Annotated in this window: 40 protein-coding genes (1 of these 40 cut by a window edge); 17 read left to right on the top strand and 23 right to left on the bottom strand. The window is 61.9% G+C overall.

What is annotated here, in order from left to right; translation table 11 throughout:
• Nucleotides 1-217 (top strand): hypothetical protein (locus EYW45_RS24415; RefSeq protein WP_235938777.1); only part of this gene is annotated, 217 nt, incomplete at its 5' end.
• A gap of 432 nt (nucleotides 218-649) precedes the next feature.
• On the opposite strand, the gene EYW45_RS03090 is transcribed toward EYW45_RS24415, so the two are convergent.
• The 3 genes from EYW45_RS03090 to EYW45_RS03080 form a co-directional block, all read right to left on the bottom strand.
• Nucleotides 650-2,158, bottom strand: a complete 1,509-nt coding sequence (locus EYW45_RS03090) for an argininosuccinate lyase (RefSeq protein ID WP_161133904.1) — start codon at nucleotides 2,156-2,158, stop codon at nucleotides 650-652.
• A gap of 238 nt (nucleotides 2,159-2,396) precedes the next feature.
• Nucleotides 2,397-3,806, bottom strand: a complete 1,410-nt coding sequence (locus EYW45_RS03085; RefSeq protein ID WP_161133903.1) for a sigma-54-dependent transcriptional regulator — start codon at nucleotides 3,804-3,806, stop codon at nucleotides 2,397-2,399.
• A gap of 260 nt (nucleotides 3,807-4,066) precedes the next feature.
• Nucleotides 4,067-5,992 (bottom strand): sensor histidine kinase, encoded by a 1,926-nt coding sequence (locus EYW45_RS03080; RefSeq protein ID WP_161133902.1) that lies wholly within the window; start codon nucleotides 5,990-5,992, stop codon nucleotides 4,067-4,069.
• Nucleotides 5,993-6,291: 299 nt separating this feature from the next.
• Between EYW45_RS03080 and EYW45_RS03075 the strand changes: the two genes are divergently transcribed.
• Nucleotides 6,292-7,623 (top strand): dicarboxylate/amino acid:cation symporter, encoded by a 1,332-nt coding sequence (locus EYW45_RS03075; protein WP_202444573.1) that lies wholly within the window; start codon nucleotides 6,292-6,294, stop codon nucleotides 7,621-7,623.
• 78 nt (nucleotides 7,624-7,701) lie between these two features.
• On the opposite strand, the gene EYW45_RS03070 is transcribed toward EYW45_RS03075, so the two are convergent.
• The 7 genes from EYW45_RS03070 to EYW45_RS03040 form a co-directional block, all read right to left on the bottom strand.
• Nucleotides 7,702-8,319, bottom strand: a complete 618-nt coding sequence (locus EYW45_RS03070) for a Maf family protein (protein WP_161133900.1) — start codon at nucleotides 8,317-8,319, stop codon at nucleotides 7,702-7,704.
• 105 nt (nucleotides 8,320-8,424) lie between these two features.
• Entirely contained in the window at nucleotides 8,425-8,895 is a 471-nt protein-coding gene (rlmH, locus tag EYW45_RS03065) for a 23S rRNA (pseudouridine(1915)-N(3))-methyltransferase RlmH (RefSeq protein ID WP_161133899.1), read from the bottom strand.
• Between the two features lie 22 nt (nucleotides 8,896-8,917).
• Entirely contained in the window at nucleotides 8,918-9,322 is a 405-nt protein-coding gene (gene rsfS / locus EYW45_RS03060) for a ribosome silencing factor (protein ID WP_161133898.1), read from the bottom strand.
• A 39-nt stretch (nucleotides 9,323-9,361) separates the two neighbouring features.
• Complete coding sequence (gene nadD, locus EYW45_RS03055) at nucleotides 9,362-9,970, bottom strand: nicotinate (nicotinamide) nucleotide adenylyltransferase (protein WP_202444558.1); 609 nt, start codon at nucleotides 9,968-9,970, stop codon at nucleotides 9,362-9,364.
• Nucleotides 9,961-10,872 (bottom strand): oxygen-dependent coproporphyrinogen oxidase, encoded by a 912-nt coding sequence (hemF, locus tag EYW45_RS03050; protein ID WP_161133896.1) that lies wholly within the window; start codon nucleotides 10,870-10,872, stop codon nucleotides 9,961-9,963. Before hemF ends, nadD begins: the two co-directional genes overlap by 10 nt.
• A gap of 57 nt (nucleotides 10,873-10,929) precedes the next feature.
• Entirely contained in the window at nucleotides 10,930-12,225 is a 1,296-nt protein-coding gene (gene purD, locus EYW45_RS03045) for a phosphoribosylamine--glycine ligase (protein WP_161133895.1), read from the bottom strand.
• A gap of 24 nt (nucleotides 12,226-12,249) precedes the next feature.
• Nucleotides 12,250-12,978, bottom strand: coding sequence for a YebC/PmpR family DNA-binding transcriptional regulator (locus EYW45_RS03040; RefSeq protein ID WP_161133894.1), 729 nt, complete (start codon nucleotides 12,976-12,978; stop codon nucleotides 12,250-12,252).
• Nucleotides 12,979-13,073: 95 nt separating this feature from the next.
• Here EYW45_RS03040 and EYW45_RS03035 point away from each other — a divergent pair, with 95 nt between their 5' ends.
• Nucleotides 13,074-14,603 (top strand): helicase HerA-like C-terminal domain-containing protein, encoded by a 1,530-nt coding sequence (locus EYW45_RS03035; protein ID WP_161133893.1) that lies wholly within the window; start codon nucleotides 13,074-13,076, stop codon nucleotides 14,601-14,603.
• A gap of 117 nt (nucleotides 14,604-14,720) precedes the next feature.
• On the opposite strand, the gene EYW45_RS03030 is transcribed toward EYW45_RS03035, so the two are convergent.
• From EYW45_RS03030 to EYW45_RS03010, 5 genes are all read right to left on the bottom strand, one after another.
• Nucleotides 14,721-16,328: a DHA2 family efflux MFS transporter permease subunit gene (locus EYW45_RS03030; RefSeq protein WP_161133892.1), complete on the bottom strand. Its 1,608-nt coding sequence runs from the start codon at nucleotides 16,326-16,328 to the stop codon at nucleotides 14,721-14,723.
• Nucleotides 16,325-17,512, bottom strand: a complete 1,188-nt coding sequence (locus EYW45_RS03025; protein WP_161133891.1) for an HlyD family secretion protein — start codon at nucleotides 17,510-17,512, stop codon at nucleotides 16,325-16,327. Before EYW45_RS03025 ends, EYW45_RS03030 begins: the two co-directional genes overlap by 4 nt.
• Nucleotides 17,513-17,531: 19 nt before the next feature.
• Nucleotides 17,532-18,986 (bottom strand): efflux transporter outer membrane subunit, encoded by a 1,455-nt coding sequence (locus tag EYW45_RS03020; protein WP_161133890.1) that lies wholly within the window; start codon nucleotides 18,984-18,986, stop codon nucleotides 17,532-17,534.
• A gap of 99 nt (nucleotides 18,987-19,085) precedes the next feature.
• Nucleotides 19,086-19,634, bottom strand: coding sequence for a MarR family winged helix-turn-helix transcriptional regulator (locus EYW45_RS03015; protein WP_161133889.1), 549 nt, complete (start codon nucleotides 19,632-19,634; stop codon nucleotides 19,086-19,088).
• Nucleotides 19,635-19,678: 44 nt separating this feature from the next.
• Nucleotides 19,679-20,560: a DMT family transporter gene (locus EYW45_RS03010; protein ID WP_161133888.1), complete on the bottom strand. Its 882-nt coding sequence runs from the start codon at nucleotides 20,558-20,560 to the stop codon at nucleotides 19,679-19,681.
• 95 nt (nucleotides 20,561-20,655) lie between these two features.
• On the opposite strand from EYW45_RS03010, the gene EYW45_RS03005 reads away from it, so the two are divergent.
• Together EYW45_RS03005 and EYW45_RS03000 are read left to right on the top strand one after the other, a co-directional pair.
• Complete coding sequence (locus tag EYW45_RS03005; protein ID WP_161133887.1) at nucleotides 20,656-21,591, top strand: DMT family transporter; 936 nt, start codon at nucleotides 20,656-20,658, stop codon at nucleotides 21,589-21,591.
• 25 nt (nucleotides 21,592-21,616) lie between these two features.
• Complete coding sequence (locus EYW45_RS03000; protein ID WP_161133886.1) at nucleotides 21,617-22,606, top strand: quinone oxidoreductase family protein; 990 nt, start codon at nucleotides 21,617-21,619, stop codon at nucleotides 22,604-22,606.
• 199 nt (nucleotides 22,607-22,805) lie between these two features.
• On the opposite strand, the gene EYW45_RS02995 is transcribed toward EYW45_RS03000, so the two are convergent.
• Both EYW45_RS02995 and pepN read right to left on the bottom strand, forming a co-directional pair.
• The gene (locus tag EYW45_RS02995) at nucleotides 22,806-23,816 is read right to left on the bottom strand and encodes a class 1 fructose-bisphosphatase (RefSeq protein ID WP_161133885.1); all 1,011 of its coding nucleotides are present in this window, start codon (nucleotides 23,814-23,816) and stop codon (nucleotides 22,806-22,808) included.
• A gap of 26 nt (nucleotides 23,817-23,842) precedes the next feature.
• Nucleotides 23,843-26,551 (bottom strand): aminopeptidase N, encoded by a 2,709-nt coding sequence (pepN, locus tag EYW45_RS02990; protein ID WP_161133884.1) that lies wholly within the window; start codon nucleotides 26,549-26,551, stop codon nucleotides 23,843-23,845.
• 164 nt (nucleotides 26,552-26,715) lie between these two features.
• On the opposite strand from pepN, the gene EYW45_RS02985 reads away from it, so the two are divergent.
• Nucleotides 26,716-27,363 carry a DUF4136 domain-containing protein gene (locus EYW45_RS02985; protein ID WP_161133883.1) on the top strand — a complete coding sequence of 216 codons (648 nt, stop codon included), beginning with the start codon at nucleotides 26,716-26,718 and terminating at the stop codon, nucleotides 27,361-27,363.
• A gap of 290 nt (nucleotides 27,364-27,653) precedes the next feature.
• On the opposite strand, the gene EYW45_RS02980 is transcribed toward EYW45_RS02985, so the two are convergent.
• Nucleotides 27,654-28,010 carry an H-NS histone family protein gene (locus EYW45_RS02980; protein ID WP_161133882.1) on the bottom strand — a complete coding sequence of 119 codons (357 nt, stop codon included), beginning with the start codon at nucleotides 28,008-28,010 and terminating at the stop codon, nucleotides 27,654-27,656.
• A 948-nt stretch (nucleotides 28,011-28,958) separates the two neighbouring features.
• On the opposite strand from EYW45_RS02980, the gene tldD reads away from it, so the two are divergent.
• The 6 genes from tldD to glcF all read left to right on the top strand — a co-directional run bounded on the left by tldD (nucleotide 28,959) and on the right by glcF (nucleotide 37,351).
• On the top strand, nucleotides 28,959-30,419 hold the full coding sequence (gene tldD, locus EYW45_RS02975) for a metalloprotease TldD (protein ID WP_161133881.1): 1,461 nt from the start codon (nucleotides 28,959-28,961) through the stop codon (nucleotides 30,417-30,419).
• Between the two features lie 275 nt (nucleotides 30,420-30,694).
• A complete protein-coding gene (aroG, locus tag EYW45_RS02970; protein WP_161133880.1) occupies nucleotides 30,695-31,765 on the top strand; it encodes a 3-deoxy-7-phosphoheptulonate synthase AroG in 1,071 nt (356 codons plus the stop codon).
• A 109-nt stretch (nucleotides 31,766-31,874) separates the two neighbouring features.
• Nucleotides 31,875-33,284: an FAD-binding oxidoreductase gene (locus EYW45_RS02965; RefSeq protein ID WP_161133879.1), complete on the top strand. Its 1,410-nt coding sequence runs from the start codon at nucleotides 31,875-31,877 to the stop codon at nucleotides 33,282-33,284.
• A gap of 102 nt (nucleotides 33,285-33,386) precedes the next feature.
• A complete protein-coding gene (locus EYW45_RS02960) occupies nucleotides 33,387-34,889 on the top strand; it encodes an FAD-linked oxidase C-terminal domain-containing protein (protein ID WP_161133878.1) in 1,503 nt (500 codons plus the stop codon).
• An 8-nt stretch (nucleotides 34,890-34,897) separates the two neighbouring features.
• Nucleotides 34,898-36,115, top strand: coding sequence for a glycolate oxidase subunit GlcE (glcE, locus tag EYW45_RS02955; protein WP_161133877.1), 1,218 nt, complete (start codon nucleotides 34,898-34,900; stop codon nucleotides 36,113-36,115).
• A 6-nt stretch (nucleotides 36,116-36,121) separates the two neighbouring features.
• Nucleotides 36,122-37,351 (top strand): glycolate oxidase subunit GlcF, encoded by a 1,230-nt coding sequence (gene glcF / locus EYW45_RS02950; RefSeq protein WP_161133876.1) that lies wholly within the window; start codon nucleotides 36,122-36,124, stop codon nucleotides 37,349-37,351.
• 83 nt (nucleotides 37,352-37,434) lie between these two features.
• Here glcF and EYW45_RS02945 read toward each other — a convergent pair whose 3' ends face one another.
• Nucleotides 37,435-38,313, bottom strand: a complete 879-nt coding sequence (locus EYW45_RS02945; protein WP_161133875.1) for an N-formylglutamate amidohydrolase — start codon at nucleotides 38,311-38,313, stop codon at nucleotides 37,435-37,437.
• 64 nt (nucleotides 38,314-38,377) lie between these two features.
• Complete coding sequence (locus EYW45_RS02940; RefSeq protein WP_161133874.1) at nucleotides 38,378-39,361, bottom strand: Bug family tripartite tricarboxylate transporter substrate binding protein; 984 nt, start codon at nucleotides 39,359-39,361, stop codon at nucleotides 38,378-38,380.
• A gap of 169 nt (nucleotides 39,362-39,530) precedes the next feature.
• Between EYW45_RS02940 and EYW45_RS02935 the strand changes: the two genes are divergently transcribed.
• Entirely contained in the window at nucleotides 39,531-40,517 is a 987-nt protein-coding gene (locus tag EYW45_RS02935) for a LysR substrate-binding domain-containing protein (RefSeq protein ID WP_161133873.1), read from the top strand.
• Between the two features lie 12 nt (nucleotides 40,518-40,529).
• Nucleotides 40,530-41,645 (top strand): tRNA 2-thiouridine(34) synthase MnmA, encoded by a 1,116-nt coding sequence (gene mnmA / locus EYW45_RS02930; RefSeq protein WP_161133872.1) that lies wholly within the window; start codon nucleotides 40,530-40,532, stop codon nucleotides 41,643-41,645.
• A gap of 84 nt (nucleotides 41,646-41,729) precedes the next feature.
• Here mnmA and EYW45_RS02925 read toward each other — a convergent pair whose 3' ends face one another.
• Nucleotides 41,730-42,344, bottom strand: a complete 615-nt coding sequence (locus EYW45_RS02925; RefSeq protein ID WP_161133871.1) for a glutathione S-transferase N-terminal domain-containing protein — start codon at nucleotides 42,342-42,344, stop codon at nucleotides 41,730-41,732.
• A gap of 168 nt (nucleotides 42,345-42,512) precedes the next feature.
• On the opposite strand from EYW45_RS02925, the gene purB reads away from it, so the two are divergent.
• On the top strand, nucleotides 42,513-43,889 hold the full coding sequence (gene purB, locus EYW45_RS02920; protein ID WP_161133870.1) for an adenylosuccinate lyase: 1,377 nt from the start codon (nucleotides 42,513-42,515) through the stop codon (nucleotides 43,887-43,889).
• A 303-nt stretch (nucleotides 43,890-44,192) separates the two neighbouring features.
• Nucleotides 44,193-44,396 carry a cold-shock protein gene (locus tag EYW45_RS02915; protein WP_161133869.1) on the top strand — a complete coding sequence of 68 codons (204 nt, stop codon included), beginning with the start codon at nucleotides 44,193-44,195 and terminating at the stop codon, nucleotides 44,394-44,396.
• Nucleotides 44,397-44,466: 70 nt separating this feature from the next.
• Here the strand turns inward: EYW45_RS02915 and EYW45_RS02910 are convergent, their stop codons facing one another.
• Nucleotides 44,467-44,832, bottom strand: coding sequence for a hypothetical protein (locus tag EYW45_RS02910; protein WP_161133868.1), 366 nt, complete (start codon nucleotides 44,830-44,832; stop codon nucleotides 44,467-44,469).
• A gap of 66 nt (nucleotides 44,833-44,898) precedes the next feature.
• Here EYW45_RS02910 and EYW45_RS02905 point away from each other — a divergent pair, with 66 nt between their 5' ends.
• Nucleotides 44,899-45,075, top strand: a complete 177-nt coding sequence (locus tag EYW45_RS02905) for a hypothetical protein (protein WP_161133867.1) — start codon at nucleotides 44,899-44,901, stop codon at nucleotides 45,073-45,075.
• Between the two features lie 154 nt (nucleotides 45,076-45,229).
• Here EYW45_RS02905 and EYW45_RS02900 read toward each other — a convergent pair whose 3' ends face one another.
• Nucleotides 45,230-46,287 carry the 3' end of a sensor domain-containing phosphodiesterase gene (locus EYW45_RS02900; protein WP_161133866.1) on the bottom strand. 1,144 nt of this gene lie beyond the right edge of the window, so only the last 1,058 of its 2,202 coding nucleotides appear in the window; its start codon lies off the right edge, out of view — the gene reads right to left on this strand; it ends in the stop codon at nucleotides 45,230-45,232.

Genomic DNA, 46,287 nt, shown 5'->3' with positions numbered 1-46,287 from the left:
CCTTTGCGCCGATGATAGTGGACGGACGTCTGTGAAAGTAGGTCATCGTCAGGCTTTTATTCCCAAAACCCCGCTGGAGCAATCCAGCGGGGTTTTGCCATTGCGCGACGTAAATGCAGCAGTAACCGGCAGCCCGGCCGAGGTGCAGCGGCAGCTTGCAGCGCGATCAATACGCAGCCGCAGCTTGCGGCCCATTCACGACGCAACGGCAATCTGAAGCGCAGCGGCAACCGACAGCCCGGCCGAATGCATCGACCACCGACAGCAGCCGAAACGCATCGCTAGCCGGCTCCGTGAACCGCGTTAGCCCGTTGTCACCCGTGTTATTAACGGGCACGGCGCTAAAGAGCTGCTCGCTAAATTAACGAGCTGACCTGATCTGACCTGGCCAGGCCAGGCCTAGCCTAGCCCGAGTTAGAAGGTAGCGTTGCAGCGACTTGCGTACGTCGAGCCCTTCTCTGACGCGCTGTCGAACACGCCCGTGAATCAAAAAGGCCATCCTTGAAAGGATGGCCTGTTTGCTATCAAGAGCACCGCGAGCGCCGTCTTCAAATCATGCTGTCAGCGCGCATCGTGATTGATTTTCGTCGCACACATACACCAGCCGCACCTCAGCTGAGGGGCACTGACTTGAAAGCGCCCGCAGGTTTTATTTAGCGGTCGACACAAGCTTTTCAAAATCGCTATCGAGCTGCTTGAGCGAGTCGTTGATCTTTGCGCGCTTCGTCTTGATCCAGGCGTCTTGATCGGCAATATTTTGCTTGGCAATCTTCAGCATGCGATCCATTTCGGCGGGTTGCGGGCCACCGACGGATGCGCGGTTCTTGATGATGGCGATCGGATCGAGCGTGGCGCGAAACTCTTGTTCGCTCATGGGCAAGTCGCCGGTGTAGGGCGAGTCCTTGACCGTCTCTGCGTAGATGCGTTTAGCCTCGGCGTAGGGGAAGTCCAACGGCTTGATGTCGTTTTGCTTGGCGTAGTCGACAACCTTGGACGCGAAGTGATGACCGACTCGGAAGGGCAGTTTGTACTTGCGCATCAGGACGTCGGCAAGTTCCTGCGATGCTGTCCAGTCGTTGTTCAGCTCCTCGAGAGCGCGATCCGGACTGATCACCATCTGCGTCAATACGGTGTTCCAGCCTTTAAGCGCCTTGATGCCGCTCTTCACCATGGCAGTGTTGTCTTTCACTTCTTTCGGATCGCTCATCCCCGGCGTGATGTTATGCGCTTGAAAGACGACGCCTTGCGCCAGCGAGATCGCGGTCGATGCGTCGCTACGCGTGCGATTGAGCAAGCCGGGATTGCGCTTTTGCGGCATTGCGCTCGACACGTACGTATTGCTGCCGCCTTCCTGCAGCAGGATCCAGGGACGTGACTGTGCATATTGCGTCATCACGTCTTGAACGAAGCTGCCGGTATGCAAGGCCACGCTGGTGACGATGGCGCTGGCTTCAACGGGCTCGTCCACCGACGAGATCTGCGATGCGTCGTAGGCATTGTCCACAATGGCGGCGAAGCCGAGGTAGTTGGCCATACGCGTGCGGTTGAGGGGCCAACTGGTCCCGTTGAGCACGGTGGTTCCCATCGAGGAACGGTCGACGCGTACGTAGGCTTCGCGAATGCGCTGTGCATCGCGATCGAGTGCGGCAGCGAAGCCGAGGAGGTAGTGACCGTAGCTATTGGGTTGCGCGGCCACGCCATTCGTGTAATTGGGAACGATGGTGCCCGCATGCTTGTCGGCCAGATTCACGAGCGTCGTGGACGTGGCGTTGAGTTGCTCGGCCAAGCTCAACAAGTCATCGCGCAAAATTGCCGACCGATAGGTGGCGTGCATGTCCTGACTGGAGCGGCCCGCATGCAGGAGGGTGACGTCTTCACCGGCGGCGTCGATCATCAGCGGTTCGAACGTAATAACCGTAGAGGGGCGTTTGCCGCCGGCTTGATTACCGTCCTTGATGACTTTAGCCACCCCGGCGGCCACACGAAGGGCCATCGATTTGTCGAGCAAGCCTTCATCGGTATTGATGACCGCGGTGGCTTTGTTGATTTCGCCAAGCCAGAAGAATTCGTCGCGAACCGGTGCTTGTTGTGCGGCAACGGCGCCGGCGCCGAGGGACAGTGACAGGGCGATTGAGAGTGCGCAGCGTGGAAATTTCATGGTTTTGGGATTGTTGTCTCGTCGATTATTAGGTTTTTACAGGGCTGTCTTAACCGGAAAGCCCCCCATCATCAAGCTGGCTTCAGAAAGCCACCCCATGATCTTAGGCCAATCGCCTAACCCAATCCACCCATCCTGATTACCGCATAAGCGCTACACGGCGCTTGAAGTGCACCGATGCGCACCTCTCCCTCAGCGTGCAGCATGCGCTGAAGGACCGAAGGGCGATCCCCGTGCGCTACGCCTCAGGAACAAAATCGGCGCGATCGATGTTGTGACGTTGCAGTTTGTCGTAGAAGGTTTTGCGGGGAATACCGAGTCGATCGATGGTGGTGCGCACATCGCCTTGACTGATTCGCAAGGCTTCCCGAATGACGTCGGCTTCGTAGTTTTCGACGCGCTGCGGGAGCGGCAGCAGATCGCCGTTGGCACCGGAGTCTGCCTCGGCATGTTCTTCCCAATCGATCACGTCCAGCACGAAGCGTTCGGCGAAGTGATTGAGTTCGCGGACGTTACCGGGCCAGGGATGCTGTGCCAGATGTTGCTGAATGCTTGCGTTCAGCGTCGGCACCGGGCGGTTGAACCGTCGCGACGCCACGCCTACGTAATGTGCGAAGAGCAAGGGGATGTCGCCGCGACGTTCGCGCAGCGGTGGCAAGCGCAGCGTGACGACGTTCAGGCGATGGTAGAGATCTTCGCGAAAGCGCGTGCGCATCGCCGGCGCCGCGAGGTTTTCCTTTGTTGCGGCGACCACGCGTAGATCCAGATCGCGCACGTCGTTGCTCCCCAGCGGACTGATCTGGCGCGTCTCGAGCACGCGCAGGAGTTTCACCTGAAGCGCGAGTGGCATGCTTTCGATTTCATCGAGGAAGAGCGTGCCGCCGCTGGCATATTCGATACGGCCCACGCGGCGTTTGTTGGCACCGGTGAATGCGCCGGGTTCGTGGCCGAAGAGCTCGCTCTCGATCACCGTTTCTGGCAGGGCGCCGCAATTGATGGCCACGAAGGGCCGATCGCGCCGTTGACTCAGGCGATGCAGCGCATTGGCGACGACCTCTTTGCCACTGCCGGTTTCGCCCTCGATCAGCACGTCGACGTCGGCATCTGCAATATGCCGCAAGGTGCGCTTGATGCGTTGCATGGCGGGGGTGTCGCCAATCAGCGGCATGTCGTGCGAACCCGATGGCAGCGCCTCGGATGCGCGTCTCAGTTCGCGATTCTCAAGCACCAATCGGCGTTTTTCAGCGGCGCGGCGTACGGCCTCCAGTAATCGATCCGCACCGAACGGTTTAGCGATGAAGTCGTACGCGCCGGCGCGCAGGGCGCCCACAGCCATGTCGATATCGCCGTGGCCAGTGATCAGGATCACCGGGATGTCCGCATCGATCGCGCGCAGCGCATGAAAGAACTGCACCCCGTCCATGCCGGGCATGCGCAGGTCAGTGACGATGACGCCGCCGAAGTCGCTATCGATCGCCGCCAGCGCTTCGCGTGCGTCGCCGTAGGCGTCGACGATATGGCCGGCAAGCGTGAGCGACTGACGGTTGGCCGCGCGCAGGAGGGCGTCATCGTCGACGAAGATGACGCGGGTGGGCGGTGTGGGTGCGTTCCGACTATCGGTGGGGTCGGCAAAAGCGGGGAAGGTCATGATTCACCAAAGCACCAGAAGAGAAGTGCAGAGAAGTGCGATATTCAATGCAGGACGGGTCGATATTTTTCGTAGGGTAGTGCGGTGACGGTACCGCAATCGATCGCGTCGACCGGAATGCCATGGGCACCCCGACGCATTATTTGTTTGAGGAGCGGCAGCGCCCAAACTTGGCACTATTTGAGCGACGTCACCCCCACAATGAGGCGTACTCGCCATCAGCGACTCGGTCATGGGAGAGGCGGTAGAACAGTGCAAGGTCATGTTTCACTCGCCGGCATGCGTCGCAACGTCAATGTAAAGACGGCACCTGTGGCATCTCGAGGTACCAGCGGTATGCTCGACTGACCCTCATCGGGAGCCGCATTGCCTCCCACCAGATCGCCGCCGAACTCGCGTGCGAGATCGCGCGAGATCACCAAGCCCAAGCCGAGCCCTTGCGGTTTGCTCGTGGTGAAGGGCGTGAACAGGAGATCGACGACATCGGGATGTAAACCCGGGCCGTTATCGCTGACCGTCACCACCACCTGCCGGTCGTCGTAGGCGATCCGCAACCAGATATGCGGATCGACGCGGTCAACGAGCGCTTCGACGGCATTTTGCAGCAGGTTGATGAGAATCTGCTCGAGCCGGATGCGCTCGGCGTATACCTGCATGGACGGAACAATATCCTGCACGTCGATGCTGATGGCATGTCGTTGGCGGTGAGTATTGACCAACAGCATCGCGCCGTCGACCGCGTCTCTCAGCGGCATCATCGTGAGCGGGCGACCGACCGATTGCTTACGCGAGAAGTCCCGAAGTTCACCGGTGATGGCCCCCACACGATCGGTGAGGCTGGCGATCGTGGCGAGATTCTCTCGAGCAATGTCGGGTTGGCCGCGCGTCAGCAGTACGGCGGCATTGTCGGCAAACGTGCGGATGGCTGCGATCGGCTGATTGATTTCGTGTGCCACCCCCGCGGTCACTTGCCCCAGCAGGGCCAGGCGGCTGGCCTGCACCAGTTCTTCCTGTGTCCGATGCAACCGCTCTTCGGCGCGGCGGCGTTCGTCCACTTCGGCGGTGAGGCGTTCATTGGCGAGGCTCAGGTCCCGGGTGCGTGCGGCCACCTGTGCGGCCAACGATTCGCGAATCGCTGCTTGTTCACGCGACCGCTGCCGGCCTTGCCACATGCGCCAGGCGATCAGGCCGCTCACCGTCAACAGCAACACCATGACGGCCGTGGCCACAAGCTCGGCGCCGTTGCTTGCCCGGTTCATGACGTCGCGTGCGGGCGACAGCAGGTGTAGCGACCAACCGGGCTGGCTGTCGATGGCTTGGGTCGCCAGCACGTAGTCAGCGTTTTGCTTGCGCTCCGGCAATGTGACGTTCACCACGCTGAGGGATTCGGTGCTGAGTTCGCGCGAAGGGCGCAGCGGAAGCGGGTTGAACGCCGCATTGCCGAATTGCAAGCTCTCGCGCAGGGCGGTGGCCACGTCGGCGGGCAAGGGCCGCAAGACATCGAAACGCCATTCGCGTTCGCTTGTGATCAACACGATACCGCGCTCATCGGTGACGAACACGGGCACGCCGGCGCGCCGCCAATCGTCTTCCAAACTGGAAAAATCGACTTTGACCACCACGACGCCGATTGCCTCGCCGGTGACTTCGTCGTGAACCCGCCGGGAAAGATAGAGGCCCGCGCGATGGCTGCGAGTGCCGAGGGCGAAATGCTCCGCCGTGCCCAGATCAAAGGCCTGCCGGAAGTAGGGACGAAAGCGGTAATCGATGCCGACGAAGGTGGCGGGTTCGCGCCAGTTGCTCGCGGCGATCGCGCGGCCCTCGCGGTCGAGCAGATACACGGCCGACGCTTCGATGGCGGTCGCGAGCGATTCAAGTTTTTCGTCGAGCCGGATGATGCGTATCGGATCTTCGTTCTTGAGCACGGCGGTCAGGTCGTCGTCCTGTGCCAGGACGAGCGGCAAGCTGCGGTATTTTTCCAGGCTGTTACGCACCAAAGCGACGTTCAATCCCGCTGCGGCGGTGGCGCGATCGCCGAGTTCGTTCAAGCTCTCACGTTCCGCCCAGCGGCCACTGGCCGTGGCGACCGCCCATGTGATCACCACACAGATCACAAGCGCCAACGCCAGCAGGCCACGCTGGCGATGCGTCATGGCGAGGGGCAGGGCTCTGAATTGGTGCGGCACGCGCGATCTCTTTTGTGCGGAATATCGCACATGATACGCCCGCGTGTGCGGCATTGCGCCCAGGCCGGCCCGAGCGAGCCTCGAGCGGCGCGCACAAGCGCGATATAAATCAATGGCTTAGGCTGAAAATAACATTTAAATGAATTTGGCATGCGTATTGCTTTTGTAGCCGCATACCGCCGGCTCGCCTGAGCAGGCACATTCATTTCATAACAGCGTTGCAGCGTTGCCAGTCGCTAACTGGCAACGCCGGACGTAAAACCCGGTAGGGGACATCAGTGATCGAAGTCGATAAAGACATGGCTGCGCCCGCGCGCCCGCAAAAGTGGTACAAAATTTTGTACGTACAGGTGATCTTCGCGATCATCATCGGCATCCTGTTAGGCCATTTCAAGCCGGAAATCGGCGAGGCCATGAAGCCGTTGGGCGATGGCTTCATCAAGCTGGTCAAGATGATCATCGCACCGGTTATCTTCCTCACGGTGACCTCGGGTATCGCCGCGATGAGCGACCTGAAGAAGGTCGGTCGCGTGACCGGCAAGGCCATGATCTACTTTCTGACGTTTTCGACGTTGGCATTGATCATCGGCATGATCGTCTCGCACATCGTGCAGCCGGGCGCCGGCATGAACATCGATCCGAAGTCGCTGGATGGCGGCGCCGTGGCGCAGTACGTGACCAAGGCGCACGATTCCACCGTGACCGGGTTCCTGATGAACATCATCCCGACCACGCTCGTCAGCCCGTTCGTGACCGGTGACATCCTGCAGGTGTTGTTTGTGGCGGTGCTCTTCGGTATTGCGCTGGCGATGGTGGGCCCGAAGGCCAAGCCGGTGCTCGATCTGATCAACGCGGTGACCACGCCGGTGTTCCGACTGGTCGCGATGCTGATGAAATTTGCACCGATCGGCGCATTCGGCGCAATGGCTTTCACGATCGGCAAATATGGGATCGAGTCGGTCGTCAATCTGGCGATGCTGGTGGGCACGTTCTACGCCACGTCGATCCTGTTTGTGTTGGTCGTGCTGGGTGGTGTGGCGCGCTACAACGGTTTTTCGATTATCCGTCTGGTGCGCTACATCCGCGAAGAATTGCTGCTCGTGCTGGGCACCAGTTCGTCCGAGGCGGCATTGCCGACCTTGATGCAAAAGATGGAGCGCGCCGGCTGCTCGAAGTCCGTCGTGGGCCTGGTGGTCCCGACCGGTTATTCGTTCAACCTGGACGGCACCAACATCTACATGACGATGGCTGCCCTGTTCATCGCCCAGGCGTGCAACATCCCCTTGTCGCTCGGCGATCAAATCCTGCTGTTGCTGGTCGCCATGTTGAGTTCGAAGGGCGCCGCAGGCGTAACGGGCGCAGGGTTCATCACTTTGGCGGCAACGCTGTCGGTGGTGCCGACGGTGCCCGTGGCCGGCATGGCGCTGATCCTGGGTGTGGACCGATTCATGTCAGAGTGCCGCGCGTTGACCAATCTGGTCGGCAACGCTACGGCATCGATCGTGGTGGCGCGTTGGGAAGGTGAGTTGGACAAAGAACAACTCGATCGCGCGATGGCTGGCGAAGTGATGACCGATCCGGTCGCAACGCCGCCTGCGTCGCTGACCCCCGCTTCGGGTAGCGCGCACTGAATGTAGGGATGTTCAGCGTGTGACGGCCCAAAAAGGAAGGGTCGCCCCAGTGCAGGCTGGGGCGACCTTTTTTTGCGTTCAAGCCCGGATGTCGGCCCGTGCGAGCAATTGCGCCGTTTCGAATACCGGCAATCCCATCACGCCGGTGAATGTGCCCGAGAGATGCGAGACGAATGCACCGGCTAGGCCCTGGATGCCGTACGCGCCGGCCTTGCCGAAAGGCTCGCCGCTGGCGCAATAGCGTGCGATGTCATCCGCACTGAGGTCGCGAAACGTTACGGCAGTGGTCGCCACCACCTCCCACACCGCATCGCGATGCGGCACCCATATTGCCACAGCGGTTTTGACCTCATGGGTGCGACCCGACAGGCGGCCAAGCATGTGCCGCGCGTCGGCATCGTCGGCCGGTTTGCCGAGCACATCGCCATCGAGGATGACCGTGGTGTCCGATCCCAGCACGGGCAACCGCGGCAGCGCCTGGGCGATGACCCAGTCGCGGCCACGCTCGGCTTTCTCGCGTGCGGTGCGGCACACATAGTCATGTGCCGATTCGCCCGCATGCTGGGGCTCGTCCTCGCCCGGCGGTGCAGGCACATCCAGCACGGAAAATGCAATCTGCATGGTCTGCAGCAACTCGCGCCGGCGCGGGCTGGTCGAGGCGAGATAGAGCTTGGGCGAGGGCATGTCAGCAGGCATGATGAGGGGGCCGTGCAAAGGAAAGAGAAGGAAGCCGTGCAGAGCCGAGGGGAAGGCGTCGTGCCGTGCAAGATTCGCGCAGAGGCGCCGCAACCGCTCGGGCGGTCAGGCGCGGTGATACGGATGGTTGACCAGGATGGCCCACGCCCGGTAAAGCTGTTCGGCCAGCACCACCCGCACCATGGGGTGGGGCAGGGTCAGTGAGGAGAGCCGGATGCTGCCCGCGCAGCTTTGTTTGAGCGCGCTGTCCAGGCCGTCGGGGCCGCCCACCAGAAAGGCCACGTCGGCGCCGCCGGCGCGCCATTGCGCCAGACGTTCGGAAAGCCCCATCGTCGTGAGGTCCTTGCCGTGTTCGTCCAGCGCGATACGCACGACGTTGCCGGGCAACGCCGCGTCGATGCGTTTGGCCTCTGCAGCCATCATCTGGGCCGGTGTTTTACCGCTGGTGCGGGGTTCGGGCTTGATTTCGCGCAATTCGATCGCGCAATCGGGGGGCATGCGCTTGGCATAGTCATCCCAGGCGCGGGTGACCCAATCCGGCATCTTGTTGCCGACCGCGATAACGATGAGTTTCACTGCGCGAACGAGCCTTGCGCGTTTACTGCGCTTCGTCGTCGTGCGAGAACGACGGTGCGGTGGCGGCCACCCGGGTCGATTCGGGCAACAGCTTCAGACGTACCGGCTTGCCGCCCCAGACCTCTTCGAGGTTGTAGTACGAGCGAATGACCGGTTGCATCAGGTGGACGACGACGTCGCCCAGATCGACGAGAACCCATTCGCCGGTATCTTCGCCTTCGGTGGCGATGACCCGTACGCCGAGGCTTCGGGCGCGATCGGCCACGCTGGAGGCCAGCGCGCGGGTATGCCGGTTCGAGGTGGCGCTGGCAATGACGACGCGATCGAAGAGACTCGTCAGATGCGTCGTGTTGAAGACCTTGATGTCTTGAGCCTTGACGTCTTCGAGAGCGTCAACAATAGCGCGTTGCAGTTTCGTAATATCCATGGGACGTAATATAACGCCGCAAGCAGTGCGGCGTGGGGTTTAGACGGGCGCGGATGCGCCGTAAAGGCCATGTTGGCGTATATAGGCCACGACTTTGGGGTCGAGCCAGTCGTCAACGGGGTCACCCGCTGCCAGACGGGCCCGTATTTCGGTGCCCGATACCGGTGTGGGTGTAAACGGCACCTGGGTAAGCGTGCGGCCAAGTGTGACCATCAGGTCCGAGAGCGGCTGGGGTGCGTTCAGCGGCGTGCCCGGGCGAGCGGCGACCGCGAGATCGACGCGGTCGACAATCGTTTCCCAGGCACGCCAGGAGCAAAAATTGGCCAATTGGTCGGCGCCCATGATCCAGACGTACGCTTGTGCGCGCGGCAGGGCCAGGATGGTATCCACCGTATAAGTGGGGCCGCGGCGGTTCACTTCAATGGCATTGACGCTCAACCCGGGGTGATCCTGGGTGGCGAGCTCGGCCATGGCGAGCCGGTGTGCGGGGGAAGCATGCAACGGCGCGCGTTGCCAGGGTTCGCCCGCAGGCAACAATTGCACTTCTGCCAAGGCCAGGGCTTCGTGCGCGGCATGTGCCAGTGCGATGTGGGCGGAATGGATGGGGTCGAAGCTTCCGCCCAATAGTCCGATACGGCTCACACCCATTCGCGCGGCGTCAGGTAAGCGTTGAGTTCGGCCTCGGGCGTGCCGGCTTCGGCGTGCCAATCGTAGCGCCAGCGCGCCACTGGCGGCATCGACAGCAAAATCGATTCGGTGCGGCCGCCCGATTGCAGGCCGAACAACGTGCCTCGGTCGTAGACCAGATTGAACTCGACGTAACGGCCGCGGCGATAGGCCTGGAAGTCGCGTTCGCGTTCGCCGTAGGGCAGGCTGCGGCGGCGCTCGACGATCGGCATGTAGGCGGACAGAAATGCGTCGCCGACGTCGCGCACCATGGCGAACGACGCATCGAACCCGCGTTCGCTCACATCGTCGAAAAAAACGCCGCCGATGCCACGCGTTTCCTTGCGATGTTTGAGATAGAAGTACTCGTCGCACCACTTTTTGTAGCGCGGGTAGCAGTCTTCGCCATGCGGCGCGAGCGCGTCGCGGCAGACGCGATGGAAATGCGCGGCGTCTTCTGCGTGAGGATAGTAGGGCGTGAGATCCATGCCGCCGCCAAACCAGAACACGTCCTGCTCACCGCTGCCCTCGGGGGCGGCAGCCACGAACATGCGCACGTTGGCGTGCGTGGTGGGCACATGCGGGTTATGCGGATGCAGCACCAACGAAACGCCCATGGCTTCCCAGCCACGGCCGGCAAGTTCCGGACGGTGCGCTGAGGCCGACGGCGGCAATTTGGTGCCGGTGACATGGCTGAACAGCACGCCGGCACGTTCGAACAGCTTGCCGCCTTCGATCAACCGCGAGATGCCGCCACCGCCCTCGGGGCGTTCCCAGGTATCCGTGCGGAACGTGCCGCCATCGGCGCGCTCCAGCGCCTCGACGATACGAGCTTGCAAGCCGGTGAAATAGGCGTGGGCGGTGTCGATAGGCAATGCGGTCATGCGGGGCGGGTCTCCACGCGCAGCCCCGGGGCTGCGCGCTTGGGCGTTGAAAAAAGCTTACTTCTTGGCGGGTGGGCGCTTCAAGGCGCGCCAGCCGATATCGCTGCGGTACTGGCGGCCGTCGTAGCGCACCTGTTCGACCGTGTCGTACGCGCGTTCGCGCGCCATGCGCACCGAGTCGCCCAGCGCCGTGACGCACAGCACCCGGCCGCCCGAAGTATTGATGGCGCCGTCGGTCATGGTGGTCCCTGCATGGAAAACCATGCAGTCATCGGCATCGGCCGGCAGGCCTTCGATCAGGTCGCCGGTGCGCGGCGTATTGGGGTAGTTGTGCGACGCGAGCACCACACCCAGCGCGGTGCGGCGATCCCACACAATGTCGGCGCGGTCCAGCGTGCCGTCGATGGCGTGTTCGAGCACATCCACCAGGTCGCTTTTGACGCGCATCATGATGGGCTGCGTTTCGGGGTCGCCCATGCGGCAGTTGAATTCGAGCACCTTGATGGCGCGGTCGGGGTCGTCGCCCGGCGCAATCATGACGCCGGCATAAAGGAAGCCGGTGTAGGGTACGCCGTCGCGCGACATGCCTTGCATCGTGGGCAGGATCACTTCGCGCATGATGCGATGGTGAATTTCTGGCGTGACCACGGGTGCGGGCGAATAGGCACCCATGCCGCCGGTGTTGGGCCCCAGATCGCCATCCTGCAGACGCTTGTGATCCTGGCTGGTCGCGAGCGCCAGCACATGGCGACCGTCGCACATGACGATGAAGCTGGCTTCTTCGCCCACCAGGCATTCTTCGATGACGACGCGTGCGCCGGCTTCGCCCAGCGAACCGTCGCCCAGCATGGCGTCGACCGCCGCGTGGGCTTCTTCGAGCGACGTGGCGACGACCACGCCCTTGCCGGCGGCCAGGCCGTCGGCCTTGACGACGATCGGGGCGCCTTGCTCATCGATATAGGCGTGAGCGGCTTGCGGATCCGTGAACGTACCGTAGGCGGCCGTGGGAATGTGGTGCCGCACCATGAAGGCCTTGGCGTAGTCTTTCGAACTTTCGAGCTGCGCGGCGGCCTTGGTGGGGCCGAAGATCTTCAGCCCGCGGCTACGGAAATGATCCACCACGCCGGCGGCCAGCGGCGCCTCGGGGCCGACCACCGTGAGTGCCACGCCTTCGCGTACGGCGAAATCGGCGAGTTCCTGGGGCGAAGAGAGCGCGACGTTTTCGAGATTGGCGGCGCGCTGCGTGCCCCCGTTGCCCGGCGCCACGAACACTTTATGAACGCGAGGCGACTTCGCGATGCGCCAGGCGAGGGCATGTTCGCGGCCGCCCGAACCGATGACCAGAATTTTCATTTTCGACAATGTGAGGGTTCAGAATCAGGCGACGTCGATCACGGCCGTGGTGTACACCTCGGACACGTCATCCAGGGCATCGAGTGCATCCAGCAGCTTTTGCATGCGGATCGCGTCGTCGCCTTCGAGGTCGGTTTCGTTCAGGGGCTTCATGGTGATGCCCTCGATTTCGGGCTTGAGCTTGGCGGCTTCGAACGCGTCGCGCACCGCCGCGTAATCAGGCACCGCGCACGTGACCTCGATCACCCCTTCGTCATCGGTGATGACATCGTCGGCGCCGGCGTCGAGCGCGGCTTCCATCACCGCGTCTTCCGCTGTGCCGGGCGCGAAAATGAATTGGCCGCAATGCTTGAACATGAAGGCCACCGAGCCTTCCTGGCCGAGGTTGCCGCCGTTCTTGGCGAAGGCGTGCCGCACGTCGGCCACCGTACGGGTACGGTTGTCGGTCATGCAATCGACCACGACAGCTGCGCCGCCGATGCCGTAGCCCTCGTAGCGCACTTCCTCATAGTCGGCGCCGTCGGCGCCGCCTGCGCCGCGCGTGATGGCGCGCTGGACGTTGTCCTTGGGCATATTGGCCGCCATGGCTTTGTCCCACGCCAGACGCAACGCAGGGTTGCTGTCGGGATCGGGACCGCCGGCGCGCGCCGCTACGGTGACTTCACGAATGATCTTGGTCCACAGCTTGCCGCGCTTGGCGTCTTGACGCCCTTTGCGGTGCTGAATATTGGCCCATTTACTGTGTCCGGCCATGGCTTCTCGAGTTCTGGATAAGCAAAGAACGCTATTTTAACGCGGAGCAAGGCTCTACACTTTGATCTTCCGCTACTTTGTCTGGGAGAGTGCCCATGTCCGAGCCGATCGCGATCGCCATCCACGAGGGAAACCCTTGCCTGCTGCTGCCGCAGATGGCCAATCGCCATGGGTGCATCACGGGTGCCACGGGCACGGGCAAAACGGTCACGCTGCAGGTGCTGGCCGAGTCGTTTTCGCGTTTGGGTACGCCGGTTTTCATGGCGGACGTCAAAGGCGATCTCACCGGGGTGTCGCAGGCCGGCGTGCCCAGCGACAAGATGACGGCACGACTCGCAAGCCTCGGCTTGCCCACGCCAGCCTGGGGCGCGAGTCCGGTCACGCTATGGGACGTGTTTGGCGAACAAGGCCATCCGGTGCGGGCAACCGTGTCCGACATGGGGCCGCTCTTGCTGGCGCGCGTGCTGGAGCTCAACCCCACCCAGGAAGGCGTGCTGGCGCTGGTCTTCAAGGTCGCCGACGACGAAGGCCAGCTACTGCTCGACATGAAGGATTTGCGCGCGATGCTGGCCGATGTGGCCGATCGTGCCGCCAGCCTCAAAACCCGCTACGGCAATGTGTCGTCGGCGTCCATCGGTGCGATTCAGCGCAATCTGCTGGCGCTGGAGTCCCAGGGCGCCGAGCGATTCTTCGGTGAGCCGATGCTGGATGTGTCCGACCTGATGCGCACCGATGCGCAGGGCCGCGGCATGATCAATATCCTCGCGGCCGACAAGCTGATGCAGGCACCGCGCCTGTACGCGGTGTTTCTGCTGTGGATGTTGTCCGAGCTCTATGAGCGCCTGCCGGAGGCGGGCGATCTGGACAAGCCCAAGTTGGTGTTCTTCTTCGACGAAGCGCATTTACTGTTCAACGACGCGCCACAAGCGTTGCTCACCAAGATCGAGCAGGTGGTGCGGCTGATCCGCTCGAAGGCGGTCGGCGTGTATTTCGTCACCCAGAACCCGCTGGATATCCCCGACGCCGTGCTCGGCCAGTTGGGCAATCGAGTGCAGCATGCGCTGCGTGCGTTCACGCCACGCGATCAGAAGGCGGTGAAGACGGCGGCCGAAACCATGCGGCCCAATCCGGATCTGGACATCGTGGCGGCCATCATGGAGCTTGGCGTGGGCGAGGCGCTCGTGTCGTTGCTGGATGAGAAGGGCCGGCCTGGCATGACGCAGCGCGCCTGGATCATGCCGCCCGCCAGCCGCATCGGCCCGGCCACGGCACCTGAGCGTGAGGCGTTGCGTCAGGCCTCAGGGTTGGGCGGCCGTTACGACAAGCCGATCGACCGCGAGTCGGCTTACGAAAAGTTGGCGGTGCGGGCCGTGGAGGCGCCGGCCGCCGCGGGGGCTCAGGAGAAAGGCGCCGGGCCCGGCAAAACCGCACCGGCAACCAAGCCGGCGGCCGAAGAGGGTGGATTGATGGCGTCGGTAAACGATGTGCTGTTTGGCTCGACCGGCCCGCGTGGCGGGCGTCGCGACGGCCTGGTGCAGTCGGTGGCCAAGAGCTCGGTGCGCTCGATTGCACGGGAGCTCACGCGCGGGATTTTGGGCTCGCTGATGGGCAGTCGCCGAAAATAGCGCGACCGGCGCAACGTCCAGACCGTCAGGCAATCAAACGGCGGTGGCATCGAACCACCGCCGTCTTTCAACGTGTCCGGGCCATTAACGTGCCGCAGTTATGAGTGCGCCCCAGCATTAGTGCGCTCCAGCCGCCGCTTCGGCCGCGCCTTCGCCTTTGGCCTTCACCGGTCGTGCCACCCACACCAGACCGGTAAGCAACAGGAAAATCCCTGCCGAGGCCCAGAAAATATCGATCGCTGAAATCGTGAACGCCTGCGTATCGATCAGCCGATCGATCGACGCCAGCGCCTGATCCTGCGACATGCCCGCCGCTTGCAGCACGCTCATCGTGTGGTCGAAGGCGGCCGCGCCGGGATGCGCGATCTCCGTCAACTGCGCATGATGCATCGTGGCGCGGTTTTCCCACATCGTGGTGGCGATCGAGGTGCCGAAGGCGCCTGCGGTCAGGCGAAGGAAGTTCGATAACCCAGACGCCGCCGGAATCACGTTCGGTGCCAGGCCCGACAACGTGATCGAGGTGAGCGGCACGAAAAACGCCGCCATGGCCGCGCCTTGGATGATCGTAGGAATCATCAACGTACGCATGTCCACATCCGTGCTGAAGCCGGAACGCATGTAGCAGACCAGCGCAAAGATCAGGAATGCGCCCGTCACGAAAATGCGTGGATCGTGCTTGGACAGCAATTTGCCGACGATCGGCGTGAGCACGATCGCCAGCAGTCCGATCGGCGCGGTGACCAGGCCGGCATCCGTGGCGGTATAGCCCATCGTGCTTTGCAGCCACAACGGCAGCAACACGACCGTGCCGAAGAAAACGCCATACGCCACGGCCAGGGTGACGGCGCCGATCGTGAAGTTGCGACCGGCGAAGAGCCGCAGATCGACCACCGGATGCGCGTCGGTCAGCTCCCAGATAATGAAGAACACGAACGTGACAAACGCGATCGCGGCCAGGGCAACGATGGTGGGGCTGGCAAACCAGTCGAGCTCCTTGCCCTTGTCGAGCATGATCTGCAGCGCACCCACCCACACCACGAGCATCACCAGGCCGAGCTTATCGATGGGCAGATTACGCGTGACCGACTCGCGATCCCGGTAGATGCGCCAGCTCACATAGGCGGCGAGCATGCCGACCGGGATGTTGATATAGAAGATCCACGGCCAACTGTAGTTATCCGAGATGTAGCCGCCCAACAAAGGGCCGGCGACCGGCGCCACCAGGGTCGTCATCGCCCAGATGGCCAAGGCCATGCCGGCCTTCTCCTTCGGAAAGCTCGCAAGCATCAGCGTTTGCGATAGCGGAATCATCGGGCCTGCCACGGCGCCCTGCAGCACGCGAAAGCCGATGAGCATTTCGAGCGTGGGGGCGAAACCGCACAACCATGAGGCCAGCACGAACAGCAGCGTAGACGTGAGAAACAGCCGGACCTGGCCGAAGCGCTGCGTCAGCCAGCCTGTGAGCGGCACGGTGATGGCATTGGCCACCGCAAACGAGGTGATGACCCAGGTGCCCTGGCTCGTGCTCACGCCGAGATCGCCGGAGATGGTCGGGATGGACACGTTCGCAATGGAGGTGTCCAGCACGTTCATGAACACCGCGCACGACAAGGCAATCGAGCCGAGCACGCGCACGGCGCCTTCGAGCGGCGGATAGGCTTTCGGCGCGGCCGGAGAAGGGGCTGCCGGAGAGGGGGCGGCCGTGTCGGCGGGGGCGGTGCTCATGACGCCAGGTTTTCTCGAACGATACGTTGGATGAGGGCATCGGCTTCGCCGTGGGCCGGGTCGAAGGCGCTTGTGGACATACCGGTTTGTGCATGCGTGGTGGTGACCGGTTCACCTTGCGGGGTGCCCAGATCGACTTCAACGCTCATCGACAGCCCCACCCGCAACGGGCGCTTGGCCAGCTCTTGCGGATCGAGTGCGATGCGTACCGGCACACGTTGCACGACCTTGATCCAGTTGCCCGTGGCGTTTTGAGCGGGCAACAAGGCGAACGCGCTGCCGGTGCCGGCATCCAGCCCGGCGACCTTGCCGTGATACACCACATCGCCGCCGTACAGATCGGCATGAAGGATGACGGGTTGACCGACGCGCATGTCGCGCAACTGGCCTTCCTTGAAGTTTGCTTCCACCCACACTTGATCCAGCGGCACCACGGTCATCAGGGGCGTGCCCGGGGCGATGCGCTGGCCGACCTGCGCGCTGCGGCGTGCGACCATGCCGTCCACGGGGGCGGGCAAGGTATTGCGCGAGCCGGCCAACCATACCGATCGCAGATTGGCGGCGGCGCGCAGCACATCGGGGTGGTTTTCCACCGTGGTGCCTTCCGTCAGTGCACGATTGGTCTGCGCCTTGGCGCGCGAGCCGGCCAGGGCCGCACGAGCCTGCGCGAGATTCGATTGCGCCGTCTTGTAGGCCGTTTGCGCGTGCAGCAGTTCTTCGCCGCTTACGCCGCCGGACTTGGCCAGCGCTTGCCGGCGTTGCAGGTCGCTCTGCGTCCGGGCGACGTCTGCTTCCGCGCGCACGATTTCGGCCGACCGCACATTGGTGTCGGCCGTAAGCGAATCGTTCTGCACATACAGGGTGCGGGTCTGGCGCACCGTCTGGGCCAATTGCGCCTCGGCCTGCATCAAAGCAATCTGCGCGTCGGCGGGGTCGAGTTTCACCAGCGGTTGCCCAGCCTTGACCATATCGGTGTCGTCGGCCTCGATGGCGATCACGGTTCCGGGCACTTGCGATGTGATCTGCACCAGATTGCCGTGCACATACGCATCTTCGGTGCTTTCCTTGTTGGCGCCGTAGATGAAATACCAGATGGCCCACAGCACGGCAATCAGGAGGAAAACGCCGGCGGCGATCAGCAACAGGCGCTTGCGGCGGGGATTGGGAGTCTTGGAGTCAGCCATGAATCACGTCCGGAATGAATCAGCGGGTCGACGCGGAAGACGCGTCGGCCGAAAGGGGGGCAGGGCGGGTAGCAACGGTGCCGGAAGGCGTGGCGTAGCCGCCGCCCAGAGCACGTGCCAGTTGGGCATCGAGCAGATACGCGCGCATGCGCAGGTCGGTATCGCGCAAGGCTTGTGTCATCACGCTGTTTTGAGCGATCAGGACGACCAGGTAGTTGCCAAGCCCGGCACGATAGCGATCGCGCGCCAGGGCGTAGGCCGCGTCGATGGCCGTGCGGGCTTGCGTCTGTGCCTCGCGCTCGTGGTCGAGCAAGCGCAAGGCATCGAGCGCGTCGGCCACTTGGTTGACCGCATTCACCACTGCCTCGTTGTAGTCGGCGGTGGCTTCGTCGGCCGCTGCGCGTTGGCCGGCCAGGTTGGCATTCAACGCGCCTCCTTGGAAAATCGGCAAGGTAATGGCGGGGCCTACGCCTGCTGCACGGCTGCTGCCCTGCAGCAGGTTGTGCAGACCCAAGGCTTGAAATCCGACAAAAGCGGTGAGATCGACGTTCGGGAAAAACAGGGCTTTCGCGACATCGATATTCTTGGTGGCCGCTTCGGCCCGCCAGCGCGCGGCCACGATCTCGGGGCGGCGGCCCAGCAGTTCGAGTGGCAGCTGGGTGGGCAAGACGCCGGCGGGCCGGGTCAGTTGCGCGGGCATCAATGCGGCACCGCGCGAAGGGCCCGCGCCGGTGAGTGCGGCGACTTGATTGCGCAATTGCGCAATGCGCGTTTCAGCCTGCGTCTGCTCCACACGCGTCGCCGCCAGTTGCGACTCCGCCTGACGCACCTCGACCTGCGTATCCAGGCCGTTGGTGAACCGGTTGCGCGTGATGTCCAGCACTTCGCTGTTCTGCTTGATGATGTCGGTCAGTACCGCGTGCTGGGCGAAAGCGTTCTGCAGGTTCAGGTAGGCCTGTACCACGCCGCCCGTGAGCACCACGCGTGCGGCCTGGGCATCGGCAGCGCTAGCTTGCTGGCCCGCGATGGCGGCGTCGAAGGCGCTTCGGTTCTTGCCCCAGAAATCAATTTCATACGAAAAGTCGAGTGCCAGGCGTTGGTCGGTGGTGATGGAACCGGCCAGCGGTGCAGGATAGATGTAGTTTTCCGAAAGCCGCTGGCGCGTCAGTTGATAGTCGGCGGCCACACTGGGCAGCAAGGCCGAACGTGCCGAGCCCACTGCGGCATTGGCTTGCGCCAGGCGCGCCTGCGCCCGGCTGAGCGACGGGCTATTGCGCAGTGCCTCCTCCACCAGAGCGTTCAACTGGGGATCGCCATATCGGGTCCACCAAGTGTCGGCCGGCCACGTGATGGCGGTATCGACCAGATCGACTTGCGCACCGTCGATTCGCGTTGTGGGCGCGGGGCCATCGCGCATCGGCGCGCAGCCTGCCAGGATGGCACACAACAAAAGCGCTATCGGAAGTTTTTGCATGCTTACAGGAAGCTTAAAGTAATTGACTGAACTGTATCTGCCTAGGCAGCTAAATGGTAAAAAAATAGGGTCGCTCGTCAAGGCGTCCGGTTGGAAACGTCAGGTGTCCGGTGCCTTGCCGGGGGGCGCATTCGAGGGCGCGATCGAGCCGTTGGCCAGCATGCGTTGCAGAAAATGCGAGAGCATGTCGACCTCATCGGACGAGAATCCACGCAGATAATGATTGAGCGCGCGGGCGATGCGCGCCGGTATTTCCTTGGCTGTGCGCTGCCCCTCTGCCGTGAGCTCGATATCGACGACGCGGCGATCTTCCTTGCTGCGCGTACGCACCAGCAGCCCTTTGGCTTCAAGGCGATCGAGCGTGCGCGTCATCGCGCCGGAATCCACGGCGAGGATGCGGGCCAGCTCCACGGAGGTGCTGGCGTGGCCTTTCGCCAGGCACGCCACCGGCCGCCATTGCATGGCCGTCAGCCCAAGGGGGGCCATGTCCTGATCCAGCACGCGATTGAGCGACTGATACACCTGCTTGATCATGTAGCCCACATTGTTGTCGGTCAGACCGGGGCCGGACGCGCGATAGTGCACCACCACGTCGGACAACGTAGAGGAGGCTGCCGCAGCAGCGTCGGATGGGGAAGGCAAGGTCATGGTGAAGTGATTTTACTGCCTGGGCAGTTAAATGCAAGCCCTGCCTAGATCGGTGTGGCCGGCGGGCCGGCCGGCCGCTTTTCGTAACTGGCGGACCACGCGATGGCGCCCACGATGCACGCCGCGCCCATGGCCACGCGCCACCCCGGCACATCGCCGAACAACAGCCAGGCGAACGCGATGGCGTAAAGCGGCTCGAGGGCGATGATCAGGCCGGCACGTCGGGCGCTGATGTATTCCAGGCTCGAGACGAAGAGCGTGTGCGCCAACCCTGTGCAGAGAATGCCCAGCGCTGCCACGCCCAGCCAGTCGGCTGTGCCCAGCGCCGTCGACGCCCCAAGGGCGAACGGTGCCGTGACCAGCGCGACCACGAGGTTCTGGCCGCAGGCCATTTCAAGCGCACCCAGGCCATCGCCAGCATGCCGATTGATCACGGCAAGCATGCCGAAGCTTGCACCTGAGGCCAGGCCCCACAGCAACCCTACCGTGCCGCTGTCGGCCAGATCGAAAGCCGGCGTCAGCAGTATCAGCCCGAGGCTGACCAATGCCACCATGCCCCACTCGGGCAGCCGCACGCGTTCGCGAAAGAGCACTGCTTCGAAGAGCGTGATGAAGGCTGGAAAGCTGGTGAAGCCAAGTGTGGCGATCGCAATGCCGGCAACCTTTACCGAAATGAAGAATGTGAGCCAATGCGTGGCCAGCATGATGCCCGACAGCACCACCGCGACCAGCTGCCGGCGAGTAATGCGAAACAGCATCGCGCGCTTGCCCAGGCGCAGCGCGACGAGGAGGGCGGCCACTGCAAACGCGGCCCGCCAGAAGGTGATCTGCGCCGCGTCGGCGTTGATCACATGACCGAGCACGCCGGTCAGGCCGAACAACACGGCAGTGAGATGCAAAGACAGCAGGGCGCGGGAATCAGTCATGCGGGTGCGGCAATTCGCCGGTAGCGGCGAGTATCGAGGGTCGGCGGCGGGCGCGGGGGTGCCATGTTAAAGCCTTACCCCATACAATGCCGAACATGAATGCATCAAGCCCGTTCCGCTGGGACGTCTCTGCTTATCCGCGCGCAACCGGCTTTGCTTTAGCCATGCTGGGCGCGGTGCTGTTTTCGGCCAAGGCCGTCGTCGTCAAGCTCACGTATCGCTACGGTATCGATGCCGTAACGCTGATCGCGTTTCGCATGCTCTTCGCGTTGCCGTTCTTTGCGCTCATCGCCTGGCAACAATCGCGGCTGGCCGCGCGCGGGCAACTGCAGGCCTTGAGCGGGCGGGATGCCTGCCAGGTGGTCGTGCTGGGGCTCATCGGTTATTACCTGTCAAGCTTTCTCGATTTCCTCGGGCTGCGCTATATCACCGCCAGTCTCGAACGCCTGATTCTTTTTCTGTCGCCGACCTTCGTGCTGTTGTTGTCGGCCGTGGTGCTCAAGCGAACGATTTCCCGGCAGCAGTGGTGGGCGATGGTGCTGTCCTACGCAGGCGTGGTGCTGGTGTTCTGGCGCGACCTGTCGCTCGGGGGCGATGCCGTCATGCTGGGCTCGTTTTTCGTGCTCTGCTCGGCAATGTCCTATGCCGTCTATCTGATCGCATCGGGTGAGTTGATCAAGCGCGTGGGTGCCACGCGGCTCGTTGCCTATGCGATGTCGGTGTCCAGCATCGCCTGCATCCTGCAATTCCTTGTCGTCCATCCGGTTAATGTGCTCGTGCAACCGATGGGCGTTTATGGTTTGTCTTTCATTCACGGCACCCTCAACACCGTATTGCCCGTCTTCATGATCATGTGGGCGGTCGAGCGCGTGGGGGCGCCTTTGGCCGCGCAACTGGGCATGATCGGACCGGTGTCCGTATTATTTCTGGCAGCATGGTTGCTGGATGAACCCATCACGATTTTGCAACTCGCCGGTACGGCGCTCGTGCTCATCGGTATTTTCGTACTGACGTCAAAACGAACGGCGTAACCGACACTTCAACAGGACAGAAGAAATGACGAATACCCTTATGAAGGCAGTCCGCATTACCGAACACGGCGGCCCCGAAGTGCTGAAGGTGCAGGAGGTCGAGCGGCCTACCCCCGGCCCTGACGACGTGACGGTGCGCCAGCATGCGATCGGGCTCAACTTCATCGACATCTATTACCGCACCGGCTTGTATCCGAGCCCTTTGCCGCACGGTCTGGGCTTTGAAGGTGCCGGTGTAGTGGACGCCGTGGGGGCCAACGTCAAAGGCTTCAAGAAGGGCGATCGCGTGGCTTACGGCCAGAGCCCGATCGGTGCCTACGCCGAGTATCACAACGTGCCGGCGCGCCTGGTCGTAAAGCTGCCCAAGGGTATCGCTTTCGATGACGCGGCAGCGATGATGCTCAAAGGGTTGACGGTGCAGTATCTGTTCCGCCAAACCTATCGCCTGCAGGGCGGCGAAACCATTCTGTTCCATGCCGCGGCCGGCGGTGTCGGCCTGATCGCCTGCCAATGGGCGCGGGCGCTGGGTGTGAAGCTCATCGGTACGGTGTCCAGCCCGGAAAAGGCTGCGCTTGCGCGTGAGCACGGGGCCTGGGAAACCATCGATTACTCGCACGAAAACGTGGCCGAGCGCGTGCTCGAACTCACCGGCGGCAAGAAAGTGCCGGTGGTGTACGACGGCGTGGGCAAGGACACGTGGGAAACCTCGCTCGACTGCCTCGCGCCGCGCGGCCTGATGGTGAGCTTCGGCAATGCGTCGGGTTCGGTGACGGGCGTGGACATCGGCATCCTGAACAAGAAGGGCTGCCTGTACGTGACGCGTCCTTCACTTGGCCTGCATGTGGATACGCACGAAAAGCTGACGGCTGCGGCAGACGAGTTGTTCGACCTGGTCGCCAAGAAAAAGATCAAGATGCGCATCGATCAGCGCTACACGCTGGATCAGGTCGCCGAGGCGCAAACCGCCTTGGCCGGTCGAAAGACCACCGGTGCGACGATCTTCACGCTGGATTGAAGTGAGATAGGAAAGAGAAGGGGCATCGCTTGCGATGCCCCTTTTTCTATCCGGTGCTGAATGAAGAAACCTGCTGCGCTAACCGTCGAATGTCGCGGTGCGGTATCACGACCTACGCCGCGCTGACCGGCGCGCACCCCGCACCGGACAAGGCGCGATGCGGTGCCGATGCCATTCTCGCTCGGCGCCGCACCCGCCATTACTTGGCGTCGAAGTACGATTTCACACGATCCACTTCATTGCGCGATCCCAGCACCACGCTCACGCGTTGGTGCAGTTGGTCGGGCTGAATGTCCATGATGCGTTCGGTGCCCGTGATGGCACGGCCACCGGCCTGTTCGACGATGAACGACATGGGATTCGCTTCGTACATCAGACGCAGCTTGCCGGGTTTGTTCGGCTCGCGCTTGTCCCAGGGGTACATGAAAATGCCGCCGCGGGTGAGCAGACGATGCACGTCGGCGACCATCGAAGCGATCCAGCGCATGTTGTAGTTCTTGGCGAGCGGACCTTCTTCACCGGCCAGGCAATCGTCGATGTAGCGTTTCACGGGGGTATCCCAGTGGCGCATGTTCGACATATTGATCGAGAACTCCTTGGTATCGGCGGGGATCTGGAGATTGTCGTTGGTCAACACCCACGCGCCTTGCTCGCGATCCAGCGTGAACACCGCCACGCCCGCGCCCACCGTCAGCACCAGCATCGTCTGCGGGCCATACACGGCGTAGCCGGCCACGACCTGGCTACTTCCGGGTTGCAGGAAGTCGGCCTCGGTGACGGCTTGGCCGCCTTCTTTGTGCGGCGCTTTCAGCACCGAAAAGATCGTGCCGATCGAGACGTTCACATCGATGTTGGACGAGCCGTCGAGGGGGTCGAACAACAGCAGATATTCGCCCTTCGGGTAGCGGTTGGGAATCGGATGGATGGTCTCCATCTCTTCCGACGCCATGGCGGCCAGGTGGCCGCCCCATTCGTTGGCTTCGAGCAGAATGTCGTTGGACATCACGTCCAGTTTCTTCTGCACTTCACCTTGCACGTTTTCGCTTTCAAGGCTGCCGAGCACGCCGCCCAAAGCGCCTTTGCCCACGGCGTGGCCAATGGCCTTGCACGCGCGCGCTACCACTTCGATAAGCAAACGAACTTCGGGGGCAACGGTACCGCTTTCGCGCTGTTGTTCTACGAGATACTGAGTCAGAGTCTTGCGTGTCAAAACGCTCTCCTGGAGGCGAAAGTTAATCAGGCGGCCAGATCCAAGGCCTTGGATACGATTTCTTGAACATTGCGCGACAACCCCGGATGGGCGCGAATGCTCGTCAGTGCGTGTTGCATCGGGTCGCGCAATGCCGGCGTGAAGCGTGCCCAGCTATCGAGCGCACGTGCCAGACGAGCGGCGATTTCCGGATTGATGGCATTCAGGGCGAGTACTTGTTCGGCCCAGAACGCATAGCCTACCCCGTCGGCGCGATGCAACCCACGCGCATTGTTCAGACAAAACTGAAAAATCAATGCCCGTGCGCGATTGGGATTGCGTAACGTGAAAGCAGGATGCTGCATCAGCGTGCGCATGGTGTCCACTGTCGTCGTGCGGGCAGTCGCCTGCAGCGCAAACCACTTGTCCACGACCAGCGGATCCTCGGCCCAACGCGTGTAGAACGCGTCGAGTGCCGTCTGCGTGCGGGCATCATCACCCGCATAACTGACCAGCGCGCCCAGAGCGGCCAGGCTGTCGGTCATGTTGTCGGCGTTTGCATATTGCGCGCGTGCGGCATCGGCAGCCGCGGCGTCGCCGCCGGCGAGCAGATACGTGAGGGCCAGATTCTTCAAGGCTCGTTTGCCGGCGGGCACCGGGGCCGGGCTGTAGTCGCCGGGCGTTTGCGAGCGATCCCATGCCGCTTGCCAGTCCGGGCGCAGCGTGCGGCCCAACATGTCGCGAACGGCGTCGCGAGCGGCGGCCAGCGCCGGTGGATCGATCGGCGACATGCGTTCAGCCAACGTCTTTTCAGAGGGCAACGCCAGGGCCCGCGCCTGATAGGCGGCGTCCAGGGCCGTGTCGGACAGCAAGGCGCGCCAGGCGGCGACGAACGCATCCGACAGCGCGGCCTGGGTGCCCGTGGCGTGCTGGGCGGCGACTGCGAGGATTTGACGCGACGCCAACTCCTGGCCCGCTTCCCACCGCGCAAACGGATTGGTGTCGTGGGCCGACAGCAACGCCAGTTCGTCTTCCTGCCAGGCGTAGTCGATCACGACCGGGGCCGAGAAGTCGCGCAGCAACGACGGCACCGGTTGGGCGTCGATGTTCTCGAACGTCCACTGCTGGCGGGCTTCGGTGAGTTCGAGCACGACGGTGTCGTGCTCGCCGCCTTCGAACGACAGCTTGAGCGGTGCGCCGGTGCGATCCAGCAAGCCGATCGAGACAGGGATGTGGAACGGCAGTTTTTCGGCAGCCGGTTGCATGCGCTTTTCAACGCCGACCGGAGCGCAATGTTGCGCCAGCGTGACGGTGCAGCGGCGTGCGGTGGCATCGTAATCGAGCGTGACGGCAACGCGCGGTGTGCCGGCCTGGCGATACCAGCGGCGGAAAACATCGAAGTTGCGTTTGGGATGTTGGGTGCGATAGACCGATTCCATGGCATCGACGAAGTCGTCGCATGTGACGGCCTGGCCGTCGTGGCGGCGGAAGTACTCGTCCATCCCGGCGCGAAAACCGGCTTCGCCCAGCAGCGTGTGCTGCATGCGGATCACTTCTGCGCCTTTGTCGTACACGGTGGCGGTATAGAAGTTGCCGATTTCCTGGAAGCTTTCGGGACGAATGGGGTGCGCCATCGGACCGCTGTCTTCGGGGAACTGCGCCGCGCGCAAGGTCACCACATCGTCGATGCGCTTGACGGCGCGCGCGCTCACGGCAGCCGCGTCGTCCATGTCAGCCGCCATCATGTCGGCGCTGAATTCCTGATCGCGGAATACAGTGAGGCCTTCCTTCAGGCTCAATTGAAACCAGTCCCGGCAGGTCACGCGATTGCCGGTCCAGTTATGAAAATACTCGTGTCCGATGACGGACTCGATCGCTTCGTAATTGGTGTCGGTCGCGGTGTGCGGGTCGGCGAGTACGTAGGCCGCATTGAATACGTTCAGCCCCTTGTTCTCCATGGCGCCCATATTGAAGTCGCGCACAGCGACGATCATGAAGCGATCCAGGTCGAGCTCCAGCCCAAAACGCACTTCATCCCACTTCAGCGCGCGTTCCAGCGACTCGAGGGCCCACTGCGTTCGGTTCTCGCTGCCGGGATCGCTGTACACCTGCAGCAGCACCGACCGGCCAGATTGCGTTTGCGTGGTGCATTCGCGCTTGGTGAATGTGCCGGCGACGAGCGCAAACAAATAGCAAGGCTTGGGGAACGGATCTTCCCAGATCGCTTCGTGGCGCTCAGCGTCGATGTCGCGGCTGGCGATCAGATTGCCGTTGGACAGCAGATGCGCATAAGTCTTGGGCGCGCGCACGATCACGCGATAGCGCGACATGACGTCGGGCCGGTCGGCGAACCAAGTAATGCGGCGAAATCCTTCCGCCTCGCATTGCGTGAAGAAACTGCCCCCCGACACATACAGGCCCATCAGCGTGGAGTTGGCATCCGGCTTGCAGTGGCTGACGATCTCGATCTCGGCCACGTCCGGCAGGTCGAGAAGTGTGAGTGTGGACGCGTTGAGCTGGTATTCGGTTTCGGCAAGAGGCCGGCCGTCGACACTGATGCTCTCGAGGCTGAGGCTCTCGCCGTTGAGCACCAACGGCGCCCCGGCTGCGGCGTCGGCTTGCCGTGCGATGTGCATGGTCAGACGCACGCGGGTGTCAGCCGGATCGAGGTCGAACGCGAGGGTGACGTCTGGGATGGCGTACGGGTAGGGCGTGTAGTCCTGCCGCTGGATAGTGACCGGCGTATCGGTGCGCATGATGATCGTCGCGTGGCTGTCTAAAGGAGGGATAATTGTAGTGGGGTGCGCGCCAGCTTGGCGGACTGAAGCGAATCGAAAACTTTTTCAGCGAAATGGCGTCAAAATCGAACGAGTTTGTCTGTGGTTACACGGCGCTCGTAAATTGGAGTGTGGAGGTTCAAATGGGTGCCCTCAATCTTTCGGCGGTATGCCGCAGTGGCAGGTTCTGGCTTGCTTTGTCGGTCGCGCTGTTAAGCGGCTGCACCAGTACCATGGCTGCGCGCGTTACGTCGTTCCAACAATGGCCCGCAGGTGTTGAAGGCCAGCGTTATCAGTTTGTTCAAAGCAACGCCGATCAGGCCAATAATCTCGAGTACCGCGCTTACCAGGATATGGTCAGAGCAGCGATCGGCGCCACGGGTCTGGTTGAAGCGACGGCCGGTGCCAAGCCGCGCTTTAACGTCGTGTTCGATTATGGTGCCCGCGCCACCCAGGTGGTTACCCGTCAACCGGCCGACCCATATTTTTACGGCGGCGGCTTTGGCGGTGGCTATTATGGACGCGGCGGATATGGGTACGGTCGCTGGGGCTATCCCGGCTACTGGGGTCCCGCATATGTAGACGTGCCGGTACAGGCCTTCCGCAATGAGCTCAACTTGAGAATCCTCGACACCGCCGCCGGCAATGCGGAGGTTTATCGATCGAGTGCCGTCGCATTAAGTGGACAACCCGATCTGGTGGGCACCATGCCCGTACTCGTGCGCGCGATCTTCGACAATTTTCCGGGCAACAATGGCTCGGAGCGCGTTATTCGATATCAGATGGAATAATGCCACGGCGTAGCGCCCAGGCATCTCGTGCAGAGGGTTGAGGCGCCAGGCAGGCGTCAAGTGCGCGCGAAGCACGAATGAAAAACCCGGCATACGCATGCCGGGTTTTTTTATGTGAGGAGACTTGAATCGCATGGGCCAGCCCGCATGGGCTTGAGTTGAGATGACCGTCTCATACTCACGTCTGCATTTTCGGCTCGTCTTCGTCACGCCATCAGGCCGCCGCACGAAAACACGAGTTTTCAATACCTCGGGCCTTCGTGATGTGGCGCGTGACGGCTGGCGTTTGCTTACTTGATAAGGAAACTATCGCGTTGGGCGCCGTCGGCTTCGGCAGCCGCCAGCCAACGGGGCGCTTTGCCGCGGCCGCTCCAGGTTTCGCCGGTATCGGGATGACGATACTTTGGCGCAACGGGACGCTTGGTGCCATCGGCCGCTTTCTTGCGCGGTGTGCGGCCCGGCGCTTTGCTGGCGCCCAGTGCGGCAGCCAATTCTTCCGCGGTTATATCGTATTGGCGCATCGAATTGACGATGGAAGTGATCACCGGCTTGCGGCGCTTGGTATGCAGCGCTTCTGCTTTCTTCTGCAACCGGGTGATTTCTTTTTCGATCCGTGCTTGCTGCGTCGCGTAATTTTCTCGAGCCATTTTGGCAATCCCTTTATTCTGGGTGATGTTCGTCTAAACGACAGGATCGAATTCTACGCCGAATCAAACTGACCTAGTAAACAAAATAATGCAATCCAGAATTCCAATTGTTTCTCTCGGAAAAAACGTTGCAGGGGTTTCTCATCCAAACGGCCTACAGCACGTCAGCAGAGTCAGGAATTGAAATTTTTATTTCGATTCCAACTGTTTTCTACAGTTGTGAGGATGTTATTTTTGTCCCGCTTTTTCGCAATTGTGGAGATATTCGCCCCTAATTGTGGAGAAAATGGGAAGCAAGTTCCACATTTCGGTACTGAGCAGGCCGCGCGCTGCCCGATAAATCATTTTTCTATCCAACGTCTAGATCCCGTGTCGTTCCGTTCGGTCGTATTGATTTCGTTGCCACCCATTACGATCTTGTGAGCTTATGCAAGCGGCTAGTCGTCAATGTAGTCAGGGCCACTAAAGGTAAGGCGGGCACTGAGCGGCGGGCGCGTTTGGGTGTGTGCGAATCACAAGTACGAATCACGACCGCGAATCACGACGACATGTCGCCGGTGCGGATATCGAGCGCAAATCGCGGGCGCGATATACCGACACAAAGCAGGCGCGAATGTGCCAAGTCCGGTTGGTTTGTCATCAAGCACATGCCGGTGAAGGGTTATTTGCGCTTGTCTTTGAACGATGTCGCCTTCATATGGCGTAAGGCGACCGTCTTTTCTGAAAGCGGTCGACACGAATCGCCTGTGCAGCGAACGTGTGGGCGACGAATAACCTGCAGCGGCTGCGACCGCTGCAGGCCGGGCGGGCTTCGCGGTTCGTCGACGTTGTTCGCAGTACCATATGGTCATTCGCGCCGCTTGAGCGTGCAGGTCGCCGTGGAACGTCCTCAACGGGCGTCCGGCGCCGCCACGCTGGCGGCGCAGACTCATTTATTTTCTGGATGTCATGAAGATTACTGATCCCGCCATCGAATCCCTTGCGACCGCCAAGTCTCTGCTCCTCGATCCCTGGGGTCTGACGGAAGCCGATATGGCTCGCGCCATCGGCGAGATTTTCACGCATCGTGTGGATTACGCCGACCTGTATTTTCAATACACCCGCAGCGAAGGCTGGAGCCTGGAAGAGGGCATCGTCAAAACGGGCAGCTTCTCGATCGGGCAAGGTGTTGGCGTGCGTGCCGTTGCCGGCGAAAAGACGGCGTTCGCGTATTCCGACACCTTGTCGCCCGACGCATTGTTGTCATCGGCGCGGGCCGTGCGCAGCATCGCAAAGCAGGGCGCCGGCAAGATTCACGTGCCCGGTCCGCAGGGGCTGGAACTGTCGCGCAATCTGTATTCGAACGTGGATCCGTTGACGACGTTGAGTGCTCCCGACAAAGTGGCATTGCTCGAACGCGTCGAGCGTCTGGCGCGGGCACGCGATCCGCGCATCATTCAAGTGATGGCCAGCCTGGGCGCCGAGTATGACGTCATCCTCGTGGCCGGCAGCGACGGCCGCCTGGCCGCCGATGTGCGGCCGCTGGTGCGACTTTCGTTGACGGTGATCGCCGAAAAGCAGGGCCGCCGCGAGATGGGCCACGGCGGCGGGGGCGGCCGAACGGGTCTGGCGTATTTCACCGATGACATCATCGAAGGTTACGTGGACCGCGCCGTGCACGAGGCACTGACCAATCTCGAAGCTCGTCCGGCGCCCGCCGGCGAGATGACCGTCGTGCTGGGTTCGGGCTGGCCCGGCATTCTGTTGCACGAGGCGGTGGGCCACGGGCTGGAAGGCGACTTCAATCGCAAAGGCTCGAGCGTGTTTTCCGACCGCATCGGCGAGCGCGTGGCGTCCAAGGGCGTGACCGTGGTCGATGACGGCACCTTGCCGGATCGTCGCGGTTCGCTGAACGTGGACGATGAAGGCAATCCCACGCAACGCAACGTGTTGATCGAAGATGGCATTCTGCGCGGGTATATGCAGGACACGATGAATGCGCGGTTGATGAAGACCAAGGCAACCGGTAACGGCCGGCGCGAATCCTTCGCCCATTTGCCGATGCCGCGCATGACCAATACCTACATGATGGCGGGCGACAAGGCACCTGAAGAAATCGTGGCCTCGGTCAAGAAGGGTCTGTACGCCGTGAATTTCGGCGGCGGCCAAGTGGATATCACGAGCGGCAAGTTCGTTTTTTCCGCGTCCGAGGCGTACATGATCGAAAACGGCAAGGTGACCTATCCGGTCAAGGGCGCCACGCTGATCGGCAACGGCCCTGACGCCATGAATCGCGTGAGCATGATCGGCAACGATCTGGCGCTCGACTCGGGTGTGGGCACGTGCGGCAAGGAAGGCCAGAGCGTGCCTGTGGGTGTGGGCATGCCGACGTTGCGGATGGATGGTTTGACGATCGGCGGCACGGCCTGAGGCGCGATGGTCGCATGCACGGCGCGGCGCATGGCGTCGCGCCGTTGCCACATCCTCCGTATGTCCGCTCGTGACAGTCGATATCTTTTCTGCTAGAGTCCTTCACATGAATTTCGCATCCCGCCCGTTTTATTTTTATTTTTATGGGTTTCCTATGCCGCTGGCGGAGGAAGGGATTCGCGCACACTGAAGTTCTTGCCGAATATCTTGAAAAAGCCGCCAGCCCTGGCGGCTTTTTTTATGCCGCGAGCCTGGCCAACCCCGGAGTGAAAGCTGTGTCCCACAATACCGACGACCTTCGCATCCGCGAAATCAAAGAGCTCAACCCCCCCTCGCATGTGATGCGCGAGTTTGCATGTACTCCCGAGGCGTCGAACACGGTGTTCACCACGCGTCAGGCGCTGCACCGCATTCTGCACGGCATGGAAGACCGCGTGGCCGTCGTGATCGGGCCCTGCTCGATCCACGATACGCGCGCCGCACTCGAGTATGCCGAGCGCTTGAAGCCGGTGCGCGATCGTCTGCGCGGCGAGCTTGAGATCGTTATGCGGGTGTACTTCGAGAAGCCGCGTACCACGGTGGGTTGGAAAGGGTTGATCAACGATCCGGAGTTGGACGGCAGTTTCGACATCAACCGTGGCATCCGCATCGCGCGCGAATTGCTTCTGCAGATCAATAGCCGCGGCGTGCCCGCCGGCTGCGAATTCCTCGACATGATCACGCCGCAGTACATCGCGGATCTGGTGTCGTGGGGCGCGATCGGCGCGCGTACGACTGAGAGTCAGGTACATCGTGAATTAGCCTCGGGATTATCGTGCCCGGTCGGTTTCAAGAACGGCACCGACGGCAACGTCAAGATCGCCGTGGACGCCATCAAGGCCGCCTCGCAATCTCATCACTTTCTGTCGGTGACCAAGGGCGGTCACTCCGCCATCGTGTCCACGGCAGGCAACGAGGATTGCCACGTCATTCTGCGCGGCGGCAAGGCGCCCAACTACGATGCCGCCAGCGTCGAAGCGGCGTGCCTGGATATGGCCAAGAATGGGTTGGCACCGCGCGTGATGGTCGACGCCAGCCACGCCAACAGCAGTAAAAAGCCGGAAAATCAGCCGCTGGTGATCGACGATGTATCGCGCCAGATCGAGCGGGGCGATACGCGCCTGGTCGGCGTGATGATCGAAAGCCATCTGCTGGGCGGCCGTCAGGATTTGATCGAAGGCCAACCGTTGACGTACGGTCAGAGCATTACCGACGGCTGCATCGATTGGGAGTCGTCGGTGGCGACGCTCGAACGTCTGGCGAGCGCCGTGCGCGAACGCCGCCGCAACACCATTACGGCCAAGTAATGTCCCGCGGCGCACCAGTCATGGTGCGCCGCACGATAACGGCGGCATCGATGCCGCGTGGTTAGGGCGTAAAATCGAGGGCTTCCATACCCTCGGTTTGATCACGTCCATGAATGCTCCCGATCTCGGCCAAGCGTTGCGCCGTCCACTTCCCGAAGCTTGCCTTGAGGCGCTGCGCGCGCAGTTTGGCGATCGGCTGTCCGTTGCGGCGGCCGTGCGCGAACACCATGGCACCGATGAGTCGCCGTATCCGGCCATGCCCCCGGACGCCGTCGTCTACGCCCACACCACTGAAGAAGTCGTGGCCGTGGCCAAGCTGTGCAACGCGCATGGCGTGCCGCTGATTCCCTACGGCACGGGGTCGTCGCTGGAAGGCCATACCTTGGCGATTCAAGGCGGTATCACGATCGATGTGTCGCAGATGAACCAGGTCGTCGCTATTCATGCCGAGGATTTGACGGCAACGGTGCAGGCCGGCGTCACCCGTAAGCAACTCAACGAGGAATTGCGCGACACCGGATTGTTCTTTCCGATCGATCCGGGGGCCGATGCGAGCCTGGGCGGCATGGCCGCGACGCGAGCATCGGGCACCAACGCCGTGCGCTACGGCACCATGCGCGAAAACGTCGTCTCGCTGACGGTCGTCACCGCCGATGGTCGTGTGATCCGCACCGCCAGCCGTGCGCGCAAGTCGTCCACCGGTTACGACCTCACGCGCATCTTCGTCGGCAGCGAAGGCACGTTGGGCATCATTACCGAAGTCACCGTGCGCCTGTATCCGCAGCCTGAAGCCGTGTCGGCCGCCATCTGCAATTTCGAATCGCTCGATGCCGCCGTGCAAAGCGTGATCGAGATCATCCAGATGGGCGTGCCCGTGGCCCGCGTCGAGTTCATGGACGAGGCGGGCGTGCGAGCCGTCAACCGCTACAGCCACCTCACCTTGCGCGAAAGCCCGATCCTGCTGTTTGAGTTTCACGGCAGCCCCGCCGGTGTTGAAGAGCAGGCGCGCGTGGTCCAGGACATCACCCGCGAGAACGGCGGCATGGATTTCGAGTGGGCCGCACGGCCGGAAGACCGCAGCCGCCTCTGGACCGCACGCCACAACGCCTATTTCGCCGGCTTGCAATTGCGGCCCGGCTGCCGCTCCAGCACGACCGACGTCTGCGTGCCCATTTCGCGTCTGGCCGATTGCGTCCGCGAAACGGTCGAGGATCTGTCGAAAGCCAGCTTCCCGTACACCATCGTCGGCCACGTGGGCGACGGCAACTTTCACGTCTTGATGTTGCTCGATCCGAATAGCCCGACCGACTGGGAAGAGTCCGAAGTCGTCAACCATCGTCTGGCGCGCCGCGCGATTGCCTACGACGGCACGTGTTCGGGCGAGCACGGCGTGGGGTTGCACAAGATGCAATTCCTTGAAGAAGAGCACGGCGAGGATGCGCTGGCGTTGATGCGCAGCCTGAAGCATGCTTTCGACCCCAACAACATCCTTAACCCGGGCAAGATTTTCCCTTGGTGAGCGTGAATTGGTAAGCAGGCATTGCGAGGGGCGCGTTTGCGCCCCTTGCTACGGGTAAATCCCGGCCTGTGCGACGCGCGGTGTAACGGTATCGTAGGCACCATGAATGACGCCGTACCTTTTGCGCTCGCCACCGTCCCCGAGGATCCGGTCGAGGCGCACGTCTTGATTGCTGCGTTGCAGCGTGCCGTGCCCAAGCATTGCGTCCTTCACCGAACCGAAGACACGCGCCCTTATGAATGCGATGGCCTGTCGCTGTTTCGAACACTGCCGAAGGTGGTCGTTCTGCCCGAGACGGAAGCGCAGGTCCAGGCAGTGATGAAGGCGTGTCACGCCCTGAAGGTGCCCGTCGTGCCGAGAGGCGCCGGCACGGGGCTTTCCGGCGGTGCCACCCCGCACGCCGCAGGCGTGCTGCTCGGGCTCTCCAAACTCAATCGCATCAAACGCATCGACCCCGAGGCTGCGATTGCCGTGCTCGAACCCGGCGTGCGCAATCTGGCGATCTCCGAAGCGGCGGCACCCTACGGACTGGCCTATGCACCGGATCCGTCCAGTCAGATCGCCTGTTCGATCGGGGGCAACGTGGCTGAAAACTCAGGGGGCGTGCACTGCCTGAAGTACGGACTGACGGTGCATAACGTGCTGCGGGTGCGCGCCGTGATGTGCGATGGCGAGATCGTCGAGTTGGGCAGCGATGCGCCGCAGATCGATGGCCTGGACTTGCTGGCGGCGTTCATCGGCTCCGAAGGGATGCTGGGTATCGTCACCGAGGTCACGGTCAAGCTCATTCCCCGGCCTGCCTGCGCGCAAGTCGTGATGGCCAGCTTCGCAAGTGTGGAAACGGCCGGCAATGCCGTCACGGCCGTTATCGCCCAAGGCATCATTCCCGCCGGCCTGGAAATGATGGATCGGCGTGCGGTGCATATGGTCGAGCCGTTCGTCAAGGCCGGCTACGACATGGATGCCGCGGCGATATTGCTGTGCGAATCGGACGGCACCGAACATGAAGTGGCACATGAAATCGCGCGCATGGAAGCGATCTTCAGTGCGGCAGGCGCGACGCGCTTGCAGGTGTCGACGTCGGAAGCCGAGCGGCTGCGATTCTGGGCCGGGCGCAAGAATGCCTTTCCGGCTGCCGGCCGGGTATCGCCGGATTATTACTGTATGGACGGCACGATTCCGCGGCGTCATCTGGCGCGCGTGCTGTCGGCGATCGAACAAATGGAAGACGACTACAGCTTGCGATGCGCCAACGTGTTTCACGCGGGCGACGGTAATCTGCATCCGTTGATCATGTTCGACGCCAACGTGCCTGACCAGGTCGAACGCGCCGAGAAATTCGGCGCGGAGATTCTGGAATTATGCGTTCAGGTTGGAGGAACCGTGACGGGAGAGCACGGGGTGGGACTGGAGAAGATAAATCAAATGTGCGTTCAGTTTTCGCAAGAAGAACTTGCTGTGTTCAGTGCCGTGAAGCGATCGTTCGATCCTTCGGGTTTGCTCAATCCCGACAAAGTCATCCCGACGCTCGCGCGCTGCGCGGAGTACGGCAAGATGCATGTCCATAACGGTGAAATGCATTTTCCCGATCTGTCGCGGTTTTAGGTGGCACGATGGATTTCGTTCTGAGCGAACTGTGCGATCAGGTGATGACTGCACGCGCCGGCCATAAGCCGTTGTGGGTTTCCGGCGGCGGCACCAAAAACTTTTTCGGCAACTATCGCGCGCCACGGCCTGAGGATGGCCACTGCGTGCTCGAAATGGGCACGTATGCCGGTATCGTCGACTATCACCCGTCGGAGTTGGTGGTAACGGTTCGCGCGGGCACATTGGTGTCAACGCTCGAAGCGGCGCTGGCCGCCGAAAATCAGATGTTGGCGTTCGAGCCGCCGATCTTCGGCGCAGGCTCCACGGTAGGCGGTTGCGTGGCGGCGGGGCTGGCTGGCCCACGCCGCATCGCGGCCGGCGGCGTACGGGATTTCGTGTTGGGCACGCGGCTGCTGGATGCGCAAGGCCGGCTGTTGTCCTTCGGTGGCGAGGTCATGAAAAACGTAGCCGGCTACGACGTCTCGCGCGTGCTCGCGGGATCGATGGGCATCCTCGGCGCCATCGCCGAAGTGTCGTTGAAGGTGGTGCCGCGCCCTATTGAAGAATGCACGCTGTGGTTCGACCTGACGCGCGAGCAAGCGATGGCCACGTTTTCGACGTGGCGGCAACGGCCGCTACCGATCTCAGCCTCGGCGTGGATCGCGGACAGGGCAGGCTTGGCAGCATCGACAGGCGGCATCGACTCGACCGTTGCTGCAGACGCTACCGGCCCGACGAGCGCGACTGTCGCGACTGGCCCCATCCTCTCGGCGGGCTCGACCTCCTGGCGCGGCAACACCGCCGTGCGGCTATCCGGATCGCCTCCGGCGCTGGCATCCGCGATCGCTGAGATGGGAGGCGAACATGAGCAAGGCGAGCGTGCCGCGGCCGTCTGGACGCAGTTGCGGCACCAGCAGATGCGATTGTTTGGGACGGGACAGCCGGTCTGGCGCGTCATCGTGCCGCCGACCTCGCCGGTGTGCCTGGACGATGCGGCGCTGATTGAGTGGGGCGGTGCGCAACGTTGGTTGACGGGGGTGCGTAACGCCGCGGCGTTGCGTGAGGCGGTGCGTGCGGCGGGGGGCAGCGCCACGCTGTATCGCGTGGGCGACGGCGACACCGACATCGCAGGCGGCGCATTTCATCCCCCGGAACCCGGCGTCATGGCGATCACCCGCCGGCTCAAGCAAGAGTTCGACCCCTGGGGGCTCTTCAATGCGGGTCGTCTTTATCCGGATCTTTGATCGCCTATGCAAACCAATCTAGCTTCCTGGGTTCGTGATACGCCGAAAGGTGCCGAGGCCGACGCCATTTTGCGGCGATGCGTGCATTGCGGATTTTGCACCGCCACCTGTCCCACGTATCAAGTGCTGGGCGACGAGCTCGATAGCCCGCGTGGCCGGATTTATCTCATCAAACAGATGCTTGAAGGCGAGACGCCGACGCGGGCCACGCAACAGCACCTGGATCGTTGCCTGACGTGTCGCAATTGCGAAACCACATGCCCATCGGGTGTGGAGTACGGGCACCTGATCGACCTGGGGCGGGAATGGGTCGACCAAAAAGTGGAACGCCCGCTATGGGATCGGGTGCGGCGCGCAACGTTGCGCCATGCGCTCAACGCGCCTTGGTTTGCGCCGCTCATGCGGGTCGGCAAACGCATGCGGCCGCTGTTGCCGGCAGCGCTGAAACGTAAAGTACCTGCGCATCGGGCAGCGGGCGCGTTGCCCGAAGTGGGCACGCATGCGCGGCAGGTGTATTTATTGTCGGGCTGCGTTCAGCCCGCGATGATGCCCACCATCGATGCGGCCACCATCCGCGTGCTCGACGCCATTGGAATCGGCGCGTCGTACGGTGTTCAAAGAGGCTGTTGTGGCGCCATCAATTTCCATCTCGACGACGGCCCGGCGGCGTTGGTGCAAATGCGCGCCAATATCGATGCGTGGCTTCCTGCGCTCGAAAGCGGGAAAGTGGAGGCGATCGTCATGAATGCGTCGGGTTGCGGCGCCATGGTCAAGGACTATGCGCATCATCTGCGGCACGATCCTGTCTACGCCGAACTCGCGCAACGATTGGTGGGATACGTGAAAGATGTGGCCGAGGTCGTCGCGCCCCATGCCGACGATTTGCGGGCCTTGATGCAGACGGGCGGCTCGGTGGCGTTTCATCCGCCATGCACCCTGCAACACTGGCAGGGGCTGGGTGGCGTGACCGAGCGCATGCTGGTCACGCTGGGGTTTCAGTCGCTGCCGTTTTCAGACAAGCATCTGTGCTGCGGGTCGGCAGGGGCCTATTCGGTCCTGCAGCCGGAGATGAGTCTGACCTTGCGCGATCGCAAATTGGCAGCGATTGCGCCCACCCAGGCCGATGTGATCGTGTCGGCCAATATCGGGTGCATCGGTCATCTGCAGAGCGGCACCGAGGTGCCGGTTCGGCATTGGATCGAATGGGTCGACACGCGCCTTGTTGCGCGGCCTTGATCAATCGCTGACCAAGGGCTTCACCCCAGGCGATGCGTCGCCTGAGGGCGCGTAGCGGCGACCTCGGACGTTGCGAGCCGATGTCACACAGCGACTTGCGGCGCCATCCATGCGATCAGTGCGGCGGTCAGGTCGCGCAGATCGGTTTTGAGTTTGCCGTAGTTCTCACTCGGTCGCAGCGAGATTTCATCCATGTACAGATTGCGGTTGATCTCGATCTGCAAGCTGTTGCGGCCGTCTTCCGGATCGCCGAAGGCGCGCACCAATTCAACGCCTTTATAAGGATCGTTGACGGTAACGTTGTAGCCTCGGCCTCGCAGCCATTGCGCCACGAACTCGCGAAACGACGGATCGCCGGTCGTGCCGTCGCGGTCGCCGAGTACGAAATCAGGATGCACCAGACCAGGTTGATCGGTCGCGTAGGCGCCGGCCACGCTGGGCATCGAATGGCAGTTGATGTGCCACACCTTGCCGAAGCGCGCGTGTGCGGCGTCGATCACACGGCCGAGCTCGGCGTGGTAAGGCTTCCAGCACGCGTCGATGCGGTGTTGCACTTCATCGATCGACAATTTGCGGTCGTAGAGCGGCGTGCCGTCGTCGAGCATGCGCCAGATCAAGCCTTTGCCCAGCTTCACCTTGGGCGACTCGGCGATCTCGCCGGGCCAGGCGGCATCGAGCAGCAGGCTATCGATTTCGTTGGCACCGCGGTTCGCGTCGATGTAGGCGCGCGGGAAGTGTGCGGCGATCAGCGGCACGCCCATGGCGATGGCGTCCGACCAGAGGTCGGCCACCCAGGTGTCTTCAGCGGTACGCAGCGCGCCGAAGTTTACGGCGGGTGCGAAATCGGGCGGGTAGGCCGTGCCGCTGTGCGGCGAATCGAGCACCAGCGGCGCGGCGGCCGGGGTATTGGGATAGTCGTCGGGCAAGTCCAGACGATAGGAAAGCGGTTGGGTGATCAGCATAGGGTTCAAGGCATCCGATTGTGTGTGGTGCGCGCGGCGTCACATGACGCCGCGCGCCGGAACATCAATCGAGCTTGATGTTCGCTTCTTTGGCGATGCGCTTGTTCTTGGCGATTTCGGTGGCGATCTGCTTGGCGAATTGCTCAGGCGTGTCGTTCACGGTTTCGGCGCCAAGGGCTGCCAGGCGCGACTTCGTGTCTTCGTCGTTCTCGACTTGATTCACCGCAGCGGCCAGCTTGTCCAGCACCGGCTTGGGCAGGTTGGCGGGGGCAATCAGGCCAAACCAGGCGGCGTCGTTCACGGGCGTCAGGCCCGCTTCGGCAAACGTCGGCACGTCGGGCAAGGCCGCCACGCGCTTGGGCGAAGCGACAGCCAACGCCACCAACTTGCCACCGAGCACGTGCGGCAGGGTGGAGGGCAAGTTGTCATACATGACGTCCACTTGACCGGCCAAGGCGTCGTTCAACGCCGGGCCCACGCCACGGTAAGGCACGTGCAGGATGTCGGTGCCAGACGCGATCTTGAAGAGCTCACCCATCATGTGCGACACCGAGCCGTTACCGGCCGAGGCGTACGTCAGCTTGCCCGGCTCGGACTTGGCCAACTTGATGAATTCGGCCATGTTCTTGGCCGGCACCTTGGGGTTGATCGTCATGATGTTCGGCACGAGTGCCAGATTCGAGATCGGCGTGAAATCGCGCTCGGCGTCAAACGGCAGGTTCGGGTAGATCGCCGGGTTGATACCGTGCGTGCTGGCCGTGGCGATGCCCAACGTGTAGCCGTCGGGTGCGGCTTGCGCAATGGCGCCGCTGCCGATCGAACCGCCCGCGCCGCCGCGGTTTTCGACCACGATGGTCTGGCCCAGCGCCTTGCCGATCTTGTCGGCATACAGGCGGCCGACGATGTCGGTGGTGCCGCCGGCCGGGAACGGTACGATCAGACGAATCGGCTTGTTCGGATAGTCCTGTGCGTAGGCGGCGGGGGCCACCACGGCAGACAGCGCGCTGGCGACGACACACAGACCCATGACAAATTGACGGCGTTGCATTAACTTCCCCTTGCTTAGAAAAATAGTCGAGCTTTGAGTGGCTGCCGAATTGACGGCCTTTCCCGACGCATTCTTACGAATGGCTTTCATTTGTGCAAACGAAGAATTCTCCTTAAGCTATGACTTTATTTCATGGCTCGCCTTATCTACGGGCGACAAGGCATTACCTATGAGACGACTCTGTCCGTCGCTTACCGATCTGCAGGCCTTCGAGGCGGCAGCGCGACACGGCAGTTTCACGCACGCCGCCCGCGAACTGCACGTCACGCAGGGCGCTGTGAGCAAGCAGGTCAAGCAACTGGAAACGTTTTTGGGGGCAGCGCTGTTCTCTCGCATCCGGCAAGGGCTGGTGCTCACCGAAGCGGGCCGCAGCTACCTGAAGAAAATCGAGAAAGGCCTCGACCTGATCGAGGGCGCCAGCCTCGAGATCATGGCGCACAAAGGGCAGGGCGGCACACTCAGCCTGACCAGCATGCCCACGTTCGGCGCCCGCTGGCTGATTCCGCGGCTTGCCGCTTTCATGCGCGAACGCCCCGATATCCGCGTCGAATTTCTGCCCCATCGACATGGCTACGATTTTTCAATGCCTGAGCTCGACGGTGCCGTCCGCTTCGGTGATGGCATCTGGCCGGGCAGTTGCGCCGATTACCTGGTGGGACGAGAGGTCGTCACGGTGTGCCATCCCGATCTTATGGCCGTGCCGACGACCGATCCCATGCAATTGCTGCGGTATCCGCTGTTGCATCACACGACCGCGCCCAATGCGTGGTCGGAGTGGTTCGCACAGGCGGGCTGCGATACCCGGCGGGCCTGGGAGGGCTCGCGCTTCGACCAGTATTCCTTATTGTCTGAGGCGGCAGCTGCCGGCTTCGGTGTGGCGCTTATCCCGCGCTGCCTGGTTGAAGAGGAACTGCGCGAGGGCAAACTGGTGATTGCGATCGATTTGTCGATCGAAGCGCGCCAGGGATACTACCTGTGCTATCCGGAATACAAGGCCAACCTGCCTTCCTTGCAGGCATTGCGCAACTGGCTTCTGCCCGCGGTCGCCTCGGGTGGTGTGCCGGATAAGCATTGCGAGCCTGACGCCGCGACCCAACCGGCCGTCAACCCCATGGCCAGCGGGGGCAAATCCAGCCCCGTGCCTGACCCGCATTAAAATAGCGTCATCATGTCGCTTAACACTACCAAAAAAGGCCGTATCGTCGTCGGCATGTCCGGCGGCGTCGACTCGTCCGTCACGGCCTGGCTGCTCAAGCAGCAGGGCTACGAGGTCATCGGCCTCTTCATGAAGAACTGGGAAGACGACGACGATTCGGAATACTGCTCCACCCGTCAGGATCTGCTGGATGCGGCCAGCGTCGCCGATCTGATCGGCGTCGAACTCGAAGCGGTGAACTTTGCCGCCGAGTACAAGGATCGCGTGTTCGCCGAGTTCTTGCGCGAGTATGCGGCCGGACGCACCCCGAACCCCGATGTGCTGTGCAACGCCGAGATCAAATTCAAGGCGTTCCTCGACCATGCCATGAGCCTGGGCGCAGACCACATCGCCACTGGCCATTACGCCCGTGTACGCCGGGTGGGCACCGAGCGCGCACCACGCTATGAGTTGCTCAAGGCGTTCGATGCGACCAAGGACCAAAGTTATTTTCTGCACCGGCTGAACCAGGCGCAGCTCTCGCGTACGCTTTTTCCGCTGGGTGAGTTGCCGAAGACGGAAGTGCGCCGCATCGCGCATGAAATCGGTCTGCCCAACGCTGCGAAGAAAGACTCCACCGGGATCTGTTTTATCGGGGAACGACCGTTCCGCGCATTTTTGAATCGCTATCTGCCGACCGAACCTGGCCGCATGATCACGCCCGAGGGGCGCAAATTAGGTACGCACCAGGGGCTGTCGTTCTACACCTTGGGACAGCGCAAGGGATTGGGCATCGGCGGCGTCAAGGGCAGTCAACGCGACGATGGCACTGCGGATGCCTGGTACGTGGCCAAGAAGGACATCCCGTCCAACACCTTGTATGTGGCGCAGGGCCACGATCACCCCTGGCTCCTCTCCCAGCAGCTTCAGGCGCAGGATGCCAGCTGGATAGCCGGCGTGCCACCCAACACCGGTGCTCTGGCGGCCAAGACGCGTTATCGCCAGCACGATGCGGCGTGCGCGCTGGCCGAGGCCGACGGCGACCGCTTTGCGTTGACGTTTGCCGACGCGCAGTGGGCGGTCACACCAGGTCAATCTGCGGTGGTTTATGACGGGGAGATTTGCCTGGGCGGCGGCATCATCGCGTAAAGCGGGCCGTGGCGATCATGCCGGCATTTCAGATGCCGGCGTTCAGGTGCCGGCGCTCAGGCGCCGACGTTCAGGCGCTGACGTTCAGGTGCTGGCGGGCGGGGTGGTATCGATGAACGATTGGCGCGTCGACACCTTGTCGAACAGCCGGCCAAGGTTGTCGTGCCCGGCACGCCAGTCCAGATCGGCAAATCGGAAATCGAGATAGCCCAAGGCGCAACCGACGGCCACATCGCCCAGGCTGTAGTTCACGCCCATGCAATACGCATGGTTGCCCAGGCTCAAATCCATTGCGTTCAGGCTGGCATCGATCTTTCCGTACTGACGTGCGATCCAATCCGAACTCTGTTGGGCGCTCGGCCGCTGCTTTTCCTTGACGATCGCCACGCACGCATCCAGGACGCCGTCGGCGATCGCTTCCCAGCACTTGACGGCCGCACGGTCGCGGCCGGGTTGCGGAATCAGACGGGCCACCGGCGACAACGTGTCGAGATACTCGACGATGACGCGGGAATCGAACAGGGCACCGCCGTCATCCATCAACAGGCAGGGGACTTTGCCGAGCGGGTTGTACGTTTGGATCTTGGTGTCGCTGGACCACACGTTCTCGAGTTCGAGCCGATAGTCGAGCTTTTTCTCAGCCATGACGATCCGTACTTTTCGTACATAGGGGCTAGTAAGAGAGCCGATCAGTTTCATGGAGTCTAAATCGTAGTCGGAAAGCGTCGAAAGTATAGCAGTAGGATACGTGATTAAACTGTCCGTGAGCGATTGTTTACCCGCACTGTTGCGGCCTGTTCGCAGTAAATTCCCGCCTGAATGCTAGAATTTCAGCCGTTTTTCATTCCTTTATCCTGTGTTTATCCCATGCAAACCGAACCTACTCTCAGCGCGCTCAATGCGCTCTCGCCGTTGGATGGACGCTACGCTTCCCGTGGCGATGACTTGCGCGGCCTGCTCTCGGAGGCCGGTTTCATGGCCCATCGGGTCGAGGTCGAAGTGGCATGGCTTATCGGTCTGGCCGAAGCCGGGCTGCCTGAGCTGGCCGCCTTCACGCCGGCCGCGCGCGATCGCCTGACGTCGTTGGTCACCAACTTCTCGGAAGCCGACGCCGCCCGCATCAAGGATATCGAAAAGGTCACCAATCACGACGTCAAGGCGGTCGAGTACTGGATGAAGGAAAAGGTCGCCGACGACGCCGAGTTGGCGCAGGCGGCTGAGTTCATCCATTTCGCCTGCACGTCGGAAGACATCAACAACACCTCGCACGCACTTATGCTCACGCGTGCCCGCGATCAAGTGATCGTGCCGCGCTTGCGCCGGATCCACGCCAGCCTGGTGCAACTGGCGCATGCTCAAGCCGAGCAGCCCATGTTGTCGCGCACGCACGGCCAGCCGGCTAGCCCGACCACCCTGGGCAAAGAGATGGCCAACGTCGCTGCGCGTCTGGCCCGTGCGTTGACGGCGATCGAAGCGGTGCAACCGCTCGCCAAGCTCAACGGCGCCACTGGTAATTACAACGCGCACGTTTCCGCATACCCCGAAATCGACTGGCCTGCATTCAGCGCCCGCGTGCTACAGGGTTTGGGTTTGACGCAAAACGAGCACACGATTCAAATCGAACCCCACGATTGGATGTCGGCGTTGTTTGACGCCGTTGCCCGGGCCAACATTATCGTGCTCGATCTCGATCGTGATATCTGGGGTTATATCGCGCTGGGCTATTTCAAGCAGCGTTTGAAGGAAGGCGAAGTCGGCTCGTCCACGATGCCGCACAAGGTCAATCCAATTGATTTCGAGAACTCCGAAGGCAATATCGGTTTGGCCAACGCCATGTTGCGTCATTTGGCTGACAAACTCCCGGTGTCGCGTTGGCAGCGTGACCTGACCGATTCGACCGTACTCCGCAATCTGGGCGTCGCCTTCGGTTATTGCCTGGTCGCCTGGGATGCCTGCCTGAAGGGATTGGGCAAGCTCGAAGTGAACGTTGCGGCAATCGATGCCGATATCGACGCCGCCTGGGAAGTGTTGGCGGAGCCTGTGCAAACGGTAATGCGCCGCTACGGGCTGCCGCAACCCTACGAGCAGCTCAAGGCGCTCACGCGCGGCAAGGGCATTACCGAAGACGCACTGCGTTCCTTCGTGGCGGGGCTGGATCTGCCCGCGGATGCCAAGGCGCGTTTGGCTGCCATGACGCCGCGCAGCTATGTGGGCTTGGCGGTATCGTTGGCGCGCGCCGTGTAAGCGGATCGAGAGCCGGCAGGAATAAAAGCGCGCCGGGGGGCGCGTTTTTATTGGGCAGAATTCCTACAGGATTAATACATTGTGGTGATAAGGGTTTATACGTATATATCGAAGTTTTCAGGAAATCGTCAATAAATATCGTTGACAAGTTTTTTGTTACTCGCCATAGTGTGCGCCAGGATTTTCAAGTGACGCGGTTATCGTTCAGTCTTGCTCCTTCCCGGTTCTAAGTTGTTCATTTTCCTCTCCTTGATGGTCTCGTTTGTCGAGTCTAGGCTCATTTATATAAATCAAGGAATTGGTATGGAAACCGGTATTGTTAAATGGTTCAACGCTGAAAAAGGTTTCGGCTTCATCGTCCCCGAAGGCGGTGGCAAGGATCTGTTCGCACACTTCTCGGAAATCCAAGGCGACGGTTTCCGCAGTCTGGAAGAGAATCAGCGCGTTTCGTTCGTGACGGCGCAAGGCCAAAAGGGCCCGCAAGCCACGAAGATCCAAGTGCTGTAATCGCATTTGCAAAAAAACCCGCCTAGGCGGGTTTTTTTATGCGCGCTCGATGTGCGACGCCCATTCCCCCTCAAAGCATTGCCATCAGCGCCTGTTTGAGAGCAGGAGAGAATACCGGCACCGTGTGCTGGATGCCCGAGCGATCGGTGCCCACTTTGAGCGTCACATGGGCCTGGCCAAAGATTTCCGGCGCCACGCCCACTTCGCCGTAGCGAGCAATGAGCGTGTCCACTTCGCCCTGCATGGTCGCGAGCCGTACCTCTGCATCCTCGACATCGATGCCGCCGGAACGCACGATGCCGTCCACGTTCGGTTTGAGAATGCGATCGAGATCGTCGATGAAAAAGGCGAGGGCTTTCTTGCCATGGCATCCCGGGCGCTGCCAGCCCCAGAGCGGGTCGGGGTCTCGATGCGTTACATTACGCGGTGCTGTCATGTGTGCGTTCCATACTTGATTGATTATTGCCTGCGCTGCGTTTCGCTCGCACTTCGGAAGACTTTATTGAAATTACACTATCTTTGCATTGCCTGTGTGTTGATCGTCGGCAGTGCGCTTGCGCTGGGCGTCGCGATGTGGGGCGAACGGCCCATCAGCCACATCGTCATGGGCATTATCGGCATCACGGTAATCTTTGCGCTTTCCTGCCTGGGGCGCGACGCGCCCGAGCATTCGCGTTAGCGGAAAACGCGCCCGCGCTTCGCACTCACTTTGCACACCATCGATCATCTGATTCGCCGGTAACTGCGCTGAGCACCGGCGTCCCGAGCCCGTCGGGCCGCAGCAACGCCGTCTCCGCGTGTGCTGTCGGTGAGATGATGTCAGTACGGTGCGCTCAAGCCGTAAGGATACGCGGCGTGGCCGGGGCCGGCACGCGCGTGGTATCGAAAAACAATGCTCGATCCAGATCTTCGGCAGGCAACGGCCGGGCAAAGAGATAGCCCTGTCCATAATGGCAACCGCGGGCTTTCAGGCCGGCGAGTTGATGCTGGTCTTCAATGCCTTCCGCGACCACTTCCATATTCAGGCTCAACCCCAAACCGATAATCGATTCGACGATCGAGATATCTTCAGCCCGTTGCACGAATGATTTGTCGACCTTGAGCCGGTCGATTGGAAATCTTCGCAAGTGCGCAAGGGACGCATAGCCGGTGCCGAAATCGTCCAGTGCGATGCCCACGCCAGCATTGTGCAATCGCTGCACCGTGGCCTGAACCGCGTCGGCTTCAGAGCCGATATACACGCCTTCGGTAACTTCGAGCATCAGCAGCGAAGGTGAGAGATGGGTGCGCGCCAGCATGTCCAGAATATCGTCAGCCAGGTTGCGATCCAGGAACTGGGCTGTCGCCAGATTGACCGACATGCGTCCGAAGTTCAAGCCGGCGTCGAGCCAGTTGCGCATCTGCGTCATTGCCGCGCGCAGCGCGAAGCGGCCGAGTTGCGGTCCGATGACGGGATCGTTCAACGCCGCCATGAACGACGCTGGCGCAATGACGCCAAGCACCGGGTGCACCCAGCGCATCAAGCCTTCAAACCCGGCAAGCCGGTGGGTGCGCAGATCGATGATGGGCTGGTAGAAGAGTTCGAACTCATTGCGGTCCAACGCGTCGCGCACATCCCGCAGCAACTGCACGCGGGCTTCGATCTGCTCCAGCATGGGCGGCTTGAACCGCAATGCTCGGCCGGTGCCCTGCGTTTTGGCGTGGCTCATCGCGATATCGGCGTTTTTCAGCAACGATTCGGCGGTGGCGGCATCGTCCGGCGCTACCGCCGCGCCGATACTCACCGTCATGGGATAAGTGCTCCCTTCGTACACCAGTGGCGCCGCCATCACGGCCTGCAGCAGATCCAGCTCGTTGGTCAGCACATCGTCGTCTGCCGATGCCGAGGTCA

This window comes from Schauerella aestuarii, from assembly GCF_009866805.1.
GTDB lineage: Bacteria > Pseudomonadota > Gammaproteobacteria > Burkholderiales > Burkholderiaceae_B > Schauerella > Schauerella aestuarii.
The sequence above is the reverse complement of the archived record's forward strand: the minus strand, read 5'-3'. Positions and strand labels throughout refer to the sequence as shown.

What these genes read in the sequence shown, in the direction of transcription:
- EYW45_RS03040 (WP_161133894.1), bottom strand. Translation starts at nt 12,978, where the DNA reads ATGGCCGGACACAGTAAATGGGCCAATATTCAGCACCGCAAAGGGCGT.
- EYW45_RS03075 (WP_202444573.1), top strand. Translation starts at nt 6,292, where the DNA reads ATGGCTGCGCCCGCGCGCCCGCAAAAGTGGTACAAAATTTTGTACGTA.
- EYW45_RS02925 (WP_161133871.1), bottom strand. Translation starts at nt 42,344, where the DNA reads ATGAAACTGATCGGCTCTCTTACTAGCCCCTATGTACGAAAAGTACGG.
- EYW45_RS03090 (WP_161133904.1), bottom strand. Translation starts at nt 2,158, where the DNA reads ATGAAATTTCCACGCTGCGCACTCTCAATCGCCCTGTCACTGTCCCTC.
- EYW45_RS02915 (WP_161133869.1), top strand. Translation starts at nt 44,193, where the DNA reads ATGGAAACCGGTATTGTTAAATGGTTCAACGCTGAAAAAGGTTTCGGC.
- EYW45_RS03035 (WP_161133893.1), top strand. Translation starts at nt 13,074, where the DNA reads ATGTCCGAGCCGATCGCGATCGCCATCCACGAGGGAAACCCTTGCCTG.
- EYW45_RS03015 (WP_161133889.1), bottom strand. Translation starts at nt 19,634, where the DNA reads ATGACCTTGCCTTCCCCATCCGACGCTGCTGCGGCAGCCTCCTCTACG.
- rsfS (WP_161133898.1), bottom strand. Translation starts at nt 9,322, where the DNA reads ATGGATATTACGAAACTGCAACGCGCTATTGTTGACGCTCTCGAAGAC.
- purB (WP_161133870.1), top strand. Translation starts at nt 42,513, where the DNA reads ATGCAAACCGAACCTACTCTCAGCGCGCTCAATGCGCTCTCGCCGTTG.
- tldD (WP_161133881.1), top strand. Translation starts at nt 28,959, where the DNA reads ATGAAGATTACTGATCCCGCCATCGAATCCCTTGCGACCGCCAAGTCT.
- purD (WP_161133895.1), bottom strand. Translation starts at nt 12,225, where the DNA reads ATGAAAATTCTGGTCATCGGTTCGGGCGGCCGCGAACATGCCCTCGCC.
- EYW45_RS02940 (WP_161133874.1), bottom strand. Translation starts at nt 39,361, where the DNA reads ATGCAACGCCGTCAATTTGTCATGGGTCTGTGTGTCGTCGCCAGCGCG.
- EYW45_RS02980 (WP_161133882.1), bottom strand. Translation starts at nt 28,010, where the DNA reads ATGGCTCGAGAAAATTACGCGACGCAGCAAGCACGGATCGAAAAAGAA.
- glcF (WP_161133876.1), top strand. Translation starts at nt 36,122, where the DNA reads ATGCAAACCAATCTAGCTTCCTGGGTTCGTGATACGCCGAAAGGTGCC.
- pepN (WP_161133884.1), bottom strand. Translation starts at nt 26,551, where the DNA reads ATGCGCACCGATACGCCGGTCACTATCCAGCGGCAGGACTACACGCCC.
- EYW45_RS02960 (WP_161133878.1), top strand. Translation starts at nt 33,387, where the DNA reads ATGAATGACGCCGTACCTTTTGCGCTCGCCACCGTCCCCGAGGATCCG.
- hemF (WP_161133896.1), bottom strand. Translation starts at nt 10,872, where the DNA reads ATGACCGCATTGCCTATCGACACCGCCCACGCCTATTTCACCGGCTTG.
- glcE (WP_161133877.1), top strand. Translation starts at nt 34,898, where the DNA reads ATGGATTTCGTTCTGAGCGAACTGTGCGATCAGGTGATGACTGCACGC.
- EYW45_RS03020 (WP_161133890.1), bottom strand. Translation starts at nt 18,986, where the DNA reads ATGCAAAAACTTCCGATAGCGCTTTTGTTGTGTGCCATCCTGGCAGGC.
- EYW45_RS03070 (WP_161133900.1), bottom strand. Translation starts at nt 8,319, where the DNA reads ATGCCTGCTGACATGCCCTCGCCCAAGCTCTATCTCGCCTCGACCAGC.
- EYW45_RS03085 (WP_161133903.1), bottom strand. Translation starts at nt 3,806, where the DNA reads ATGACCTTCCCCGCTTTTGCCGACCCCACCGATAGTCGGAACGCACCC.
- EYW45_RS02965 (WP_161133879.1), top strand. Translation starts at nt 31,875, where the DNA reads ATGAATGCTCCCGATCTCGGCCAAGCGTTGCGCCGTCCACTTCCCGAA.
- EYW45_RS03030 (WP_161133892.1), bottom strand. Translation starts at nt 16,328, where the DNA reads ATGAGCACCGCCCCCGCCGACACGGCCGCCCCCTCTCCGGCAGCCCCT.
- nadD (WP_202444558.1), bottom strand. Translation starts at nt 9,970, where the DNA reads ATGGGTGTGAGCCGTATCGGACTATTGGGCGGAAGCTTCGACCCCATC.
- EYW45_RS03010 (WP_161133888.1), bottom strand. Translation starts at nt 20,560, where the DNA reads ATGACTGATTCCCGCGCCCTGCTGTCTTTGCATCTCACTGCCGTGTTG.
- EYW45_RS03000 (WP_161133886.1), top strand. Translation starts at nt 21,617, where the DNA reads ATGACGAATACCCTTATGAAGGCAGTCCGCATTACCGAACACGGCGGC.
- EYW45_RS02910 (WP_161133868.1), bottom strand. Translation starts at nt 44,832, where the DNA reads ATGACAGCACCGCGTAATGTAACGCATCGAGACCCCGACCCGCTCTGG.
- EYW45_RS02945 (WP_161133875.1), bottom strand. Translation starts at nt 38,313, where the DNA reads ATGCTGATCACCCAACCGCTTTCCTATCGTCTGGACTTGCCCGACGAC.
- EYW45_RS02985 (WP_161133883.1), top strand. Translation starts at nt 26,716, where the DNA reads ATGGGTGCCCTCAATCTTTCGGCGGTATGCCGCAGTGGCAGGTTCTGG.
- mnmA (WP_161133872.1), top strand. Translation starts at nt 40,530, where the DNA reads ATGTCGCTTAACACTACCAAAAAAGGCCGTATCGTCGTCGGCATGTCC.
- EYW45_RS02935 (WP_161133873.1), top strand. Translation starts at nt 39,531, where the DNA reads ATGAGACGACTCTGTCCGTCGCTTACCGATCTGCAGGCCTTCGAGGCG.
- EYW45_RS03025 (WP_161133891.1), bottom strand. Translation starts at nt 17,512, where the DNA reads ATGGCTGACTCCAAGACTCCCAATCCCCGCCGCAAGCGCCTGTTGCTG.
- EYW45_RS03005 (WP_161133887.1), top strand. Translation starts at nt 20,656, where the DNA reads ATGAATGCATCAAGCCCGTTCCGCTGGGACGTCTCTGCTTATCCGCGC.